Below are 56939 nucleotides of genomic sequence, written 5' to 3'. Positions count from 1 at the left end.
ATGCGAACGGCGCCTTGTCTGCCCTACCCGCGGAGACCCGTGAATCGATCGAACATGCAGTACGCAGTAGCGTGGCACATGGCTTCGGTGCGGCGCTCGCGGTCGGCGCGATTGTTGCAGCAGTCTCCAGTGCGTTGAGCTGGCTGTTGATCCGTAGGGTTGATCCATGCGAGGCCGAGTCCGTGTGAGGGCGTCGATGTCGACGCGTATGAATGTTCCAAGGAGGTGATGCAGCCTGAGAAAAAGATGCGTCAGTCCAAACGGGTAATGCGCCGCCTTTTGTAGTATTGGTGCTGTCTGGCGCGCGCCCGTGCAGCAGCGTCGGCCGGTGACAGCGCTGCACGCATCAGTGCGATTGCCACGGCGCTGGCCTCGATCGGCTCGGTCATGAAGGTTAAGGGCCCGCGCAGACGTCGCGGTGTTGCTCGCGGCAAGCGGGCACGACGATCTGCAACGATGTGCGTGAGAGCGCCTCGAAGTCGGTCCTGTCCTTCGGCACGGCCAATCCTATCGGCAGCGCCAACTCGTGAATGTCAAGGCAGAGCGTGCCGAACGGCAGGCTCGCGAGGCCGGGGGAGCATCGTCAGGTTGTTGAGCTAGTCACGTAAGATGACGTGATGTAGAAGTCGAAGTCGCTCTATCACGGTCACCGTTTTCCGGCCGAAGTCATCAGTTGCGCCGTGCGTTGGCATTTTCGCTTCCAGTTGAGTTTGCGCGACACCGATGAACTGCTTTTCGAGCGCGGGGTAGTCATGACGTAGGAGACGACACGATGCTGGTGCGACAAATGCGGTAAGGACTTTGCTCCCCGTGTGAGAGACGCACAACGCAAGCCGGGCAGCACATGGCATCTTGACGAGACGTTCGTTACGCTGAGAGGTGAACCGTATTTGCTATGGCGGGCAGTCGACGAGCGTGGCGCGGAGCTCGACGTACTGGTGCCAAAGCGGTGCGACAAGGCCACCGCCAAACGCTTCTTCAAGCGCGTGCTGCACTCGAACCGGTGCCCCTCAAGATCGTCACCGATCAGTTGCGCAGCTATCCGGCGGCAAAAGCCGAGATCCCGGAACTTGCGAACATAAAGTACGTGTTCGTCAAAGCTGCAGCACGACTGAAAAATCGCGTAGAAAACTGTCATCTACCGAAACGCGAGTGCGAGCGTCGCACGCGACGGTTTTCGCGACCCGAAACGCACGCAGAAGTTTCTCTCGTGCTTCCGCCGATCCGTCAACATTTCGCGCTTAAGCGATATCTGCTGCGCGCTTCACTTTATCGCACAACTTGCTGCCCGCTTTGCCGCCTTGAGCAAATTCACCGAGATCGCCCAAAATCCGTCGTTCGATTTCTGATCAGTCATCACGCCTGCCGTCGCGCCGCCCAATCTCGGTAAGTTGACAATGCTCTTTGGACGCCTCCCGGAGCACACCCGCCACTCCCGCGTGCCCGCGGTGCGTGCCGGCCAGCGGCCAGTTCTCGCCCGGGATGGTCCACTCAACATCTCCGGCACAGAAAGCCAGCAGAGCTTGCCTATCGCCGCGGCCGATTCCTGCAAATAAATCCTTCACAGGCGAAACGTTTTATTTAGGATTTTAACTATTTTCTACTATGTTGATTTCCACCGAAATCTAACCCGGCGTTTTTATCGAATTTGACCGGGTTGAAAATATGTCCCGCATTGCGTGGGACGATTGTCCGACGTTACCCATACGGAAAATGCGATAAGCAGAAGCAAGCCACTCCGACGCCGAAGAATGGTCAGGCCCAGCGACCAGCCTCCTCAAAGCTAAGGCGAGGATTGCGTGGAAACACTGACGCTTGATCGCCATGGCCAATGCTGCAGATAAAGTTCGACTGAGTACGCGTGCCAGAGAAGAAGGCTTTATCCACGCCAGCGTTGTCGAAGCCAGACATAGGGCCGCAGTCCAGTCCCAACGCACGCGCAGCAACGATGAGGTAAGCGCCCTGCAGCGTTCCGTTCCGCATTGCCGTCACCTCGGCCACCCCCGGTGCTGCGAAGTACTGCTGCATAAACTCAGCAGCGTGAGGCAAAAGCTTTGGGAGCTCGGCCGCGAAATCCAAATTGTGGCCAATAATGACCGTGACAGGGGACTGTAGAATTTTCGCTTTATTCGGTTCCGCAGCATGCCCGGCGAGTGTAGCCTTTCCATCGGAGCTACGCACCCAGACAAATCGCGCGGGGCTGCTGTTCGCAGATGTCGGCCCCCATTTCATGAGGTCATAAATTTCGCGCACCGTATCATCCTCAACGGGACGATCTGCCCAACTGCTGAAAGTGCGAGCGGAGCGAAAAATCTGATCAAGCGACTGATCGTTTAAAGCGGAAGTCATAGATAAACTCCATTCAATGATTTGAACATCAAATGTGATCAACGAACTATTCGATCACGATTTATCAGTCGAACTTGACCAGATCTTTAAAGATTAGTTGACCCCAGCTATTTCCACGCGCCTGCACAAGCAGTCCGCCTTCCGAAAGGCCGCCAAGTTTGATCGGCGAGAAACCGAGTTTCTCTGCAAGCGCACCAATCTCCGTTGCGGCGCCGTCATCGTCGCTCGTCAGGAAAACGACTCTCTTGCCACCATGTACGGTCGGATCCTGGTCAAGGACCGAAGCACCTAAATGGTTGAAGCCTCTCACCAGTTTTGCACCGGAGAAGGCCCGTTCGACGACCTTGGAAGAGGGCTGTCCTCCCAGTTCCTCAGGCGACACGCCGTAGGCATTAGTCACATCGACTATAGTCTTGCTCTTCCAAGTGAGCAGCGCCTTCGCGACATCCGGGTGCGACTCGAAACGGACAGCCAAAAAGATGATGTCGGCCTTGATGGCTTCCGACAGTTTTTTGGGAATGATCATGGGTCCGATCGCGGTCGCGGCCGATGCAAAGCTTTCCGGGTCGCGAGTGGTTGCAACGGATACTTCGATGCCGTTGCGGGCGAATGCCTTGGCCAAAGCCTGGCCGATTTTGCCGAAGCCGATAATTGCATAACTCATAGATTTCCTTCAGTTTGCTGAGCCCTACGGCGCTCCGAATAATCGAATGGAGCGCCGTAAGGCGTAGCGTCAGAGTTGCGCCAGGCCGCCGTCGACGGCGAGTTCGCTGGCGGTCATGAAGCTGCTGTCTGACGATGCGAGGAAGGCAGCCGCTGCCGCGATTTCTGATGGATCGGCCATGCGCTGGAGCGGAGTCATAGCGGCGTAGACTTTCTGGCCTTCTTCACCAAGCGCTGCCTTCGCGAGTTCGGTCGCAGTCGCGCCGGGCGAGAGCACGTTCACCCGGATGCCGGTCCCCTTCAAGTCCTCCGCCCACGTCTTCGCGAGGTTGCGCACTGCCGCCTTGCTTGCGCTGTAGGCGGTCATTGTCGGGGCGCCGGTGGTGCCGGCGCTCGAACCGGTCAGGATGATCGAAGCGCCTTTGCCCATCAACGGCAGCGCCTTCTGGATCGTGAAGATCGTACCCTTCACATTGGTGTCGAACGTTTCGTCAATGTGCTCGGCGGTGATCTCGCCGAGCTTTGCCTGGCTTCCCGCGCCGGCATTGGCGAAAACGATATCGAGGGTTCCGCGCTCGGCCTTCACCGCCGCATAGAGTCGGTCCAGATCGGCTTCATCGGAGACCGAGCCCTTCACCGCCCGGGCATTGGCCCCGAGTTCGGCCACGGCGGCGTCGAGCGCTTCTTGTCGGCGGCCGAAGATGAAGACGAACGCACCTTCCTCGATGAAGCGCTTTGCTGCAGCGCGGCCGATGCCGGTAGCGCCACCGGTGATTACGGCGGTCTTTCCATTCAGTCTGGTCATGTCGTGGATCCTTAGTTGGAGCTGCAGGGAAGCTGGAGAAATGCTTGGCTGAAGACAATTCGGCCAGCGCCTCTGTTCCCTTTGCCACAAGGGCGCTGTATGATGCGGATCACCGATCCAGATCCGAATTCACATTAACCGGTTCACAGGTCCAATTATGTGGATCACTGATCCGCTTGTCAAGACCCCCCATGCGAGCCGACGCCAGAAAAAACTACAGCCATCTACTAGCAGTCGCGCGTGACGTCGTCGCAGAACACGGCGCCGACGCGTCCATGCGAGATATCAGCCGCCGGGCCGAAGTCGGGTTGGCAACGCTGCTTCGTCATTTCCCGACGCGAGAAGCTTTGTTCGAAGCGTTGCTGCGTACAAATCTGGATGCTCTGACGCAGAAGGCAGTCGAGCTCGAAACGTTGGATCCACCTGACGACGCCCTCGTATCCTGGTTTCGCGAAGGGGTGGAGTTCGTCGGTAGCTACAGCGGTGTTGTCGCCTTGATGGCGAGCGCCCACGCGAACCCGAACTCCGCGCTCTACGCTCCATGCGCAGCGGTGCGATCAGCGGGCGCGCGACTACTACTCCGTGCTCAGGCAGAGGGAACGGCGCGCGCTGATATGGATGCGGACGACCTGTTCGCTCTAATGTCGGCGCTCGGCTGGCTCGTCGGCCAACACTCATTTGCACCACGGGCCGATCATCTCTTTCACCTTATCGCGAGCGCCATCCTGCCAAATCGGTCGAGCAGCGAGGTCAAGAAGGCAACGAGTTGAGTCAGATCTAGGTATTTGCGTCTGTCTCGAATGCGCGCGCCAGTGCTTGCGTGTCGATATATTCCCGGACGTTGCTCACTTTGCCATCTCGAATAGTAATGTCGAAGACCCAATCGTCCCTGAATGGCTTATTTGTGGCTTTGATTTTCCCCGTGGCGATGCCGATCACCAAAACCCGGTCTCCCTGCGCCACGAATTCCAGAGGCTCTGGATATGTCATTTCTATCTCGTTGGAAGCCTTCTGAAGCACGGCCGCCAATCCCGCGTGCCCGCGGTGCGTGCCGGCCAGCGGCCAGCCCTTGCCCGGAACGATCCACTCAACGTCTTCGGAAGCTAACGCCAGCAGAGTTTGCGCGTTGTAGCTGCCCATTGCCGCAAAGAAATCCTTCACAATCTGAATATTCTCTTCGATGCTCATCTAATCTCTCCAATTTTACTTAAGTCCGAGTGAGTCCAATCTAATTGGACTCACCGTGGCCCACGCGAGGCGAAATCGCATGAAATATCGATCGCGATTCATCAGTCGAACTTGACCAAGTCCTTAAAGATCAGTCGACCCAGCTATTGCCCCGCGCGTGCACAAACAGTCCACTTTCGGAAAGGCCCCCAAGTTCGATCGGCGAAAAACCTAGATTCTCCGCAAGCGCGCCGATCTCCTCTGCTGCGCCGTCATCGTCGCTCGCCTGGAACACGACTCTCCTACCCCATGTACGGCCGGATCCCGGTGGGACGGCAGCGCCTAAATGGTTTGAAAATCCTAACCAGTCTTGCACCGGTGAACGCCTTCGCGACATCCCCGGCAGAAACAGGTTGCGCCTAAGCTGCGATAAAGTCGGTACGGTTCCGTACCCGACGGTAAGCATAACAGCACGTTGTCTTATAGGCTCGCGTGTGGCGGACTCCTTGCCGGCATTCGCGCTCAACAAAAACTCCTTAAAGTGCTTCCCTGTTGTTTATTACACCATTATCCATTCAGGTGTACTCCTAATTAAGCGCTCTGGCATACTGCATGGACGATTAGATTTCCGAAAATTGAATGGACTCCTTGAGAGGGCCTTGCCCGACCAAGCGCGGTGCTGAGATATTCCTGCGCTGAACCCAATTAAATTGCGAGGCACGCTTCGATCCACGCCCCGGTGCGCCGTATTAATATAGCTGAAGGAGTCCACTCTGGATTCGTTGCTTCGTACACTAGCGTTCATAACAAGCAGCGTCTTCAAAACATTAACCTGGTTGTTGCACTTCGAATCGAGACCTCCTCTATTCGAAAAGGGCGCTTGGCTGACATTGACAGGCAGTTCTGCGACCGGGACAACGCGCCGAACGACATCCGTTCTCGCGTGCATTCCGGTACAACCAACACGGCCAATGTGATGACGATTCCTGCAGCCTTGGCCTTTCATGATCGAATCAGTGCGGAGGATAAAGGTGCAAAGTTGCGTTATTTGCGCGATTACTGGGTGTCGCGCGTCAAAGGTTTCAAGGGGGTGGAAATACTAACGCCAGACGAGCCAGGGTTATATGGCTCTATAACGTCGTTTCGACTGGCTGGGAAAACGACAAAGGCAGACAACCAGGCGATCGCAAACCGCAAGTTTGACAAATACAAAGTATTTACTATGCCACGAGGGGGCGTCGCCGCCGGTGACTGTGTGCGCGTGACAACTTCATTGTTCACGCGCACAAGTGATCTGGACGGCCTCGTCGTAGCGATTAAAGACGTAAGCAACTCCGGATAGCACCGGGCCGGCGGGCATGGAGTCCTTCACTGCAGCTGGCCCGCCCCGCCATAGCTCACCCGTCCAATTAAACCATCTCCGTTAAGTTAAGTGTCAAGTGAAACGAATTTGATAAGTTGAACCTTAGGCTCCGAGCAGGGCTTCGATTCCAGACTCGATGGTCTTGCACGTCCATGTGACAAAGCGTCGGCAGTGATGTTTGGCCTGCTCTAAGATTTCGATCGTGTTCATCTCGGGACCGTAGGACGCCAGATAGAACAGCAAAATTCGATGTTTGATGAGTCAGCGCTCTAGCGTTTCTTAATCGACACGTTGTCAAGCGCGACGACCGTCGGGCACTGAGCGGCCAGTTGAAGGACGTGATCGAGGAATTGAAGGACCGCGGTACGCTTGACCAATTGCGTTGTGGCTTCATGAATCAGTGTTTCGGCGCCGAAATCGATCTCGCCCATGACCGAACGTCGGCAATGCAGGTGGGGCGTGACGCTATGCGGGATGCCACGCGGTGACCAGCCACGCTGAATCGAGGGCGGAGCCGAGAAGCCAGCTGCGTCGCAAGAGGTCTTGCAGCACTGGCGACCGCGGGCAGCCTTCAGCAGCTTTTGAGAGCATGATGGCCTTCATGGCGAAGTTCTGCGCCTCACTCTCTTTTAAATAAAATAGGTCTGAACCCGTTAATGCAAAAGGGCTAGCCCAATTGACGAACGGTCGCTGCAAGCCGCTTTCCCAGTTTTCCGTAGAGCTGAACCGCTCGAATGCGGTCTTCATACGAGTACATGGACTGCCTCCAGCTTTTTCATGTACTCGTCCGCAGCCCCGTAAGATATCCGGCCCTTTAGAAACAGCGCTAACAATTCCGACGCTCGTCTTGTGCCACTGCGCCACCTTGCAACGGCACCTTGGCTCAGCGAAGTCGATGAACTGCCTCTTCCCAGCATGCTAGAACCAGCGCATCGACGATTTGCGTGTAATTGAATGACCTCGGGGTGGACGGCGACCTATTGCTGCCACGGCGGCTTCAGCGTCATGCCATTGCGCCCCAGGACGCGGTGGACGGGAGAGCACGGCGGACCTCGCGGGCGGCAACCGCCGCTGCCGGGCCGACAGCGGCCGCTCGCATTAGTCGTGGACAGCTTGCCAATCAAGCCCAGCCGCGCCTACTTATCTTTGCGATAACGCCGCCGATGGCATTCAGACTGATTAAGATTTGCGCGTACGATGGCCGCGCACGCAACGCCTGACGGATGGCATTTTGGGCCGCGCGTAGAGATATTCCCCTACACATCGTCTGACAATAATGTCTTGCATCGAAGGCATGTTTGACTGACAATCCAAACGAAGACGGCGTCTGCAAGAGGTCGAACGTGCTTCGTTCGTAACCCATTTGGAGCGCGTTTTGGCGGACCACGTCGTCGAAATACCGAAGAATGCTTTAGCACTCGTCGCCGTGAACTGATAAACAGTCTTTAACTCACAGGAGTCGAAATATGAAAAACATCCCAATTGGCGTTATGGAGCACGTGGGTGTCGTTATGGAAGACCTGGCGGCGGCACGCGTGCTGTTTCATGAAAAGCTGGCGCTTCCAATTGCAGACTACCCAGAGTCCGAAGATGGACCCGCATTTGCGGTCAAGGTCGGCAAAACCTTAATCCGCGTGGCGTCGACGCAATCAGTGGATGCTCGGATGGGACGCCGTGGTGTTAACCATGTCGCATTCAAGGTTTCATCGCTAGGCCAGGCTCAAGAGATCCTGAAAGAAGCTGGGGCGAAAATCCAAGCGGAGCAGGCGACCGGCTCGGGAATGCGCAGCGCGATATGGAGCGACCCGGCCACGACCATTGGGATCCCGCTTCAATTCCTCGATAAGGGTGCTGCTCTAGAATTCAAAGAGCCTTCCAAGCAGCCATTCATCGAGCGAGTTGATCATTTGGGCATAGCAGCCGAAAGCGGTGACCGGGCACGCAAGCTTTACGTAGACGGTCTTGGTTGGACGCTCGAATCCACGCAGACAGACTCTGAGTTTCTCGTACCTATCGAGGTTACCTCTAACGACAAGTATGGCGCCACGTCACACTCACATCAACCGATTGCCAAGGTCGGGTCGGGTCTAATTGCGCTATTCGTCACCGTTGGCGATTTTGATCTGGAGATCATGCAGCCCATCGGTGCAGCGAAGATTTCAACTCCATTAGGAACGATCCCGGGGTCCGTTGGGCAGGATCAAGGTGCCATTGCGCAGGCGCTACAAAAGCGAGGCGAAGGTCTCCTGCACATTTGCTTCAAAGTGCCCGACATCGACGCAGCCATTGCACGGGTTACAGCGGAAGGTATCGCAATGATCGATCCGGTTTCTCGACCTGGCTCGCGCAGCGGTCGAATTGCATTTATGGACCGCCGGTCGACGGAACGTGTTTTACTGCATTTCATCCAGCGCACACCAATCGAATAGGTGCTTAGCTATGGTCAATCAATCAACTCCGGCGATATCACCCGCGGAAAGCTCGTGCTGGACGCTGGTCGATGCACTTCGCGCCCAAGCGCAAAGGAATGGCGAAGCGCCGTTTGTGACATTCGAAGGTGAAGACCCGCTTTCCTTCGCTGCTTTGGATCGAATGAGTGACGCGTGTGCTACCGGCTTGGCGCGCATCGGGGTTGGTCAAGGTGACCGCGTTGCGATCATGGCGGAAAACAGCTTAGCGTTTCTAGTTCTTTTTTGGGGCGTACAGAAAAGACGGGCGATCCTGATTCCTATCAATACCGAATTGAAGGGGGACTTACTCGCTCATCAGCTTCGAGATAGCTCACCAAAAATCATCGTGAGTGATAAGTACCTAGGAGAGCTAAGTCCTTTGATGCCCGCAAGCGTCGAGAGGTTGGTTTCGATCGGGTTTGCTGATGGCTCGAGTGCCGCTAGTATGACCTTCGATGACCTATGTGCGGAAGCGAGCCCTTCCGCCATATTGGCGCCTGAATCAAGCGACTTGTGTCTAATTCTCTATACATCCGGAACGAGCGGACGTGCCAAGGGCGTATTAATCCCACAAGCGCATGCGTACATTTTTGGTTTACAACAAGCGCGTGCTCTCGGTGTTTCGAAAGAAGATTGCTTCTTCATAGCTTTGCCGTTGTTCCACGTAAACGCCTTGCTGATGTCTTTAGGAAGCTGCCTCGTGACCGGTGCCCGAGCGTACGTGTGCGTGAAGTTTTCGGCGTCGCGTTGGCTTGAAAAAATCCGAGCCTGTGAAGCGACTATCACAAACTGCCTAGGCATCATGGCGGAGTTCGTTCTTCGTCAACCGGAAACGCCTGATGATCAGCGCCATAGTCTTCGTGCGGTTATGGCTGTTCCGGTGCTCGCGTCATGGGCAGAAAAATTCGAATCGCGCTTCGGTGTTCGTCTGGTTCAGGTTTATGGGATGACGGAATGCAACATTGTGTCCTTTTCCGACCCTGCTGACTCGGTTGAACCCGGCTGCGTTGGAGTACCGTGCGACGAATTCTTTGACGTATGTATTGTCGATCCTCAAACCGACCGCCCTCTTTCTGAAGACAGCGTCGGGGAGATCGTAATTCGCCCGAAGGCGCCTTTTGCCTTCATGCAAGGATATCTGGGGCAACCCGAAGTCACACTGCAGACCTGGAGAAATCTTTGGTTTCATACCGGCGATGGGGGGCGATTAGACAGAAAGGGCCGACTCCACTTTGTTGACCGAATCGGCGACTTTATCCGTCGCAGGGGTGAGAACATTTCTCCGTTTGAGATCGAGCATGTTCTCGCATCTCATCCAGATATCGCAGAGTGCGCAATCGTAGGAGTGAAAATCGACGATGCCGGAGGCGAAGACGAAGTGAAAGCTTACGTGGTTTTGGGGCAAACGCGAGTTGGCTATGCTGAGTTGCTTGAATGGTCGAAGGTGCGACTGCCGCGCTTCGCTGTACCTCGGTTCTGGGAATTCGTTGACGCAATCGACAAGACTGCCACGGGGAAGGTCAAAAAGAAAGATTTGCGTGCGCGCGGCGTAAATGCGCTGACCTGGGATAGGGAAACGCAATGTGTCTTTGGAGCTGCTCCCGAATCAAATGAAGGCGTGGACACAATCTCAGCAGGAAAGGAATTGACATGAAGGCTTTGGTCTCTGGATTCGAATTGATTGAAGGGCCAGTCTGGCATCCTCAATTTGGGCTATTTTTTGCAGACGCGGTAAAAGGTGGCGCCTATGTCGTGGATCGTCAGGGCAATGTCTCTACAGTATTCGAGCACCGTCGTGGTATCGGTGGCATGGCGTGGCATGACAGAGGTGGACTCATAATTTCTGGCCGCAACGTCGCCTACAAGGGCCCGGCAGCTGATGGAACGATCGCATTAATTGAAAATGATAGCGATCATGGGCTGGTAGGGTTCAACGACCTAACAACTGATTCGTCAGGTCGAATTTATGTTGGTGCACTCGGATTTCGACCGACTGAGACTCAACTGTCGGGCGTCGGTGGTTCTCAGAAAGGCGCACCCCTATTCCTGATCGAACTCGATGGATCTGTCAGAGAGGTGTATCCCGATATTAAAATATCGAATGGAATGGGATTTAGTGCGGACGGACGAAAGCTCTATCACGCGGACTCCGGCACTCGAGAGGTTTATGAATACGACGTTCAGGATAATGGAAACCTTGCCGATCGTCGCATCTTCGCCTCCGTCCCCGAAGGACTGCCCGACGGCTTAGCCGTCGCGGCCGATGGCTCTGTATGGGTGGGCGTCGCGCACGCAGGAAAAGTAAAAGTCTTCGCTTCTGACGGCAGGTTTGAGAGGCAGATCGACTTTCCTGTCCCAATGGTCACTAGTCTGTGCTTCGGTGGTGATGACATGCGCGACGTATTCGTCACTTCCGGATCCGATGGGAGTGGCCGCGCCGATGCAGGAACGATCTTCCAACTCCGCTCTGACATTCCCGGCTTACCCGTCTCGCCGGCACGTGTGAATTTTTGAGCCTATCCCAAGTTGCATTGACCGAAAACTACAAAGGAAATGGCTGGAGCCCAATGCTGAATGCCGTTGGGATGTGGGGTGCCTGGACCGCTGCTGGCCTTTCCTGCAAAGAGTGGCAAAGCCGGTCTAGCGTAGCAGGCATCGAAACATTTTCGAGGATCAGGAGGAGATAAAGCTCTATCAGATCACCAGACGAAAAGGCCTTGCAATGTGTAACGGATCGTCTGACAATGTCTTTGCGCTTTCTTGCAATGTTTCGCCTTCTAAGGCGCCCAGAACTACAAAAAAATCCCGCCGATAAACGGTTAGGAGACAAGCGATGAAAATGAGAACCAAGATAGCGACCCTTGCATTGCTTGTTTTACAAGCAATGGTGGTCGACGCGTCAGCTCAGGTCTCTGGCGGCGTCGTCAAGATCGGCGTGATGAACGATCAGTCGGGTCCGTACGCTGATTTGGCAGGCCCAGGTTCTGTGATCGCCGCGCAAATGGCGGTTGAGGACTTTGGCGGGACGGTGCTCGGTAAGCCGATCGAAGTGATTAGCGCAAACCATCTCAACAAAGCTGATGTCGGAATCAACATCGCACGACAGTGGTTCGACACGGGCAAAGTGGACCTTGCAGTCGACATTGTCAATTCTTCAGTTGCGCTTGGCGTTCAGCAATTAGCACGTGAAAAGAATCGTATAGTCATAGGCACAGCTGTTGGTACAAGCGACTTTACTGGAAAATCCTGTACACCAAATTCAATTTCCTGGCTTTACGACAGTTACGCTCTGGCGAATGGCCTTGTGCAATCGGCGGTGAAGAACGGTCTAGACAGCTGGTACTTCATCACCGTTGATTACGCATTCGGTCAGTCAATGCAAGCTGATGCGACTCGCGCGATCGCGAACGCTGGTGGGAAGGTGTTGGGGAGCGTACGCCATCCAATAAATACATCGGACTTTAGCTCTTACCTCCTTCAGGCCCAGGCTTCAGGCGCGAAGGTCGTTGCCTTTGCGAACGGTGGCGCTGACCTAATCAACTCACTGAAGCAAGCACGTGAGTTTGGCCTCGCGAGCCGCGGTCAGACAATTGTGACGCCGGTGATGTTTATAACGGATGTGAAGTCACTTGGCTTGGAAGCTGCGCAGGGCCTCAGGTTTGTTACTGCGTTCTATTGGGATCGTAACGACGAGACGCGGCAATGGTCGAAACGATTTTTTGAACGTCACAAGGCAATGCCAACGATGGTGCAAGCGAGCGTCTATTCGGCTGTGCGGCACTATCTTGCGGCCGTGAGTGATGCCAAAACCGATGAAGCTCAGGCAGTCCTCGCACGTATGCGTGCAAATCCGGTCAATGACTTTTATGTCAAAAACGGACAAATCCGAGCAGACGGAAGGTTGGTCCATGATATGTATCTCGTAGAAGTTAAGAAACCCGCGGAGTCACACGGGCCTTGGGATTTGTACAAGATTATTCGCACGTTGCCTGGCGCAGAAGTATTTCGACCAGCTGAAGAAAGTGGATGCCCGCTAGTTAAGAAAAGCTAGGCGCCAGACAAGGAACTGCAATGACACAACCTTTCATCTATCTCGAACGTACTGGCGAAATTGCGAGGCTCGTTATAAATCGTCCCGAAAAGCGGAACGCACTGTCGCTCGCGATGTGGCAAGCGATCCCGCAGCTAATGGATGAAGTCGTTGCAGACTCCATAGTGAAGGTTCTTATTATCCAAGGGATCGACAAAAGCGCATTCGCTGCCGGTGCCGATATCGATGAGATCGCTGCGTGCGCCGGAAACGAAGAAAAAGGCTGGATGTATATGGATGCTGTGCACGCAGCAGAAAACGCGATTGGCCAGTGCGAAAAGCCTGTCATCGCGATGATCCGTGGAGACTGTATCGGCGGTGGCGTCGAAATCGCGCTTGCGTGTGATCTGCGATTCGCGGCTACTGGTTCGAGGTTTGGTGTCACGCCAGCAAAGCTTGGTCTGGTCTATAGCTTGGCGTCGACTAAACGTTTGACCGCGCTTGTTGGCCCATCGATGGCGCGGGATTACTTGTTTAGCGCTCGCCTGTTTGATTTGACTGAAGCACGCTCGGTCGGGCTAATAGATCGTGAGTTTTCTCTGAGCGATATTGAAGAGGCAACGAACACTTATGCAAATTCTCTGTGTCAGAAATCTCAGTGGTCCATAAGGGCAGCGAAGGCCATCGTTCAGGCGGCGCTCGACGGCGCCGTTGTCGAAGACGCAAAGGTTCGTCAGTTTCGCGGCGGCTCGTTTTTGGCACTAGACCTCCAAGAGGGTGTTCGCGCGTTCCGAGAGAAACGCCCGCCGGAGTTCACTTGGTGCTGAGCTGAGGACATCATGACGAGTCGGCTTGCGAAAGTCAGTCTCTTCAAGAAGTGTTATGCCGATTTTCTGGGTTGCCTCACGACAATAGGCCTTTGCGACGAAAGTCGCCGCGGCTTGATTCATAGCTAGATCGAGCCGACATGACTGCGCTAAGACAGAATGACTTTATTTTAGAAACAGAGCATATAAGAAAGGAATTCGCCGGCTTCGTGGCTGTTGATGATGTCTCTCTGCGTGTCGAACGGGGAACAATCCACGCATTGATTGGCCCCAACGGAGCAGGGAAAACTACTTGCTTTAATTTGTTGACGAAGTTTCTGACACCGACTGAAGGGCGCATTCGGTTTAATGGCGAGGACATCACTCAGTTGCAGCCTGCCGATATCGCGCAGTTAGGCTTGGTTCGATCGTTTCAGATATCAGCTGTTTTTCCGCAACTAACGTCCATTGAGAACGTACGGATCGCATTGCAACGAAAACGCGGTAACTCGTTCGATTTCTGGCACTCGCGGGCAATACTCAGCAAATTTAACGAGCGGGCAATGCACCTTTTAGCGGACGTTGGACTGGCGGACTTTTCAAGTTGCTTAGCAACCGAGTTGTCCTACGGAAGAAAGCGAGCGCTCGAGATTGCGACGACGTTAGCCCTGGACCCAGAGTTCCTCCTACTTGATGAGCCAATGGCTGGAATGGGACATGAGGACGTCGATAGCATAGCCAAGTTGATCAAGCGTATTTCCCAAAATCGAACTGTATTAATGGTTGAGCATAACCTTGCGGTGGTCGAGAGTATTTGCGATCGCATAACTGTGCTGGCCCGGGGCAAAGTGATCGCCGAGGGAGACTATGCTTTCGTTTCTCGCCATTCAGAGGTACTAGAGGCATATATGGGGGCCGGAAATGACTAACCCCAGAGATGCATTGTTGGCTGTCCGTGATCTACACGCTTGGTATGGCGAGTCCCACGTACTGCATGGGGCGAGTTTCGACGTAAAAGAAGGCGAAGTGATTACTCTGCTTGGGCGTAATGGTGCTGGAAAGACGACCACATTGAAGTCGATCATGGGAATGATAAGCAAGCGTTCCGGCTCGATTCATTTCGCCGGTGAAGAAATCATCAAGTCAACTTCGGACCAGATCGCGCGTCGCGGCATCGCGATCTGTCCCGAGGATCGAGGAATCTTTTCGACCTTGAGCGTTGAGGAAAACTTACTGTTGCCTCCGCGTGTGCACTCTGGGGGAATGTCCCTCGATCGCATCTTCACATTGTTTCCTAATCTTAAGGAACGCCTGAACACGCCTCAAGCCACGAGATTATCCGGCGGCGAACAGCAAATGTTGGCAATTGCTCGAATACTTCGCACAGGTGCACGACTATTATTACTTGACGAGCCGACTGAAGGTCTGGCGCCGGTGATTATAAAGCAAATCGGCGCTACTATTCGGGCGCTAAAAGATCAAGGTTTTACCATTGTCTTGGTAGAGCAAAATTTCAAATTTGCATCAACGGTCGCAGACGGCTATTACGTTATGGAGCACGGCCGCTTCATAGATAAATTTTCTAACGCTGAGCTAGAAGCGAATATCGGGAAACTGACAAGCTATCTCGGTGTATGAAAAACTGATGTCAATTCCAGGAAAATTGCAAAAAACACTATGATCACAATTTTCGGAATCCCGACGGTTGCTCTTTATGGCCAGCTCCTGATTGGGCTGATAAACGGTTCATTTTATGCGCTCTTGAGCTTGGGGCTTGCTGTTATATTTGGACTACTCAATATCGTGAATTTTACTCACGGCGCTCAGTACATGCTGGGTGCCGTGGTGGCGTATCTGCTCCTAAAGTTCTCAGGCGTTGGATATTGGACCGCTCTAATTATCGCACCCCTGACCGTGGGAGTCTTTGGTGTCATCCTAGAGCGCTTGTTTCTCCGGTGGCTTTATAAGCTAGACCCGCTTTATGGTCTGCTTCTTACGTTCGGTATTGCATTGATAATTGAGTCAGTATGTAGCAACAGTCTTGGGGCAGCTGGTGTTCCCTACCAGATGCCGGCGTCCTTGATTGGGGGGCGTGATTTAGGCTTTATGTTTCTACCAAACTATCGAGCTTGGGTAATCATTGCGTCGTTGACCGTGTGCCTAGGCACTTGGTTCGTTATTGAACGGACGCGGCTCGGATCTTACTTGCGCGCCGCAACAGAAAATCCGGAATTAGTGCGGGCGTTCGGAATCAGAGTTCCGCTTTTAATCTCGCTAACTTACGGTTTTGGGGTCGCACTTGCGGCCTTTGCTGGAGTGATGGCTGCCCCAATTTATAACGTCTCACCGGATATGGGTTCTGAACTGCTAATTGTCGTATTTGCTGTAGTGGTAATTGGTGGATTGGGATCAATCCTCGGTTCGATCATCGCTGGCTTGGTGCTCGGACTTGTGGAGGGATTGACGAAGGTGTTTTTCCCGGATGCAGCGAGTACCGCAATTTTCATTGTCATGGTTTTTGTACTCCTAGTTCGGCCCTCTGGAATTTTTGGACGGAGCAAATTATGAAACCTGCGAATCTTACATGTGGAGGGTCGCTTACGATGCGAGTTACTCGGCCTGAGATCGTCGCATTTGTAGTGATGTTGATCATATTCGCGATTGGTCCATTATTTGTATATCCCATACTGTTAATGCAGATAATGTGCTTCGCGATGTTTGCATGTGCGTTTAATTTGCTTATTGGTCACGTTGGGTTACTTTCGTTCGGTCACGCGCTTTTCTTTGGATGGGCGAGCTACCTGACAGCGTATGTTGCAAAGGATTGGGGTCTTCCTCCCGAAGTTGCGATTATTATCGGAACTGCTGCGGCGGCGCTTCTCGGATTTATTGTGGGCCTTCTCGCCATCCGCCGCCAAGGCATCTATTTCGCGATGGTAACTTTGGCCTTGGCGCAGATGATGTACTTTGCCGCAGTGCGGTTAAGTTTTACGGGCGGTGAGGATGGAATACAGTCTGTGCCGCGCGGCCGTATGTTTGGAGTTATCGATCTTTCAAATCCCACTTTATTATACGCGGTTGTTTTTTTAATATTTATTGGAACCTTTCTCCTAATTTACAGGATTGTCCATTCTCCCTTTGGCGAAGTTTTAAAAGCTATCCGCGAAAATGAGAGTCGCGCCATCTCACTTGGGTATAAAACTGAGCAATATAAGTTTTTTGCGTTTGTGCTATGTGCTGCCCTCTCGGGTCTCGCCGGCTCTACCAAGGCTATTGTTCTCCAAATTGCCTCGCTAACCGATGTTAGCTGGCATATGTCCGGCGAGATTGTGTTGATATGCCTGGTCGGAGGACTTGGGACGATTTTCGGTCCCGTAGTCGGCGCATTCGTGATTCTCCCATTGCAAAATAGCTTGTCCTGGATGGGGGAATGGGTCCCGGGAGTTCAGGGTGTAATTTTTGTTGTATGTGTGCTGGTCTTCCGCCGCGGCTTCATTGGCGAACTAGCTCAAAGGCTGCGGATAAAGCTTTAGGCTGAAGGAAATTTGGTCCGCGTAATAAGGCGCAGTTTGCTCGTCTTCCCCGTTATTACTCTGCCCGGCTTTTTCCAGGCCTGAGCCATGCAATCCAGTGTTCAGGAGCAATCTCAGAGTTGGGGCCGTCGGAATCTACTGAGGATCGAAAGGGTTTAAACGAGATTCCCCGGCGAATAAAAGAGGAAAGCAGACGTAGTCCCCGCCGTTCATGCGACAAACAGTGACTTTATTGAATCAAACGGTTAGTACATCTAAATATAATACGGAACGGAGGGTATGGAGATGGAAAACAGTAAAGCCTTGCTGGCCACGGTCGTGGGCCTCGCGATAGGCGCGTCAAGTCCCGTGGCTCGCGCGCAGAGCAGCGTCACGCTGTACGGCGTCATCGACACGGCCATCGATATTTCAAACCAGGGACATGGCACACTGGTGCGCGAAAATAGTGGTGAGTTGCAAGGCTCGCGCTGGGGCTTTATCGGTAAGGAAGACCTGGGTGGCGGCTATCAGGCGATCTTCACTTTGGAGAATGGCTTCAGTGCGAATACCGGCACGGCCGGACAAGGCGGTCTGCTGTTCGGACGCCAGGCGTTCATGGGCCTAACCGGACCACAAGGCACGCTGACTTTGGGGCGACAGTATTCGCCGGAATTCTGGGCATACACGTACAACGACGCGTTTCTCGCTGGTCTCGCAGGTGGCCTTTCGAATTTCTATCGAACGCTGCCCAAAGGCACCCCGCAGAACATGATGAATGCGTATGCGACGACAGCCCGGACCAACAACTCGATCATCTATAAAACGCCAAATTTGTTTGGCGTTACCTTGACGGCAATGTATGGCGTGGGAGGTGTCGCGGGCAGTGTAAAGGATGGCCAGACCTTATCAGGCTGGCTGAACTACACGCTCGCATCGCTTGCGGTAAACGCCTCATATTTGCGGATGATTACTGCTGATGGTTCCGGCGATATGATCGCCTGGACGGCTGGCGGTACCTACACGATTGGCCCGGCGCAAATCTTTGCTGCGTACAGCAAAGACACCGACACGTCGGCAAATACGCCGACCGTCTTTGCGCCGAAAGTCCAGTTCTCGCTCGCCAATCTCGGTCTGCGCTATCAAATCACGCCGTCGTTTATAGGCATCGCGCAGGTTGTGCGGGTTATTAACACGTCGGATGGCCTGCCCGCATCGCAAAATGCATGGATCGAGGTGATAGGTGTTCAGTACTCGCTGTCGACGCGCACTGCCCTGTTCGCCGACTACGGCCAAGTGCAGAACAAAAATGGTTCGACCTACTCGCTAGGTGGCGCGGTGACCGTGGGCGGTGTTGCGGCGCCCAGCTCGACAGGGCGCGTGCTGCAGATTGGCATGCGAACTACGTTCTGATTCATTGGCGGACGAAGTTCGCGAAGATTGCACGCTATCGGCGAACACTGCGTGAATGTCCGCCCCTTCGACCTTTTTGTCCACTCCCGCTCCTGTCATCAACCAAGGCATCTCTTAATCGAGACGGTCAAGCCCACCGGCTGCGATGGGCCAAGCACGGCTTGCAATCCTATCGAGAAACGGGGATAGAACCCTGCTGCGATGAACCGCTGACCACACCACCCGTTGCGGCGTTCTGAGCAGCAACCCGTGCTTCAGCAGCCTGGAGATTGACTGGATAATCGAATGAATTTGCACTCGGATTGTATCCAGCTTTTTCGACCTCAATCAGGTGTTCGCGCACTTGCGCACGGGTCAACGGCGCGTTCGACTGGGCGAAGGCGGCACTGGAGACAACGAGGACAACGGCGGCAAAGCTGGCGTGCGTGATTGGACTCATGTTTTTACTCTAAAGATCGGACCGGTATCGGCTGCAAGAAGAGGTCTATCCTGCAACATACCGTTTATTCTGATCGCATGACCGCATAGGGTAAATACTTAAATCGCTAATTAACTGTTACTCAAAAAAGAACAATCGGCTTAAAGTCTAGGCCCCGTGCAGATGGGCGAAGAAGTGCAGGCGCTGACGCGCAATGGCCCATGTATCTTTGCCACGAGAGCTATGAATGAGCAAGACAGCAGCCTTGAGCACGGAAGACGAAGGGCCGAAGCCGATGATGGAAGTCAGACTTGGCCTTAGCCTCGACGCGCGGACTCGGCGTTTCAGTTGCGAACAACTTAAACTAGACCTAGGAGGCACACCTTGAATGTCTTGTTTGTTGACGACAATTCTGCTTCGGCCGATGCTCTGGCCGCCCTTGCGACCGCGATGGGACACGAAGCCTCTGTTGCGTACGATAGTCGAGCAGCTATTGCCCTTACGCGCAGCGCGACTTTTGATTTGATACTTCTGGACATCCAGCTTGGAGACGCGGATGGGCGAGACGTTTGCGCAGAAATACGACGCGAAGGCGTCTCACGGAATTCCCAAATCCTCGCAATGACAGGGCATGTTGGGTTGGAGCAAGGTGTCAGTCTTGGCGACTTCAATGGTTACGTTTTGAAGCCTCTTGAGTTCGACCGCCTTGAAGAACTGCTAACGTCATAGCCACTGAGTGTTTGACCAAAACAGAAAGCGATGCCCGACCTTGGTGGCAGATAGTTCGGACGTTGTGGTGCGCTTTGGCGAGCTTACCGTAGACGGTAGCTTGAAAGTGCGGAAGCTTTGCGAGATCCGCTTTGGTCTTTATGCATCCCCATAGTACGTCGCGAACGCGAAGTCACCCGTTCTGCAGGCGATTTATCATTCATGACGCTGTCATCTTTCGAGAGACAATCAGAAGGTTGCGGCCACGGGCACTCAAAACAGCACAAGACGCGAGCCTCAGCGTTCGGAATCTGCCCGACAGCGCCGAAAGTTGTGACACGGAGCGTTACGCGGCCACACGCTGATGGCGCGTTCACCAACGTTGATTCGAAGAGAGCGGCGTCGTGCGTCACTACGCGTCGGGAAAACGAACAGCCGGCTATGCGTGCCTGGTGATGGCCTACGAGATTCGTCGCTCGTTCACAAAAGCACGCAGACGCACGGCGAGACGATCGTGTTCGTCGATTGCGTAATGGCAACTTCTGAGATCGGTAATAGGATCCTAACTCTTGAATCGCATCCACTCATCAGCGGACTGCATGCGCCGGGGCCATCAGGAACCATAGGCGCCATGATTTTCAAAGTTGAAGGCCGTTTATGGCACCGGTAAATAAACATACTCGCCCGTCATGGGCGTTCGGTCAGACTGCAGTGCTGACGCGGCCCATTACTGGTACTTCTTCAACTCCAGCTTGCCGATCTGGTTGCGGTGCACTTCATCTGGACCGTCCGCGATTCGCAACAGCCGCGACATTGCGTACGCATGCGCGAGTCCGAAATCGTTGCTTGTGCCGCCGCCGCCATGCGCCTGGATCGCCCAATCGATCACCTTCCCGGCCATGATGGGCACGGCCACCTTAATCATCGCGATCTCTGTCTTGGCCACCTTGTTGCCCACCGTATCCATACGGTGAGCGGCGTTGAGCGTCAGCAGGCGCGCCTGCTCAATCATGATGCGCGACTCAGCAATGCGCTCGACCGTCACGCCTTGCTGCGCCACCGGCTTGCCGAATGCAACGCGCGACAGGCTGCGCCGGCACATGCGCTCCAGTGCGCGCTCGGTAAGGCCGATGAGACGCATGCAATGGTGGATGCGACCGGGCCCGAGCCGGCCCTGCGCGATCTCGAAGCCGCGCCCTTCGCCCAGCAGCAGGTTGGAGATTGGCACCCGCACGTTTGTGAACATCACTTCGGACGCGCGGTCGGGCGAGCCGTAGAAACCGAACACCGGAATCGCCCGCACCACTTTTACGCCGGGCGCGTCCATCGGTATCAGGATCATCGACTGCTGCTTGTAGCGGTCGACGTTGTCTGGGTCGGTCTTTCCCATGAAAATGGCGATCTTGCAACGCGGATCGGTGGCATTCGTGGTGTACCACTTGTGCCCGTTGACGACGTACTCGTCGCCGTCGCGCACAATGGACGACTGAATGTTGGTGGCGTCGCTGGAAGCCACGTCCGGCTCCGTCATCGCGAAGCAGGACCGGATTTCGCCGGCCAGAAGCGGCTTCAGCCAGCGATCCTGATGCGCGGGTGTGCCGTAACGTGCCAAAACTTCCATGTTGCCCGTATCGGGCGCAGAGCAGTTGAACACCTCGGGCGCCAGCAACGAACGACCCATGATCTCGCACAGCGGCGCGTATTCGAGGTTGGTCAATCCCGCGCCATGTTCAGACTCAGGCAAGAATAGGTTCCACAAGCCGGCATCGCGTGCCTTGGGCTTGAGCTCGTCGATGAGGGGCAGCACCTTCCAGGGACCGAGCGCCTCGGCTTCTTCAAGATGGCGCTTTTCGTTCGGGTAGATGTGCTCGTCCATGAAAGCCGTGAGGCGCTGCTGGAACTGCTGCACTTTCGGGGTCGGTTCGAAGGACATAATGAACTCTCGAGGCGAGAAGAAGAAAGAGCGACCGCAGGGTCAAGACAAGCTCGACGAGCGACGGTGGCGATGGATTAGTTCCAGGCTAAGCCGCGGTAGCCGCGGCGCGCTGCCAGGCGACTTCGGCGATCGGACGCGCCAGCGCGCCCGTCTCGCGCGCCGTGGCGTTAGCGGCATTTCCTTCCACGGCCCGCTTGGCGATGCCTTGCAGGATGGCCGCCAAGCGGAACATGTTGAAAACGACATAGAAATTCCAGCGCGCCGGGTCGATCTCCGCGCGCCCGGTGCGCTCGCAGTAGCGCGCCAGATAGGGTTCCACGTCGGGGATACCGAGGGCGGCCAGATCGTCGCCAGCCATGCCGCGGAATTCCTCCGCCGTCAAATACCAGGTCAGCATGTGATACGCCAAGTCGCTGAGCGGATCGCCCAGCGTCGATAGTTCCCAATCGAGCACCGCGACCACGCGTGGCTCGGTGGGGTGGAAAATCATGTTGTCCAGGCGCAGGTCACCGTGCACGACCGTGGTCACCTCTTCGGGCGGCAGGTGCTGGGGCAGCCACTCAATCAGGCGATCCATTGCGTCGATCGGCTCAGTGACGGCGGCCCGGTACTGCGTAACCCAGCGCCCCACCTGACGTTCGATGTAGCCTCCCGGGCGACCGTAGCCTTGCAGGCCCACTGCGTTGACATCGACCCGGTGCAGCGCCGAAACTACACGGTTCATCTCATCAAACATCGCGGCACGCACCGCAGGCTCGAAGCCTGGCAGTGTGGGATTCCACAGGATGCGGCCCTCCACGTGATCCATCACGTAGAACGGCGTGCCGATGATGCTGGCGTCCTCGCACAGGCAACGGCTGCGCGCAACCGGCACGTCGGTGCCGTCAAGCGCTTTGATCACGCGGTATTCGCGTTCGACCGCATGCGCTGAGGGCAGCAGTACGCCGGACGGCTTCTTGCGCAACACGTAGCGCTTGGCGGGCACGCTCAGCAGGAATGTCGGGTTCGACTGTCCACCCTTGAACTGGCTGACATCCAACGGACCAGCGAAGCCCTCGATATGCTGCGCAAGGTAGCCTTCCAGCGCTGCAACATCGAAGCGGTTGCGCTCTTGCACTTCCGTCGTGCCGGCATATTGACCGGCCATCGGCTCGCTCATCACACCACCCTCTCGCACATCATCGATCCAGTCACCATTTCATTCACTCCTGGGCCTTTTCGGCTATTAATTATATGGCAATATTGTCTGACAATCAATGCTGACTGCACTCGCCGTATTCGCTATCCCGCGGTCATCACCCGCCCCTGCGATCCTAGAAAATGCACGGGCAAGCGCTCGCTGGAGCGCGTCGCCGACGCGGAAGGTGCAGCGTGGTCGAGCTGTGCTTTCTGAAGGCGGCCAATGACCGGCCACTCGCGGGCATGTAGCGTATGCTGCGGATGCCCTTCGTTCAGCACTGGATGTGGCGCTGCCAAGCTTGACAGCGCCCGCCGCAACGACGAGCTTGACCGGGTGCTGCTTTGCCCCATGGCTACGTGTTCTCCTCGCAGTTTTACCATTACCTTAAGTAGTCCTGCCTGCATGTCATGGTGGGCAAAAACCGTGTGCAACCACCGACGCTATCGCTCAAACGCGATGAAGCCTGCGGAAAGTTACGCACGCGCAAGCACATCCAGAAGGCCTTTGAGCGCACATTGCCCAGGTTGCAAAACTTCTGCGCGACTGGCCTGAGCGGCCGCGCAGCATTGGGCTTCTTCAGTCCATTTGGGTCAGTTCACTTCGAACAGGCCCGCTGCGCCCATACCGCCACCAACGCACATTGTCACTACCACGTATCTCACGCCGCGCCGCTTGCCTTCGATCAACGCGTGGCCGACCAGCCGCGCGCCGGTCATCCCATACGGATGGCCGACCGAGATGCCGCCGCCGTTGACGTTGTAGATTTCAGGATCGATCCCCAGACGATCGCGGCAGTACAGTGCCTGGCATGCGAACGCCTCGTTGAGCTCCCACAGGCCGATATCGGCGATCTTCAAGCCATGTTGTTTGAGCAACTTGGGTATGGCGAAGACCGGCCCGATCCCCATTTCCTCCGGCGCGCAGCCCGCCACGGACATTCCGCGGTAGATTCCCAGCGGCTGCAACCCGCGCTGTTCAGCCAGGGCGCGGTTCATCAGCACGCAAGCGGAGGCGCCGTCCGACAGTTGACTTGCATTGCCCGCCGTCACCACACCGCCTTCGATCACTGGTCTCAGGCCCTGCAGGCCTTCCAGCGTCGTATCCGCCCTGTTGCCCTCATCGCGGGCCAGGGTGGTCTCGCGGTACGACACGCCCTTTGTCACCTTGTCGGTGACGGACATGATGGTCGTCATGGGCACGATTTCGGCATCGAAGCGGCCCGCCTCCTGCGCGGCGGCGGTACGGCGTTGCGATTCGAGCGAGTAGCGGTCCTGAGCATCACGCGAGATGCCATACTTGGCGGCGACCAACTCGGCCGTCTGCACCATCGGCATGTAGGCGTCGACCGCATGGGCGATCACCAGCGGATCTTTCTCCCGCGCCACCCATTCCATGTAGGGAGTTTGCAGCGCCGAGATGTTTTCCTGGCCGCCTGCGACCACCACGTCCATGCCATCTACTATGACCTGCTTGGCCGCGGTGGCGATGGCCATCAGACCGGAGGAGCACTGGCGATCCATCGTTTGGCCGGAGACCGATAACGGCAACCCCGCCGCGATGCCTGCATTGCGAGCGAGGTTCATGCCCGCGGTACCGGCAGACAGCACGCAGCCGATCACAATGTCTTCAATCTCGTCGCCGCCCACGCCGGATCGGCGCGCCGCGTGGGTGATGGCATGGGCCATCAGCGACGGTGACTTAGTGTTGTTGAAAGCACCGCGGTAGGCTTTGCCGATAGGCGTGCGGGCGGTCGAAACGATGACAGCTTCTCTCATAATCAGTCGCCTTTTCAATCAGTGGGATCGTGACGCGGGGCTTCAGCCCGGCGTATGGCTGTCGAGTCGACGGCCTTGTGCCGCGAGTTCCGCGAGCAATGGCACCGGATTCCAGTAACCGAACAGATTGCCGCGTGTGGCGCCATAGTGGGCAAGGCGCTCGACGATTTTCGCCAGGCCGATCTCGTCGGCCATGAAGAGCGGGCCGCCGCGGTGGTCGGGAAAGCCGTATCCGGCGACCCACACCACGTCGATGTCGCCCGGCCGATAGGCGATGCCCTCTTGCAGGATCAGCACGCCTTCATTGATCATCGGATACAACAGTCGATCGACGATCTCCTGGTCAGCGATGTTGTTCCGACGTGTGATGCCGTGTGTTTCGGCCAGAGCCGCGCAGATTCGCGTGGTTTCCGGGTCTGGCACCGGCGTGCGACCCTCATAGCGGTAATAGCCAGCCTCCGTCTTCTGCCCGAAGCGGCCCAGTTCGAACATCTTGCGACACACCACGCGGTACGCCGAATCGTTCGGCAGGCCGCCGGCCTTGCCTCGTTCGATCACCGTCTTCGCGCCGACATCGATGCCCGCCATGTCCAGCATGCGGCACGGCCCCATCGCCAGCCCCAGCGCCTCCACCGCGCGGTCGATCTGCTGCGGTTCGGCGCCCTCCATCAAGAGAAACTCGGCTTCGCGCATGTAGACCTCTGCCATGCGATTGCCGATGAAGCCGTAGCAGACGCCCGAGACTACAGCCACCTTGCCGATAGTCGTCGCCATCTTCATCACCGTAGCGAGTACATCAGGAGCCGTCTCCTCGCCGCGCACCACTTCTAGCAGCCGCATCACGTTAGCCGGGCTGAAAAAATGCAGTCCCACCACGTCGGCCGGCCGGCCTGTGGCGCGCGCCAATACGTCGACGTCCAGCGTGGACGTGTTAGTTGCAATGATGGCCCCGGACTTACAGACTTGCCCAAGTCGCGTGCAGACCTGCTCCTTGAGCGTCATATCTTCGAAAACAGCTTCGACCACGAGGTCGCAATCGCCCAGCGCCGCATAGTCGAGCGAGCCGGTTAGCGCCGCCAAGCGCTGCGTCAGTTGCTCCGCGCTCAGTTTGCCCTTGGCGGCGCTGGCTTCATAGTTCTTGCGTACCAGTCCGAGCCCGCGCTCCAGTGCCTGCGGGGTCGCTTCGACGATTACCACCGGAATGCCGGCATTGGCGAAGTTCATCGCGATGCCGCCGCCCATCGTGCCTGCTCCCACGATGCCGACCTGCCGAATGGGTCGCAGCACGACGTCTTTCGGGAGTCCTGGAATCTTCGCGACTTGACGTTCGGCGAGAAACAGATGGCGCATCGCGCGCGAGGCTGCCGAGTGGCGCAGGCGATCGAACGCCTCGGCCTCAATGCGCTCACCTTCGGCGAACGGCAATGTGGCAGCCGCCTTTACGCTGTGCACCACTGCCTCGAGCGCAGGATAAAACCGCTTCTTGCGCGCGACCGCCAACGCCTTGTCCGCCCAGTCGTCCGGCAGACCGTCGGTCTTCGCAGCCGTGGCGTCGGCCGAGCGCGGCGCGGCATCCTGCAGCAGCAATTCTTCGGCATAAGCCAGGCCCACCGCCCGGGCATCGCCCACGCGCACGGCGTCGACGATGCCCGTCTCGATAGCCGTCGCCGAGTCCACGATTCGCCCGGAAGACATCAGATCCAGCGCCAGTTGCACGCCTACCAGGCGCGGCAGGCGTTGCGTGCCGAGAGACCCCGGAAGCAGCCCAAGCTTGACCTCGGGCATTGCAAAGCGGGTGCCCGCGATCGCAACACGGTAGTGGCAAGCCATCGCCACTTCGAGACTGCCGCCGAGCACGGCGCCTTGCAATACCGCGACGATAGGCCGGGTCGCATTGGCCACGCGCGCCAGCAGTTGATTCAATGGCCGCGTACTAAAATCAGACGCGTTGAAGGACGTGATGTCGCCGCCAGCGCCGAAGGTACTTCCCTCGCCGTGCACCAGCAGAATGGCCAGCGACAGGTCGGACTCGAAATCGTCGAAGGCACTGACCATGCCTGCAACCACCTGCGGCGACAGGGCATTCACGGGTGGGTTGGCGATGCGCAGCACGGCAATCCGCCCAAGTCGTTCTAGGGTCACGGGGGTCGTCATAAGGTCAGGTTTTCTCCAATGTTCGACGTCGCAAAGCTTCTCGGAAAAAGTAGCGGTCTGAGGCCGCCTTTTAGGAACGCTCGTGGCCATTGTTGGGTTGAACACGCGCTTCCATAAGCGCCCGCAGTGGGTAATGCGGCTCCGAAAAAGGGGGAGAGCCCTGGATTCAGTGCCACTCAATCTTCTCAGATCGTCCGACGATGTTCTTCATCATACCTGACAATTTAATCAGACAAAGCGCAAAGATATGCAGTATCTGGTAGATTGGCGAGGTGGATCCCCGAACCTCAATGTAATCTGGGCGAACGCTTGCCAATGACTCGTACTAACTTATCGTCTTCAATCGGTTCGAAACCTCAAGCCACGGGAATGAGCGGCCCCGAACGTGTGGCGGCCGAGATTACTAGTGGGCTACAACGTCGCGAATTCGCCGTCGGCCAGCGACTCGTCGAGGTGGATTTGACCGTCAAGCTCGGGGTAAGCCGGAGCACAATCAGAGAGGCGCTCAAGATTCTCGCGTCCAACGGAGTGGTCGAAATTGTTCCGTTTCGAGGCGCGGTCATTCGGGGACTCACGTTGGAGGACGCCCGCAACCTACTGGCCGTCCTAGAGGCCCTGACCGGGCTGGCGGCTCGATTGGCGGCGGGGAAAATTGACGTCGGCCGCAATCGCTCTGCGTTCAAGTCGGCCGCGGCGCCTCTGATTCAACCGCGCCCCCCAGGCGAGCTAGAGCGCATCCTCGACGAACGAGCACGTTTCTACCAGACGATCTTTGATATTGCGGACAACCCGGAACTTAACCGGGCCATGCCAACTTGGCGGGCGCATCTTTTTCGGTCGCAGTTCTACGCATTTTTGACAAAGCACGATCTCCGAGCCATGGTTTCGGAATACCGGCAGATTTCTGAGGCCATATTGGATGGTAACGCTTCGCGTGCAGAACGCGCGACACGCAGACACCTCATCAATAGCGGTGAGCGTAGCTTCCCGCATTTGGGCTGACGAGGAACGAAAAAATCGAAGTCAAAGGTAGGTGTCGCCTATCGCCAGGCGCTAGCGGGATTCACGGCCATAGCACAATAGGTGGCTAGTGAAGGGCGGAAGCCAGCGTTGTCGCAGGTACACACGAGATACCCCTGCCTCCCATCGCCGAAGCTATTTGATCGCGAGCCTGGCTGCGCCCTGCGACCTTACGCTAGGAAGTGAACATACAGAATCTGGCGCGCGCGGCGCGAAGGGGGTCGTCTTGATTTCGCTGCATTTTACGACGGTAACGCGCGCTATGCCTTGCGCGGCGTAGCGCTCCGCCTCTATAAAAATATTGCAAGAAGTCAGTCAGATGTTGTTTGGCTTTTTGCGTGTCGTGGGTCTGGTTTTCGGCCTGAAAGCTGACTCGCGCGGGCTAGAACGCTCAAATCAAACGTTAGAAAACCACTTTTTGAGCGGATGCCTTTCGGTTGGACGGCGATAACTTTGATCTTGGCGGTGACGGGGTGAACGCGGTAGCCCGTCACACAGAGGTTCCGGTCGTGCGGCACCGACAAACAACGCGGAAATAATACAAAAAGAAGTGTTTGATTTAGTTCGAAATATATTAGGGTCGACCCGCAAACCCGCATGGGGCCAAGGGCCCGCTACCCCCGTATACCGCATAAAAATCAAAGGGACTCCTATTTGCCGTCGCAAACTGCTCAGACCGAAGAGCGAAGCGCTGGATTTGCGTCCAGTCGCAGAGGTCCCAAAATTCTACGATTTAACGTCTATCCGGTTGGGGAAACATACAGAAGCTATGGACCTGCGGCGACGACGCGGTGTTGCTCGTTCGCCAAGCGGGCACGACAATCCGCAACGATGTGCGTGAACAGCACCTGGAGATCGGCCCTGTCCTTCGGCACGGCTAATCCTATCGGCAGCGTCAACTCGTGACTGTCGAGGCAGGAAGTGCCGAACGGCAGGCTCGCGAGGCCGGGGATCCTGCGCGAGGTGGCCGCGAAGAAGTACTGGTCGATCGTTGCGACGTCCGCCCGCCCCGCGACGATCTCCGCCGTTGGGACGGTCGTGATGTTGCCGGGAACCTCGATAACCTTGGTTGAGGGAAGTCGCGTTCTCAGCCAGCGCCCCTGCGGCGCGTCCTTAACGACCGCGATCGTCACGTCTGGCCGATTGAGATCGTCGAGCGAACGCGCCCCACTGAGCTTCGGATCGCCAGCACGGCCGAAGAGGCACTGTGAGGCTTGCGAGTAGACGACGACACCATACTGCCGCGTTCGCTCCGCCGTTGCGATTAGTGGCGCGATCGTTGCGTCCGCGCGTGACTCATCCAGAATCCGCAGCTTGTCGTCAAAGCCCACGCGGACGGTGACGAGTTGTACATGCAGACGCCGAGCAGCCTCCTTCGCAATCATCCACGCCGGCCCCTCGAAGGGCTCGCCGGCGCCATGCGGCTCCTTCAGCCACGGAAACTCGTCGAGCACCGCGACCCGTAGGACGCCGCGCTGCCGGATCGCATCGACGCCAGCGATCGGGGTCTCTGCGGCGACCGTACCCATGCCCGACCACGCCATCGCAAACACAAGCGCCACGACACCCGCCCAGGACAGCCGCTTTACGAATGCGAGGCGACCGGCCTTCGCAGCAACGCCGCCGATCTGAGGTGACGACCGGTCCTTCATGATGGCCACTGGCCGCGGGTGAGATCGATTGCAATCTTGCCGAAATGCCCTGCAGCAGCCAGCGCCTCGAAGGCCTGGACCGTTTCGCCGACCGCGAAGTCGCGGCCTACCACAGGCTTCAGCCGAGTCCGGTCTACGAAGTGGACCAATTCTTCGAGCATCGACCGACTGCCGACCATGATGCCCTGCAGGCGGACCGCTCCGCCGATCAGGCTCCCGGGCGCCAGACCCCCGCCAGTCCCAGCCACCCCGCCGACCACGATCACGGATCCACCTTGCCGCACGGACGCGACGGACTGGCCGATAGTCGTGCTACCGCCGACTTCGATCACGAGATCGACTCCCTCACCTCGGGTCAATTCGCGCGTTGCGGCAGCCCAGTCGGCCGTCGTCCGGTAGTTGATCGTCTCGGCCGCCCTCAGTTCTCGCGCCCTCTGGAGCTTCTCGTCGCTCGACGACGTCACGATCGCGCGCAGGCCCGACGCTCGTGCGAGCTGTAATGCCCACACGGACACGCCTCCGGTGCCCAGGATGAGCACCGTCGCGCCCGGTCGCAAGCCGCCTGCCACGAACAGGGCGTTCCAGGCGGTAACCCCGGCGCATGGGAGACAGGCAGCCTCGATCGCCGACAAGGTGGTCGGCGCGCTCACAAAAGCGTGTTCGCCAGCGACAAGCTCCGCCGCCAACGTACCTCTTTCGTCTGCTCCAAAGCTGCTTGACGTCTTTGCGGGCGTGATCGGACCGTCGATCCAGTCTGGCCAGAACGCCGGTAGCACGCGCTCGCCGTTCCCGAACCGCGTGACGAGGGTGCCGACCTCGACGACAATGCCGGCGCCATCACTGCCCGGCGTCACGATCATTTCGTCCGGCAGGCCGTATCTGCCGTCAAGGATCTGCAGTTCGCGGTAATTCAGCGCTGCTGCCTCCATCCGCACGCGGATCTCGTGCGGTGCGAGCGGCTTAGACGAGCGGTCGTCCACAATCAGGCTGGACAGTCCGCGTCCTGCTGAGAGCTGAAATGCTTTCATGTTCTTATGCCCTCAGTGCTGGCGCTGGTAATCGTAGCGGTGGGCGAGCCAACGTGTGGCGGTGCCATCCGCCAGGATGAAATACTGGTCCTTCGTCTCATGATCGCGGCCGTCGCGCGCGATCACCTCTTCCATTCGCAGCATCCGCCCGGCCCATCCGGGCGCGATCGGCGGCGCGGCAAACGGCTCGAAGCGCAGAGTGATGCGGTCCGGCGCGTCGCGCTCGAAGCTTGAGGCCGACATCGGTGCGACGGGCACGCGGGCTTCGATCGAGACATAACGCCACTGACCGGCGGTCGCGTCGTAACCGAGATAGTCGATACGGAGGGGATGGTTGGAGTCCGCAGCGTGCAACGTCTCCTCCAGGAGTCCGCCCACCATGCGCCGGTCGGCGACCAAACCCGTGTTGACGACTGGTGCGCCTCCTGGCCGCGCCCAGAACGTATCAGTGACCGTCCAGGCGCCCTCCTGCGCAGACAGCGCTACAGTCTCTCGCGTGGCACTCTCCTCGGAGCCACGCTGGGCTAAGGCGGGAGCGCTCACGAGGACGCCGACCGCGGCCAGCGTTAATGTGAGCCTTGAGAAAACGGAAAATTTGTACATGTCGATCTCCTTTCTCTCAATATAGATTGCTTTGCCATTGGCGACAATTGCGATATTATTTCGGCTATATGTAGCGTCATGGGATACAAAGTGATTGACCTTTTTAACGATGTCCCGGCCTTCGTGGCAGCCGCCGAGGCGGGAAGCTTCTCAGCCGCTGGAAGGGAGTTGCGCTTGTCACGCTCCGCAGTGGGTAAGGCTGTCGCGCGCATCGAAGCGCGGCTCGGAGCCCAGCTCTTCCATCGCACCACGCGTGCCCAACTGCTGACCGAAGAGGGCCGCGCCTTCCTCGCCCGGTGCGTCAGTGCCATGGCGGAGTTGCGCGAAGGCGCCGCTCTGCTGGATGCGGGGCGCGGAAGTGTCCGGGGAACGCTCCGCGTCACGATGCCGGTCCTCTACGGCCGGCTGAAGATCGCGCCGCTGCTGATGCGCCTCGCCGACGAGTATCCGGAGCTGATGATGGAGCTTGATCTGCGAGACCGCCGCGTCTCCCTAGTGGAGGAAGGCTTCGACCTAGCGGTCAGGAGCGGCTCGCTCGGCAACACGGTGGGCCTGTCGTCCTGCATCGTCGGCCGGCATGCCACTGTGCTGTGCGCGTCGCCGTCGCTGGTCGAACGACTGGGGATGCCTCGCTCGCTTGATGATCTCGGCCGGTACGATGCGCTTGTCTACCATCGCGACGGATGGAGTGAGCCCTGGGCCTTTCCCGACGAGGACGGACGCATGGAACTGGTCGAGCCGCGTTCCCGTATGCGCGCCGCTGATATTGGCATCATTCTGGACGCTGCGGTTTCCGGACGGGGGGTCGCCTGGCTACCCAACTGGCTAGTAGAGGAAGAGCTCGGAACCGGACGGCTCCTGCGGCTCCTGCCCGACCTCCCTACTCGCCACCACGACATCAATCTGCTCTGGGCGACGGCGACGGTTGTCCCCGCACGGCTGCAAGTCGCGATCACGGCCCTGACGGGGACAAGCGAGCTATGGCCTGGCTGACGTTATCCGCTCAAATCGTCCATCCCGTCAGCGATATAGAGCAGTGCTAATTTGCAGAGAATGACGATGAGACGCCTTTGGCACTTCGTAGGGTTGGTCGCGTAAAATCGTTTGATGAAGAATCGCAAATCGCTTTATCACGGTCATCGGTTTTCCACTGCCCGTTTTTTCGCACGGTAATTGACGCTGCCTGAAAATGGCGAAGTTCGACGCCCACGCTGGCATCATTCTCGGACTCGAGGTGTAGCGCCTGGCGCGCAATAATTCTGACTGGTACCGGTTGCTCGACCTTTGCACCATGACTGACACCCTTAACTGCGGCAACTGTCAACGATCACTGAGACGGCGACCAGATCTCCCGGTTTGATGTCTTTAACGGTCGGTCCTCTACTGGTTTCAACGATCATCTACCCCTACCCTGAAGAAACTTCAATAACGTAAAAAGGTATCCCGGAATGGATTTGCAAGTGTATGGTACGAAAGCACTGGTCACGGGCAGCCGCAAAGGAATCGGCGAAGCCATTGCCATGCTCCAGTGGGTGTCAGCATCGTTGCCGCGAGGCTCGATATGCTGATCACGCGTCCCCATTTGGTTTGCCGCATGTTCGGCAACAGACGCGTAGTGACCCGAAGGGCGGCGAAGAGATTCCGATCATAGGCGGACGCCCGCGAGGCGGGCTGGGTATTCGCCCAGCTCTCTTTCGCGTTACCCGAGCCTCCGGCGTTATTGACTAAAATATCGATAGGTGCTGCGAGCTGTTCCGCCTCCTCGACCGGTCGCTGCGCATCGTCATCGCGCATAAATCTCCGACCACGACATAGGCATGGCTTCGGCCGGAAAGCGATGACCGTGATAGAGCGATTTAGATTTCTTCATCGCGCTATTTTAAGCGGACAGCTCAACAACCTGACAATGCCCGAGCATGTCATGCTGGCCACGCTTTACAACACGGGCGCCAGTGTTTCCGAACTGATCGACATGCGCGTGTCCGATCTTGTGCTCGGGCCCACCACGTGGGCGCACATCCATGGTAAGGGTCGCAAGGAGCGCTCAGTACCGCTGTGGCCCGATACCACCAAAGAGTTCAGGCGCTGGCTTCGGCAATATCAACGAGCGCCTGAGGAACCGCTATTTCCTGGTCGGTCCGGCATTTCGCTCACACGCATCGGCTTCACCGAACGGTTGAAGCTTGCGGTTCAGACTGCGTCACGACAATTTCCGGAACTTGCGCGGCGTCGAGTCTTTCCGCAACTTATTCGACATTCGATCGCCATGCATATGCTGCAGTCGGGCGTTGATATTACGGTCATCGCGCTGTGGCCCGGCCACGAAAGCCCCGTCACCACGCATCGTTATGTCGAGGCCGACCCGCAAATGAAGGAGCGGGCGTTGAACGCCCTGCGGGCGCCATCGAATAAGCCGCTTCGATTTCGACCCACGGACGATCTGCTCCGCTTCCTGCAAACCCTCTAATTATCGATAGTTCGCAGCAGTCGGAGCTGCTCCCAACCGCGCGTCCGCATCGATGCCGTGTCCAGCAATACAGGGACATGGTATCGATGGTCTTTCGTTCATTCGACGCGACTTCTGCGAACCTTCCATAACTACGATCTATCGATAGCGGCTTTATAGAAAGGATCCTATAAACGTCGCTCATGGCTCGTTGCAGACCCTGTCGCAGGCGCGAATGCCAGCGCAAATCTCTACTCAATCGTGGAGACCTGTCGCGCCCACAGCATTGATCCTTATCGTTACCTCAACTGGTTGTTTCAACGGCTGCCCCTTGCAAAGACCGTCGATGATTACTACGCGCTCCTTCTTTGGGAGATGCCAGTCCACATTCGCTGATCACGCTTCCCGCTACACCATCATCGCAACGGCATGGACTCTCAGAAAGGCGTCGTTGATGGATCGCATACCCTTGAAAACATGACAGCCTTAACAGGCGAACTACCTCGCGAATACTTGAAAAATCTCTACCTCGGAACGAGCAAAGAGTGCTCGCCCCGCAGTCTCAAAGATGCAAATGGACAGATGCCCTTTGGGCTATAACTCAAAAAGCCCTGTCTGTGGTCCGATCTCAATTTTTGAGAGCAGCCTCGATCGCTTCGCCAAAATTTGTTGTCGGCCTGCCGAGCAGGCGTCGCAGGTCGGTCGATGCACTATTCAATCCTCCGCTCGATGATTTGATATCGGCGTCGACCACAACTTCGACGATCATCTCTGGCAGCCCGAAGCCCAGCAATGCGGTTCGATAGTCGCTTGAAGCTAGATTGTTGTAGACGATCTCGCGACCGACCTGCTTTGAAACCTCTGCCGCGAACTCCGACATGTTGTAAGAGGTGTCGCCAGCGAGCTCATACGTCTTGTTCTCATGGCCGGGTTCTGTGAGAACGGTAACGGCGGCGCCAGCGTAGTCGGCACGTGAGGCTGAGGCAAAACGTCCCTGCCCCGCGCATCCAGCGATGGCGCCGTGCTGGATGGCGGACGCGAGCCCCCCCGTGTGGTTCTCCAGATACCACGCGTTGCGCAGGAAGGTGAAGGGTAGACCTGATGCCGCGATGTATTCCTCCGTAGCTTTGTGCTCTTCGGCGAGGATCAGGTCCGAGGTATCAGCACGGAGCATACTGGTATAAGCGATCTGCCCCACCCCAGCTTCCCTGGCGGCGTCGACAACCGCCTTGTGCTGAGTCAGTCTCTGCCCGGGTACGACTGCAGAGATGAGCAATACCTTCTCGGCACCATAAAATGCACTGCGCAACGTTTCTGGGCGTGTGTAATCAGCCTCCCGCACGGTCAGACCAAGAGCCAGCAGATCATCGGCTTTCTCGGGGCTGCGCACTGCGGCGATGATCTGATCTGCGGGTAGCCGCTCTAGCAGACATTTGATCACGAGCCGACCCAGATTTCCGTTTGCTCCAGTTACAGCGATCATTGCGTTTCCTTAAAGGTGTACTTGTTTCTATTAAAGACGGGTGCTGGATGGCGTTAGCCAAGCTAACGGCCAAGTCACCTATAGCTTTGAGTTCCTGTGCATTGCATGTTAGCCGTGCACCAAAGAAGCGACAATCACCTAAATCGAACGCATATTTATGCCATTTCACGAATAATCACAGACTCTTTAAGGTTGCATCATGAGGTCTCGCCTGATCTGCGCACCCGGCCCCGTATTCAGCCCACGCCGCCAGCGCGATCTTGAGGTGAGTACAGCCCAGCGACTGCTGCAGGGTCCGGGCGGCCACCAGGCAACGCCGGGATCGACTACCAGGAGGCCCGCTCTCCGGGAAGACCCGTTGAGATCAGAACGGATACTGACGCTCCGTTGTCTGAACGGTGACCCAGCGCAGTTCACTAAATGCCTCAATTCCAGCGCGGCCGCCAAAACGTCCCCAACCACTACCCTTCACTCCACCGAACGGCATCTGCGGCTCGTCATGTACCGTCGCGCTATTGATATGGCAGATGCCCGACTCTATGCGCCTGGCGACGCGCCATCCCTTCGCCAGGTCTCGCGTGAACACGGCAGCGCAAAGGCCGTATGGATTGTCGTTCGCGCAGGCAACCGCCTCGTCCTCTCCATCGACGCGTACGATCGCCTTCACTGGACCGAACGTTTCTTCAGAGAATATCCGCATCGACGGCGTCACGTAATCGATGAGAGTGGCAGGCATCAAGGTTGTGTCGGATTTGCCACCACAAATAATTTTTGCTCCTTTTGCGACAGCGTCGTCTATTAGCTCATTGCATCGCACCACGGTAGACATGTCGACCACTGAGCCAAGCACCGTGGGACCTTCTCTCGGGTCGCCAAGCGGTAAGGCGCGGGCTTTGGTAGCGAGCATGTCGATGAACCTGTCGGCAATAAGGCGATCCACGACGATGCGCTCAGTCGACATGCAGATTTGGCCGGAATTTGCGAACGCACCAAACACGGCACCTTTGACCGCAGCATCCAGATCAGCATCCGCAAGTACAAGCAACGGCGCCTTGCCTCCAAGTTCGAGCACTGACGGTTTGAGATGTTTCGCGCACGTACCCGCGATGATTCGGCCAACATGCGTCGAACCAGTGAAATTCACACGCTTCACCGCAGGGTGGGCGATCATCGCGTCCACCACTGCCGCGGCGTCCTGAGGGGCGTTGGTCAAAAAGTTCACAACCCCTCTCGGAAACCCCGCCTCCTGGAACGCTTGAACGATCAGCCCGTGCGTCGCCGGACAGATCTCGCTACTCTTGAGGACCACGGTGTTTCCGCATGCCAAAGGCACTGCAATCGCACGGACACCGAGTATCACCGGTGCGTTCCATGGCGCAATCCCCAGCACGACGCCTGCGGGTTGTCGGAGGGCAGTGGCGATATTGCCAGGCACGTTTGAAGGGATAACCTCGCCACTGATCTGAGTCGTCAACGACGCAGCCTCAAGCAGCATGCCGGCTGCCAGATGGACGTTAAAATCAGCCCACATCGACGACGCACCGGTCTCCGCAGCCATGGCTGCTGCAATGTCGTTTGCGCGCGCCTCCAAAGCGTGTGCGGCTTTTATCAACAGCGTACGGCGCTCTTCCGGCCCACTTCCGGACCAGCGCTGGAAGGCCGCAGCGGCCGCTTCCACTGCCGCAGTAGCATCTTCCACAGTTGCCGCTGGCGCCGTGGTAGCGATGCTTCCGTCAAGCGGATTGGCTCGCGTGAACGTCCCACCTGCATGGGCTTCGACAGACTCGCCATTGATCAACATCGAGATGGTAGTCATGAGATATCAAGTAGACGTCGTGTTAGGTGATTACCGCAGTATGCGTATGTTTTTCGGTCCACGCCTCGATCCCAATATCCTAGAGGCCATGTTTCTCGCATAGCACGTTAGAGAACATGCCCCCATCAGTGGGGATGTTTGTGCCACGGATCCAGGCAGCTTCGTCAGAGAGCAGGAAAGCGACAACCGGTGCAATATCAGCGGGTGTACCCGGACGATCCATCGTTCGCATGTCCTCTTCAACCCGGGCGCCAAGTGTCTCTACAAAATCTTTGAGGATTGGCGTGTCCACGGGGCCTGGGCTCACCGCGTTCATCCTGATTCCGCGAGCACGCCACGTCCAGCGGTTTTGCATCGTCCAGACGATTAGCGCTTCTTTGGAAAACGAGTAGCTACGCGCACCTTCAATTTCGTAAGCATGACAAAATCCCTGGACGTCTGCGAAATCAATACTAGCGCTTGCATCAATTGCCTCTTTTCCGTCTGCCCATCCAAGGCCGGCGAGACTTGCGAGATTGACGATCGAAGCCCCGTCAGCGAACTTGGGCAAGAGTTGCTGCGTGAGGTATTTCAGGCCAACGAGGTTGACCTTGATCACCTCGACTGCGGGACGGGTGGGTGGCAGGCCCGCAATGTTGGCCAATCCGTTGATCTCTTGAGGAAGGCTCCGGATCAACTGATCGATCGACTCTTTGTCCGAAAGATCCGCCTGAAAAAATGTCCCGATTGGATTGACGGGTCGAACGATGTCGACCGATAGAACGTGCGCGCCTCGTGCCGCAGCGAACACCGCGGTAGCAGCGCCTATCCCGGACGCAGCCCCCGTCACGACGATTTTTTTCCCTTCAAGCATAGGAAGTTTTCCTTAATTGAATATTGATTGGACATCAAAATTTATGCCGTATGCCCGCCATGAGGATTGCCTGCGTGTTGCTGCTCGAAGGTGCGTTTCCAAAAATCACGGCAATGGCGCGTGGGCCGCTCGCCTTGATCAGATCGCTGTACACGTACACGTCCGTACGCACGGAAAACGCATAATCCGCACTGAGCTGGCCACCATTCCAGTGCACGCCGGAATTCGCGGAAACGCCACCGTAGTTGCCACGTGTGTACAGGTAACTGGCGGATAACAGTACGGAGGGATTGAGCTGATAGTTCAGCGTTGCATTGCCGTTATCGAGGTGCAGCGAGGTCTGATCCAGATACCGATAGTTGACATCGGTGAGCATGACATTCAGCTTGAATGCACCCAGGGTGTAAGAGCCGCCAGCACCATAGGTGCGTTGTCGGTCAACCCCGACCTTTGTGCTCAACGGGCTAGTATGAAAGAGCTGGAACGGTGCGGCGGAGTAATCGTCTGTAACCGCGCCGTTGGCGTTGGCGGTCCCAGGCTGGTTGAGACTGGTATAGGTGAGCGCAAAATAAAGCGGCCCGCGGTTATATCCGGCACCGAAACTCATCGCCCGATTTTGCTGATTGTCGCCTGCCTCGTTGCTCAGCGCATACAGCCCTTCAAACCGCATCCCGCTCAGCACCGGGCTTACATACTTGATCGAGTTGTTATACCGGTACGACCCAAAGGCGTTGTCATTGTCTCCTACATCTACACCCAGTCCACCGCCCCCACTTGCCGGAACCAACTGGGTCAGAAAATCCCAGTTCATATCGTATTGACGACCGAAGGTGATCGTACCGAGTCGACGATCGCTCAACCCGACCCAAGCCTGCCGGCCGAACTCCCGGCCGCCCTGCTTCAATGCACCGGTATTGACATTAAAGCCGTTTTCCAATGTCGCGACGGCAGACAGGCCATCGCCCAGGTTCTCGGAGACCTTGAAGCCGAAACGGTCGTCATTCATGGCGCCGCTGAACATCTGCACCTGCCTTTTGCCGCCGGCATTGCTCACGTATTCGATCCCATCGGAAATGATGCCGTAGAGAGTGACACTGCTTTGGGCGTAGGCCCCTGAATAGATCGTCATCGCACCGAAGACGCACAGCATTTTTCCACGCATCACTGTCTCCATTTATTAGTTATCCTATTTATAATGTTAGCTATTTACACAGCTTCGTTCATCTTGCTACTACCCGGCTGACTGGGTCACAGGATGCGTCTTCCGTTTATCGGATGAGGCGAGAAACATCTTCAGCATGAAAGTAAGCACGGCAACCAGCACCAGCGGACAGGCGGCTGCCAGGAAGAGTTGCCCACTGCTGAGTATGGGCAGGAGCAAACCACCAATAAAAGGCCCCAGAATGGAACCGATCTTGGCGATGCCGATCGCCCAGCCCACTCCATTCGCGCGGATATGAGTCGGATAGAGGGAGCCCACCACGCCATGCAGACATGTTTGCGCGCCGAAGGCGAAACACCCGGCGAGAAAAGTCATTGGCACCAGCAGTCCACTCGCCCCGCCCAGCATCCCGATCGCGGCAACTGTGGGAAACGCCAGAACTGCCATGGCACCTACCGCAAGCAAACCGAACCTGTCGGCAAACCAACCGCCAATCACCCCGCCCACCGCGCTCCCCGCAAATAGCGAGGCGGTGGCGAGCGCGGCCGAACCTCGTGTCAGCCCGATGGCTTCGACAACGACCGGCATCCAGCTCACGAGCGAAAACACCGTGATGGAATTGGCCACATAAATCAGCCACATCATCGGCGTGATCGCGCCGAGTGGACCGCGGAAGAGATCTGCCAGCCGCCCCGGACCTTCGACACTGCTGGCGTCCGGCACCACTTGCGCTTCTGTCCCAAGTTGAAGGTCGGGCCGCAGATAGGTTGCGACCTTGACGGCTTGTGCTCGCTTGAGCGGCAGTGTGACGAGATAGCGCAGCGACTCCGGCAGTAGCAATGCAAACGCCAGCCCGGTGATCAAGGACAGGCCGCCGCCCGCGAAGAACAGCATGCGCCAGCCATATGCCGGAACGATATAGATTGCCGCGACCCCGGCGACGATGCCACCTCCCGAGTAACCCGCGAAGATCGCTCCAACGGCCGTGATACGCCGAGCCCGCGGCACGAACTCGGTAATCAGCGCAACGGCATTGGGGACGGCGCCACCCAGGCCGAGAGTGGCAAAAAACCTTAAGACAAGCAGTTGGTTGGCCGATTGCGCGAAACCGGTTGCCGCAGTCAATACGCCGAAACTCAAGGCTCCCAGCATCATGGCGCGTTTGCGGCCCACCCTGTCGCCGAGTCGACCGAACACCACCGATCCAACCAGCAACCCGAACATGCCCGCACTGAACAGCAGGCCCATCGAAGCGCTGCTGAGCTGCCACGCCTTGATTAGCGAAGGAGCCGCATACGACAAGGCCGACACATCGTAGGAATCGCACACCATTAGCAAGAAACACAGTGCAATGATTTTCAACACTGGCCGACCAATGCCTGCACCTTCCACAATCTCCGTGACGGTATAGCTGCTTTGCGCTGCCATGTTGCTTGTCTCCATTTTTTTTCGTTGCTTCGGATCGACCAGAAAGGTCTAGGCCCCCGCGAGCCCGCGTCTAGGCCGCGACACCGTTCTTCACCGGTACACGAATGTGGGCTCCCTGCTGCTGCAGGGTTTTCTGCAGATCCCGGATGTCCACCTGTTCCGGGTCGACCCCTGCGTTCGCAGCCAGCGCCGCACCCACGCCGGCAGCATGGCCGGTCAACCAGCACTGCGGAATTTCGCGCATGAAGGTATGGGAGGAAGCGTCTGCGGAAAGGTGGCGCCCCGCCACGATCAGGCCTGCCGTCGAACGTGGCAGGAGGCTGCCGTACGGCACCGACACGCTGGCGAATTTGGGCGCGAGACTGGGGCTTACGCCGACCTCGTCGTCGTGCACCACACCGCTGCGCCAGTCGTCGCGCGAGAGCACCCGCCGCCCTTCCAGTCGCCGACTTTGCCGCACGCCGATTTGCGGCGCCGTCAAGGCGACCCAGGCGTTCTGATAGCCCGGAGCATGCGCGCGGTAATACGCAAGCAGCTCGGCCATCTTGTCGCGCGAACGCAGTTCCACCTCGGTCAGATCCTGAATGTCGAGCGCATCGTAACCAGCGAAGCGCGGACCCATGAACACGGACACGTCGTTGCGCCAGGCCGCAACCGGCATTTCGAACAGGCTCAAATCGGCACGTGCGCGCTTCGAGAACGCGGCAAATTCGTCTGAGCGGCGGAAGCTCAGCCACTTTTCGTTGTCCACGCCGGCACACAACCACGACGTGTTGATGCATTGGTGAATGCTGGTTTCCTCGAAATCGGCGGCTGACGATTCACCGGCGCTCGCGAATATATCGCCGTCGCCCGTCGTGTCGACCACGATTTTCGCGAGTACCGCAAAGCGGCCCTGTTTACTCTCGAACACCACGCCTTTCAGCCGGCCGTCTTCCACCACGGCAGCCGATGCCCAGGCATGAAACAGAATCTCTGCGCCTGCTTCTCTCACGGTTTGCAGCGACACCTGCTTGAGCTGCTCGGGATCGATCATCGGGGCCCACGTCACGATATCGTGGAAGGCGGAGAATCGCGGCTTCCACTGCGCGACCACCTGCGCATCCCGGCTCCCCCACGCGGACTGATCGGGGCCTAGCATCGCGCCGGATGGCAGGCGATCCAGCAATTCACCGCCCAGTCCCGCGATGACGAGCTTGCCGTCCCAATCGGTCATCCGGTCTATCCAGATCACCAGCCCGCCGGTCGAGAGTCCGCCGAGATGGTTGTACCTCTCGACCAGCAACACCCTCGCACCCAGCCTCGCAGCAGCGATCGCCGCCGTGGTCCCGGAGGGGCCGCCGCCGACCACCAGTACGTCGACATCGTGCGTCACCGCAACCTGCCGCGCCGGTTCCGCGATCGCTCCCAGCGTCTGGCGCACGCTGCGCTGCCGCCCCGCGGTGATTTCCTCGACATAGACGGCGCTCGCTTCACTGTGTGTGCCCATGCTCGATCATTCCTTTGTGATGATTGGATTGTTGGTCTGCAAACCCATGACGGGTGGTATTACCAGCCGCTTGCGCTTCAGACATCGCGCCCGAGATAGGCTCCGTGTCCGACAAGTTTTTGTTGCAGCGTGTCGATGCTGATCTGATGGGTGGTGCATTGGCTGTCGATGGCGAGCGCTGCCGCTGTGCCAGCCGCCTGCCCCATCACGAAACACGCGCCCGACACGCGTGCCGCCGACTGCCCTTCATGGCTCATGGATGCGCAGCGACCCGCCACCAACACGTTGTTCAGGGTACGCGGGAGCAGCATCCGATAAGGCAGATGATTGAAGCCGCGTGAGTCCGGAACAGGCTGCCAGCGGAAGATCACATCGCCGGCTTCGTGCAGTTCCAGCGGCCAACCGTTCACACCGATGGTGTCGTCGAAGCTCGCGCATTGCAGTACGTCCGATTCGGTCAACTGGTATTGCCCCACCAGGCGCCGCGTTTCGCGCACGCCGATTTGCGGTGGGATATCGACGATGTAAGACGTCTCAAATCCGGGTGTCGCCTTGATGAACTGGTAGGCCTGCGACACCTGGCGGCGGCCCTCTGTTTCGCCGGCACTGAACTGCGCGGCATCGGTTCCGTCGACCGCGGAGCCATCGGCATTGGCCAATTGCGTGACATTCACACGCCACTCGATGTTGTTGCGTTGCGGCTTGATGATGGGTGTCTTGCGAGGGAACCTGGCGCCGGCCTTCTCCGCTTCAGCCATCCGGGCCGCGACCTGCGCCGAGGCATCCTTTGCTCGAGAGGCGTCCACGCCATTCAAGCGAAACATCAGGGACGGATACAAGGTATTGCCCGAGGCGTCGCCTCGTTCGAATCCGGCGCCCGCCCACGCCGCCAGATCAGCGTCGCCAGAGCAATCGATAAACATTCGGGCAAGCACGATGCCCCTGCCCGATTTCGTCTCCACGATCAGACCCCGCACCGTTTCGGGATCAGCCATGATCACGCCCACGGCCAAGGCATGAAACAGTAGCTCTACGCCGCTGCTTAACAGCAGCTCGTCGGCGGCCAGTTTGAAGGCGGCCGTATCGTACGCACGTCCATAGGTTTTATTAAAGATCAGATGCGGGTCATTCAGGCCGCCGAGTCGCGCTATGCCGGCCAGCAGGTCATCGGCGACGCCATGCACGACCTGCCGGATATCGCCGAATACGTTGGCATAGAGACCACAAAAATTGGTCACACCTGCCGCCGTGCCCATACCGCCCAGGAATCCGTAGCGCTCCACCAGCAGCACGGATTGTCCGCTGCGCGCGGCAGCGGACGCAGCGGCGATTCCCGCCGGCCCTCCTCCTAGTACCACCACATCGAACTCGCCGACGATCATGGTCTCGCGTGCGGCTTCCACCGCGGTACGCGCAGCTTTGAAGGACAACATATCCAGTCTCCCGATGATTTTGATTTCGTGTGTGGATCTCATGTTAGTCTCACGATAAAGGAGCTACAATCACCTAAATCGAACGCATATTTATGCCAATTCACGAATAATCATGGATCTCCTCGAGAATCTGCGCGCGCTCGTACTGGTGGCTGAGCACGAAAGTTTTTCGCTCGCGGCGCGCGAACTGGGACTATCTCCGTCGGTTGTGATCAAGCGCGTCAATGCCGCCGAATGGCAACTGCGCACCGAGGTATTCAGGCGCACCACGAGGCGTGTCACGGCCACTGAGGCCGGCCAACCCGTCATACTGAAAGCGCAAACCCTCGTGCACGACTTCGATGAACTACTAGCCGCCATGCGCAATGAGCGGATCGAACCGGCGGGGACTGGAGCATTACGGGTGACGATTGCGCTGGAACTGGCGACCTTCGGCCTGGACGAGATGCTGAGTGCCTTTTTGCAGCGCCACGCCAGGCTCAGAATGGAGGTGGTATGGCTGGATAGAGCGGTCAACCCTGAGGCAGAAGGGTTCGATCTGGCCATCGATCTGCAGTTGCTGTCCTACCCGCGGGTCACGGAAATGGCGTTGATGTCCTTGCCCTCCGCGCTGGTCGCGGCGCCCGCCTTTCTCGATACGGCAGAGCGCCCCATTCATCCGCGGGATCTGCAGAAACACCCGATCCTAGCGCTCGAATCAACGGGACGACGATGGGCATTTCGCGGCCCGAATCGGATTGTGACGGTGGAGGTCACGCCGCGATTCATTACAGCAGATGCATGCAGCGTTCTGGACGCGGTGATCGACGCTCAGGGAATCGCGCTATTGCCACAATATCTTGCGCAGCCAGCGCTCGATTCGGGCCGTCTGGTCCGGTTGCTGGGCGACTATCCGCCGGTGGAGGCTTGCATGATGGCGAGGGTGCCAGATGCCAAAGCGTCGCAGCCATGGGTGCAAAACCTGCTCGCATGGCTTGTGCTCAGGCTGGCAGACGCTCCAACGCGCCCTGCGTGAGGATGCAAACTGTGAGGCAGGTGATTCTCCTTAAATGCTGTCGCGATCAAGGGCCTCTTTGAGTACGTCGAGCAACGCCAGCAGCGCCACGTCGCCAACGCGGTGCTTAGGGATAACCGCCCTGATTTCCAGGAGCGGTACCTCCCAGTCACTCAATACCCGCTCTAGGGTGCCAGCTTCCAATGCGGCCTGCACGACATAGTCCGGCAACAGCACTAGGCCATTGCCGGCAAGTGCCGCGGATAGCAGTGCACGCAAATCGTTGGAGGTATATTTGGGCCGGTGCACTATGCTTACCTGCGCACCATTTTTTTCGAATACCCATTGTGCCTGGGCAGGAAAAAAAGTCAGGCAATCGTGATCGGCCAGTTGTTTGGGATGGCTCAGCTGCTCCCGCGCACGAAGATAATGTGGCGCCGCACATAGCACCTGGCGAAGTGGGCACAGCACCTCTTCCATAACACCGCCGGGATGCAGTTGAACCACACCGATGGCCAGGTCATAGCCCTCTTCGACTGGACTGATGTGTCGGTCGATCAGCGCGATGTCGAGGTCGACATTCGGATAGATTCGCTGAAACTTCAAGAATGCCGGCCGCAACCGGAAGGTTGCTAGCGCTGTCGGCACCTTGATCTTAAGTTTGCCCTGAATCACGTGCGGGTCCATCACCGCGGCGGTGCCACGTAACAGCAGATCCAGTTCGCCGAGCAGCTGTTTGGCGCGCTCTGCATGAAGACTGGCAAGCGGCGTCGGCACGACCGAGCGCGTGGTGCGAATAAACAGGGGCTCACCGATTTCGCCTTCCAGCTCCTGGATCCTCTTGGTGAGTACCGAGGGCACGACGTTGATTTCTCGTGCTGCAGCCGAAAAGGATCCGCATTTCATGGTAGTGACGTAAGCGCGCAAACCGAGTATTCGATCCATGTCTCGAGTGCCTGTTCAAAGTTTGATGCTGTTTTGCGCGAGCCGCGCAGCACAGATGTCTTCTTGCCGACGATTGTGCATAACTCCGCGATCAAAGAGTCGGCCGCGTTAGCCCGGGCGACTGCTAATGGTGTGTGCTCCGAGCGGCGGAACGCGCGGTTCCCTCCTATCCGACATCGACGTTAGAACAACGGTCGATGTGATTTGCACGTCGTACACCGTTTCGTAACGATTCGCTTCCGCGTTCCGCGCGCGGCTTTTTACTTAAGTCCTGGCCTGCCCGCCGATGAGTTGCGGGATCCGACGGTGGCATCAATGCCTCCCGTAGTCAGCCATTCCGTAATCATAGACGCTCCCAGTAATCGCACACGCCCTTGCCCGCAAGACGTGGCATATCTCTCATAGCGGGTATGCACCACCTGCCATGAGCTGAGCGCCGTTAAGTTCAAACTTCGGGCTGAGGAATTGAGATTGCCCCGGCATCGCCGCAGTTGTGCCGTAGGTGGCTCGTGTCTATCGTCGCCCCTTTCCTTCCCGCAACCTGTGACAAAGAACTTTTCAACCCATGCCTCAAGATGTACAGCCGCGCAACGGCGGCCAAATCCCGGTCCACCCGCTTGTGCGCAACGCGGTCGACACCGTCTACTGTGTGCCTGGCAAGCGCTTCGCGCCGAGCAGCGAGAAGCTCATGGATCGCGTCTTCGACGAGGCTGAACAGGTTGCCGCCTTCGGTCACGCGGCAACCGGGCAAACCCGCAAGGGTCTTGCGCGCGGTGCGGCCATTCAGTGCCCGCCAAAGCGGGCAAGGTTTTGTACCAATCGTAAATCGCGGGCGCTCTTCTACTTCTCGCCGGTCAGTTGCATCCAGTTGCGATGCGCGAATCCAGCTTTGACCTGTTCGTTGAGTCCGCAATTCTCCAGAAACCGCCTTGCGTTGTGGCCAGGGCGACATTGGTAAGGAAAGTCAGTCGAGAAGAGCAGGCGATCAGCGCCGACAATGGCAGTGGCACGCTCCAGGTAATGAGGCAGAAACATACCGCTAGCCGTGACGTAGAGATTTTTCTGTAGGTAGCTCGCAATCGGCTGGGCCAAACCGGATACCCTGTCCATTGCGGCCAAACGCTCGGCATAGAACAGCACCACTTCCCCCCAATGACCGAGAATCACCTGAAGGCCCGGCATGCGATCGAACGTGCCGGCGAGCACGAGACGAAGGAACTGGATGCCTGCGTCGTAGTGCCAGCCGAGGCCGTAGGTGGCGAAAGCCGCGTCAACCTCGGGTGTGAAGCCCGAGTAGTAGGCAGCCCTCACGGCGGCATCAGGCACACGGGGATGGATCAGTATCGGAGCGCCTAGTGCTTGCGCACTTTGAAAGATGGGCGAAAGGCTCGGGTCATCGAGATGGCGCTGGCCCACTTTCCCGCACAACACCGTTCCTTTGAAGCCCAGCGTCCTGACGCAACGCTCCAGTTCGAGAGCCGCCTCTTCCGGCATGGACACGGGCAATGTGGCCATGGCCTGGAAGCGTGTCGGATGGTGCGCAACCACCTCAGCAAGAGCGTCGTTGGTTCGATGCGCTATATTGATGCTTTCCGACCCAAGGTCGTGAAGCGCGGGAGTTGTCAACGACAAGACCTGCACATCCAGTCCGGTTTCGTCCATCAGCGAGAGTCGATCTTGCGCGAGATCAAGCAGGCGCCCTTCGATCGTGCCGGAATGAAACGCCACGCTCGGATCGGTCACATCCAAGCCGATGGCATTCCAGGCATCGCGAATTTCCGACGTCAGAAAATGCTCTTCAATTCCGATCAGTTTCATGGCTGAGCCTCCGTTCACCACAGGACAGTGCGGCCCATGCGGTCGAGGTACTCCAGGCCAGGCTTTCCCCGCTTCGAGAGCAGCGTGTTCACGATGTCAGGAATGGTTTCCTCAAGGCCGAACGGCGCGTTCGGACCGCCCAATGCCGTGCGAATCCAGCCCGGAGCCATCAGCACCAAGGCGCGTGGCTCACTTGCATGGCGAGCAGCGTAGCTTCGCATGTACTGGTTCAGAGCCGACTTGCTGCCGCGATAGACTTCAAACCCACCGTTAGTATTGTTGGCTATGCTGCCCTGTCCCGACGACATGACGCCAATGAGGCCGTCGGGGGGGACAAGATCCTGCAGCGCCTCGACGATACGCATAGGGCCAAGTGCATTCGTGACCATCACGCGGATGAACTCCTCGGTGGATACTTCAGCGATGGTGTCATTCGGATTCGCATTGGCGGTGCCGGCGTTCACGAACAGGATGTCGAACACCCGGCCCGACAAGCGGGCACGGAGTGCCGCGATCTGCTCCGGTTGGCAGATGTCGACGGACTCGACCTCGACGCGGCCCTGGCTCTCGTCGGCCAGGTCATGCAGTTGAGTTCGGCCTTCGATCGGCCGCGTGGTGCCGACGACATTCCACCCCTTTTTCAAGAGTTCGGCGGCCATGGCGTGTCCGAGACCACGCGATGCGCCGATGAGCAGAATGGCCGGGGTCTTATCGTCACTTGAGTGTTTCATCAAAGTTCCTTGAGATCGGACAGTCCTGATTCTGGTGGAGAAAAATTCATTGCACCAGACGCGTGGGATGCAATAATCGATTGCATCGGAATGAACGAATAGTCAAATGCAGGGGGGCGACTTGACATGCAAGACGTGGACTTGAATCTCCTCACCGCGCTGGATGTATTGCTCGCCGAGTGCAGCGTGACCAAGGCAGCGCACCGACTCGGCTTGAGCCCCTCCGCCATGAGCAGAACGCTTTCGAGACTACGGATAGCGACAGGGGATCAACTGCTCGTGCTAGCGGGGAGGACGCTGGTTCCGACACCGTATGCCGAGCAACTCAGTGAGCACGTCCATGAACTTGCCCGAAACGCCAGGGCCGTGCTTCAACCCGCCAACAGCACCTTGGACGTTGCCACACTGGAGCGGACGTTCACGATTCGTGCGAATGATGGCTTCGTCGAACTGGTCGGCGCATCGCTCATGGCGGCGATCACCCAAACCGCGCCCGACGTCCGTATCCGGTTCGTATCGAAGCCTGACAAGGATGCACGGCCGCTTCGGGAAGGCATGATTGACCTAGAGGTCGGCGTACTCGGAACCGCCGCGCCGGAACTGAAAACGCGGTTGCTGTTTCGGGATCGGTTCGTGGGTATTTGTCGAGCTGGGCACCCTCTTTTGACAAGGGTGACTGCGAAACGCTACGCCAGTTATCAGCACGTGGTGGTGTCGCGCAAACGGCAATTCTCCGGCCCGGTTGACGACGCGTTGGGCCAATTGGGTCTGCGCAGGACCATTGCCATGGTCGTGCTAACCTATGCCAATGCGATGCAGATCGCACGCCACTCGGATCTTCTCGGACTTGTCCCGCATTCATGCCTTGGCAGTGCCTTGCTGGGCGGTCATGCGGGTAGTGCGGGCGTCGAGCTCTTTGAACTCCCGGTACGAACGCCCGAGATCAGAGTGTCGGCCATTTGGCATCCTCGCCTCCATGCTGATCCTGCCCATCGCTGGCTGCGCGATACCATCTTTGCTATTTGCAAAAATGCGGCCCCATAAGCCAGTCATCACTACACGCGCTTTAGGCAAGCTGTTGTCATGGACCGCAGTTCGGAATCTTGATGCGGTGAGCTGACATCAATTACGGCCGTACTGTCACGCGAGCTGAACAGCGGGCGTCGCCGGTAAGCGAGGCCAGACTGGCCTGTTACAAATTCTCGTAAACCCACCGCACGCAGTACTTCGCTATCGTGGGGGCATGAACGAAGAAGACCACCCCCGATTGCCTCCCGCCGCACAGGCCTACCCGGCGCGCCGAGGGCACCCAATGACACTCGCGGATCATCATTCGCCACTCGCGTGCATCAGCGTCACCGACCTTGCGCAAAAATGAGGTGCAAGCACCGTTCGATCGTGCGCGCCGCTCTATCATTAACGCCTTCTTCGACTACGACCTCTTTGTCGTCGGTGAGGTACAAGCTTTTGGAGCCTTCGAGTTGGCTCTGAAACATCGCCTCAATGGTCGTGGTAAATGTTCGCGATAACGGATTCCATGTCAATGAGGCGCCCCGCCTGCACTGCATCAACATGCTGTGGAAGCAGCTTGCTCCGACGAACTGAAATCAGTTTCTCCGCAACACTTAGCGCCTTTCACGGCATTTCGGATATCCACTCGCCCGGCATGGACCTCGAAGGTAATAGAAGCCTGTGCCCTCTGGATCAACTACGTTTATTCGCCACAATCCGAATAAGCGATAGAAAACCAGCATCAGTCTTTGAATGTAGACGGATCGCTCGGGCAACAGGCGCAGGCTCTCAGCCCGCGATCAAGGCTTCGGCATGGGACAGAAGATCACCTTGCCTTTTTTTCGAAAGTCGGCCAAACAAGAGAATTAGACGAGCCAGCTCAGCGTCGTTCGCATAGAAAAATGCCACCGGTACCCTGAGCACGGCTGCAAGACGATTGGCAAATGCGTAGTCCGCCTTATGGATACCGAGTTCATATCGGTTTATGCGAGTGCTGGCCACAAAAGCGTCCAGGCCCGCCTCAATTCCAAGCTGTTTCTGCGACAGCCCGGCCTCAAGACGAGCCTCTTTCAATCGCGCTCCAAAGACGGACGAATGTGCCGCAGACATTCAATGATAGCTCGTTACAAACGAAGCTACGAATATCGTTGCAAAACGTCGCGCTAGATACTACAATTTTCGTAGTACAAGGTGGTGGCTGGCTAATTTCAAAAGCCACGCCCGGTGGACATCGCCCTTTTTCACGAGCAAAGCAGCAAATTCAGCGTTTCGTTGTTTCATCTCGCAGCAACCAACGAGTACAGGACGAAGATAATGTCGGACGAAGTTTCACGATCCGGTCGCTGGGCCAATCTGAGCAAGCAGGAGTACGACCAGCTACTCACGCTCAACGAACAAATTGAACAGGCAGAGCAGTGGCTATATCGGCGTAGTCGTGACATGGTGACGGCGTACAGTCTGGCAGCCGCGCAAGCACGCCATGCCGACAACGGAAACTTAGACGAAGATGTAAATCTGATCGCTACCCTGCTGTTTCTGGTTCGGGAGGACCACCCAGCTTTTCTCCCAGGCCAAGATAATATCGTCGCCCGAATTGATATTCCTATCTTGCCTGCACCGGGCACCGACGAAAACTCTCCTTATCCAGACCTGAGCATGGTATCTGACTCGGCTCAACGCCTCAGCGACTGGAACCCGCTCTTGCTGAACTTATACGAACGGGTTCTGCAGCGGGACACGGCCAAACTGTTGAGCATCGGGGCACTGTGCATCGATGTCGCGCTCATCGAACAGCAATTGCGCTCCTGGTGAGCGGTGGCCCTGCGTTGAATATGCAGTGACTGTCGTAGGAATGTGCCGGGTCCGCCATCCAACGGTGCCGTCCTTATCCGCTTAGACAGGGACTCGTTGCAATCGCCAGACGACCGACTATATTTGAGAGAGGATAGTGGGTTGTGCTTTGCCTACAGATCCGGCGCCGACACCGCGTATCTCGCATCGGAGGAGCACGTAGCATGAGCATCCTGAATCTCGCTATCAGCTTAGGTATCCTATTCGGCGTTGCCAAGGGAATCCAGCTATTCACACGCCATTGCCGGGGCCGGTTCGGTCGCAGCTTCTTCACAGTCGACAGGTTCTGGCTAGCGGCGATCGCTATCAACTTCCTCTGGTGGGGGTACTATTTCTGTGTAACCGCCCCATTGCGCCACATGCCGCCGTCTGGAGGACTTACCCTCATGGCAATCGGCGTTGCCGTTGTTGCGTGGCTGATATACGAGAATGTTCGAGATACCGACCTCCTGCACGGCATCGGCGGCTCGTCTCTCCAGCTCGTGCTGTTTTTCCCCGTGGCGCTCTACGGTATTCCGCTTCTTTTGATCGCCATGCTCTTCTTGCTCTTTGTGACGTACAAGGGCGCACCCGCATGGTTCGTCGATCCATAACGACCTGAACATCAAGACATTGGACGTCGGCCGTCACGCCTTACGCCCGACCATCGACACGGGAAACTGCCCCCAGACTCTGTCCGCAAGACGCGGCTTGCCGCAATTTACGGCGCGATGGGCGCGGCCAACGTGGTCCCCGCGTCAGCGATCGAAATCCGGACTGGGGTCGTCCGGCCGATTGTCACGCTCGGGCGGCATGCGCTCCGGTCGCAGAGGCTCTTTTTGCTGTGGACGATTGATAACCGTCGGCGCATCCCGTTGCACCGGCATGGCTTGCACGAAGTCGGGAATGCCGACTGCCATCTCACGATCGAGTCTCGCAGGGGACGCTGCCATCGCCTGTGCTATTTCTCGCCACGCGGCGAATACGCCATCATGAGACTGCCATCCTGCCTGTCGCTGCTCCGAATTTGCGACAGCCTGCCAGTACATCGGCACTTCACCGCGCGCCAGCATATGCTTGACGCCCTGTTTCGGGTAACGCTGCGTGACGCCGCGCGTTCTTCGGGGTGTCGCATTCGCCTCAACGCCATGCGCGTGTAGCTGCTCAGCGAATCGCTCACGCCAGCGCCGCAGATCCTGCTTGCGCGGATTGACCCGTCGACCATCCGGTCCTCGCACCTGCACGCTCAAGTGGACATGCGGATGAGCCTCGTCGTCATGTGCGGCAAACACATAAGCGCGACCATCACCGAACTCGAGTGCCGCAAAATCGCGTGCAGCATCGCACACGGCCGGCCGGTTCGTGCCCGGCGGCATGGAAAGCAGGATATTGAATACCTCACGACGATGACTCGTTTCCGGTATCCCCCTCCCGCCGAGTTGCCAGGTTCGCGCAAGATCACGGACAGCCTCGGCACCGGCAATCCGGTCGCCGTTCTGGTCTTCCAGTTCGACCTGTCCATTGCGCGAGATATAACGCAGATGCCGCCGCACCGCGCCCATACCCTGGGCACTCGACGCCTTATTGGTGATCTTGACCATCACCTCTGGCGTGCGCCTGAGCGTCCGGGCCAACTGATCGCGCATGCGCTTAGCTTCATCAGGCATGCTCGCACTTGGGAGCCGCTGGGCACGAGCATGCTTGAACGGCTCCTGAAACAGTCGGTCGCCCCAGTTCAAAAGCATCGCATCGATGTAGACCTTCGGGTAAGCCATGTTACCGGCTCCATCGATCGAGGTTCGCGCGAATCATGGTCGCTACGGCACGCAGATGCACGTCGATCTGGTCCCGGAGTGCTCCAATATCGCGGCCCCCATTGGGTGCCGTACTCAGCGCAATCCCCTCTCGTGCGAGGTGTCCCAACCATCGGCTGATCACAGCAAGCTGCTGGTTCGAGTCCGACAGTAGCTGCATCTCGTGCACGTCAAACTGAGGTTCCCGCATCAGTTGCGCCCGGATCAGCGCGACAATCCAGTGGTTGCTGGTCAGGCCCGAGGCCTCCGCGCGTTGCTCCACCGCTTCCAACTCTGCATGCGTTACCCTGATCTCGATCCGTATGCGAGGCTCGTTAATCGCGATCCACTCAACGTCTGATTTGGCCTGCACGTCGTCAGCGTCAGCACCTAGGGCCGCCGCAATCAGCTGCCGCACGCCCTCTCCCGGCGTCAAGCCGCGGCGCATACACCAGCGATTCCAGTCTGATCGCATCCCCCCGAGTTCGACACACAGGCGCTCGCGCATACGAGAATGCACACGCATGGTTCCCCCTTAGCGCGCAGGCGAGGGATCGGCCGGCGTGCGCACAATCTCGCGCTCAACCTCAGGTACAGGCGCACGCCCGGCGGTCGGACGTGCCCGGCGATCCCGTGCCGACGGCGCTTTGGGATCGAAGACTCTCGGTCGCGGCACCGGAATACCCTCCCGGCCAAACGCATCCAGCAGCTCTTCCGCGCGCTGCTGCACGCGCGCAATCGAACGCGCGCTGAACCCCTGCTCTCGCATGGCCCCGACCAATACAGCCAGGTGTAGAACCTTGTCCTCATCGGATACCGTCGAGCGTCGATGCTCCTGACGGTCCTCGCGCGCTGGCGCGTTGGCGGGAGCCGTCGCTGTACCGGATGAACGTTCGGAGCGACCCGCAGATTCGGCAATCGATCTATCACGCCGCACCACATCGACCTGCCAGGTATTCCGGTAAACGTCCTTCTCTTCTTCACCCACCGCCATGCCGTGGTCGTCAAGAATCGGCACCTTGACAGTCACGAGCCGCCGGCCCTGATTTTCCAGCGTAACGTGCTGCCCAGGTTCGGCGCGCGATGCAAGCATTGCGCGTTCAAGATCCACGCCCCAGACGACGCGGTCGGTGCCCCTCGCGTCGCGGAAAAGGACATAGTACGAGTCGCTTCGTGCAGGGTTATGCAGGTACGGTGCACTACCGTGCTCGCGCAGCTCGCCAGCATACTTCCGAGGGGTCTCGGGCTCGTCACTGACTACCTGTGGTTCAGACCGGTAGGATCGTGCCGGATCTCCGGAGATCGGAGACACCGGGCGAGCAGCGCCAGGTCTTTCCGTCTGGAAATCTGACGCCTTCGCCGGTGTACGGTTGTCGTCCGCGGGCAATTGCGTTCCGGTCGTGGGCCTCGACGCGTCCGCCTCAATCCGGTTGCTCAGGTGTGCCTGCCGGGCATCCGCCAGACGCGCGAGATCAGCGGCTTTCGGCTCATAGCCACTCACCTCGATACCGAGCAACGTCCCTTGCAGCCACACTTCGCTGCGAAATGCCTGATGTCCCGATACGCGGATGCGCTGCCACGATTTCGCCGCCACCATGTCGACCATCGACTCCACCACGTCCGGCCGGTTGTGTTCCGTGACGAGGTACGGTCCGAGATCCTCAAACGCGAGCTGATACGGTACGTCCTTGAGGAAATACTGATTACCCGCACGCAGGTAGCGCTTGCGAACACGCTCGGGCGGCTGGTCGATCGGCGCACGCGCTGTATCGCCGGCTCCCAACGACGCGTCTGGGGCTGGACGCGTACCAGGCTGCCGGGTCCCGGTTCCATCGCGGACCGCCTGATCACGCAGGCCGGCGCGCGCTGCGTCGAACTCGCGCCGGCGCCGCGCCGACACGGCATCCATCGCGGCCGCGTCCAGGTTGCGAGCGCGACCATCTTCACCGGACTGCTCCGCAAAGGCCATCCGCCCAGGAAGATCCTGCTCGATCACGTTAATGACCGGGTCCGAAAATAGCGTTGTTTCAGTCATGGTGGAACCTCTTACACATCAGATACGATTCGCCGTGGCCGGCGACACATGAGACGGTTCAACGGTCCGGCCCAGGAGGGTCCTGCGATGCGGCCCGCTCCTTCGACTGCTCCAGCGCTGCCGCGCGCGCCTCACGCACGCGTGCCCATGACCGCGCCTGCAACTGATCCAGCGTGCCCTCGAGGTTCGGACTGAAATTCAGCTCGCGTGCGGACTTCTTCAGCGAACCGACCGTGCGCTCCAGCAGGTCACGCGCGCGATCCCACGGATAGACTTTCGGCCGGTCTCCGTCGTATCCGATCTGCAACTCCGATCCGTTCATGCGGGCGTTCTCATCCATCCACCGGAGCCGATCCGACGCAAATTCCATCTGCTCTTTCGGATGGAAGACGACGCTGCGCGTTGCGACTTCTTGAATCAGGTAGTGCTCGGTGTTGAACACCTCGCCTTTATATGGGCCGCCGTTCTCGCGCGGTGTTCCCATGCGCAACGGTGTGCCAAAGCGGTGCTCGGCCAGCGCCTTGACTTCGATGGGCACATCTGCCGGAGCGAACAGCGGCTCGCCAATGGACGGGCGCGTCGCCAATGGCCGCGTTGCCGCAGCTGCAGGTGCATTAGCAGCCGGCGGCGATGCGGAAGACTCAGTCACTGCCTGCTCGGCTTCCGCTGACGCGCTCGTCGGCACGCGAGAGTCTGGCAGATCGGCCTGCTTCGGGGCACCGCGCTTCGCTGACCGGCGGCGCGAACCGCTCTCTGTGTCGTTCACTAGGGTTTCTTTCACACGGCTCATCATTTCCTCCTTTGGTTCGTCCAGTATTCCGTCGGCTGCCATAAACGCAGTCGACTCCAGCCCCTCGACCGCCGACTCAGCGTTGCCAAAGGCGATTTCCCGCAACCGATCACCGACATGCGGCAGGCCCGACAGCACCGCCATGTCGTTGAAGTCGGTCGGGGCTTTGTCGTCGATCCGTGCGCCCTCAGCGAAGGTTGGCAGCGCCGGACGCGCCTGCGACTGCTCTGCCGCCTGTCGGGCCTTGGCTTCGCCCGGCCCAAGATCCCCAAGGACAACCAGATCGGCATCGGGATATCGCTCACGCAGGATTTCAGCGACTTGAGGCAAGGTTCCACTCGACAGGACGGCGAGCGCCACCCAGCCCGTCGCCCGATGCGCAGACAGCACGGTCGCCATGCCTTCGCCGATCAGAATCGGTGAGTTGAGTTCGCCATCAGCCAGCGTAGGACCAGCGATCCAGTACCCACCTCTCTTCGCGCCGCCTGCCAGTGATGATTTACGGCCGTGTTCGTCAATCAGCTCGAGCGTCGAGATCGCTTCGCCGATCCAGCACGGCACCAGCAGCACCCGTCCCATGAGCGGCTGCTCGTCGCTCGCTGGAACGTAACCCAGCAATACATGCAGTTCGAGCGCCTCCAGCTCGCGCAGTGACCGCGTCGGCTCGAGATACTTGCGAACGAGATACGGGTGTTCTGGACCTACGGGTCGTGCCCATTGCCAAATTTCCTGTGCCTCCCGGGCCACCTCTGCGTGCCGGGCCTGCTGCCGGGCTTCGTCGCGCACCCTGCGTTCGAGCACGTCAGGGCGCGGCGCGAGCGCCGTAGCTATCCGGCCGGGATAGTGCCTGCGCTTCAGGTCGAAACCGTGCTGGCGCGCGAGCCAGAAGAGCGTTGCGAGCGTCTTGCCGCCGGACTCCCTTGCCGAACGCCAAGTGGTGCGCGCCGAGCGTTCGTTGTAATTGCCGGCCGTGCGGCTCCACTCGTCCCAGATCTCGAAGCCGGCGTCACCGAAGCCGTGCTTGAGCGCGAACGCCATGTCGACCCACGTGCCGTAGTCATGCGCAGGAATGACGGACAATGCAGCTCGCACGCGCGCGGTTTCATCCCCATTGACCGTGCTCATGGCCGGCCTCCCTGGATGGGGACAACATTCGGTCCGCCAACTGGCATACGTCCACGCTTCGCACGCGCGGATTTAGCCGGCAAGAGTTCCGCCACATCAAGATCTGCCACGGACAGCCAACGCGCCGCGCGCGCCACGCGCTCCGCCGGCACGCCAAGGAGCATGAAGTGCCGCTCGACGTAAGCCGCAACCTCGTCCTCGCTCAGGTCGGAAAGCCTTTGCGGCAGATCGCGCTGATCCCAGGCTTGCAGCACTTCCAGGTACTCAGTCGGCAAATGGATGAAGCCGGTACCATCCGAGTCGATCTCGTTGGGCTGCACCTCGCGCAGCCGCCGCTCTGCCTGAGCGCTGAAACGCGTGAGATTCATCGCAGGCACCGACGGCGCGGCCGATACGCGGGAGGCAAACACGGGATCGCGCCAGTAGCAAATCCGGTTGGCGAGTATCGGCTTGGTGTTCTCCAGCACGATGATTTCCTTGTCGCGGCCAAGCTCCTTTAACTCCTGCGGCAACAGCAAAGGTCGGCGCTGCTCGGACACGCTCTCGCTTGATCCGCCTCGTCCGCCGAAGATCCCGCTCGACCGGCTCACGCTACGCGACTGATCGGTGAAGGTACCGAGCATCTCGGAATAGTCGTTCGCATCCTTCTGCTCGCGCGGTGCAAAGAGAATCTGCATTGCGTGGTTCGTGAGGAAGGTGCGCGCATCGGCCCGGCCGTAGACGGATTC

The 56939-nt window shown here is 58.0% G+C and carries 53 protein-coding genes and 3 pseudogenes (2 of these 56 cut by a window edge); 23 read left to right on the top strand and 33 right to left on the bottom strand.

All coding sequences use genetic code 11. From position 1 onward, the window contains the following. Together ACMX25_RS22055 and ACMX25_RS22050 are read left to right on the top strand one after the other, a co-directional pair. On the top strand, positions 1-188 hold the final stretch of the coding sequence (locus ACMX25_RS22055) for an MFS transporter (RefSeq protein ID WP_414952194.1). The gene continues 1462 nt to the left of window position 1, outside the view; 188 of the gene's 1650 nt are visible here — the last part of the coding sequence; its start codon lies off the left edge, out of view; it ends in the stop codon at positions 186-188. Between the two features lie 480 nt (positions 189-668). Beyond that, positions 669-1349, top strand: a pseudogene (locus tag ACMX25_RS22050) (IS6 family transposase). Positions 1350-1755: 406 nt separating this feature from the next. Here ACMX25_RS22050 and ACMX25_RS22045 read toward each other — a convergent pair. From ACMX25_RS22045 to ACMX25_RS22035, 3 genes are all read right to left on the bottom strand, one after another. Next, the gene (locus ACMX25_RS22045; protein ID WP_414952231.1) at positions 1756-2349 is read right to left on the bottom strand and encodes a malonic semialdehyde reductase; all 594 of its coding nucleotides are present in this window, start codon (positions 2347-2349) and stop codon (positions 1756-1758) included. 64 nt (positions 2350-2413) lie between these two features. After that, on the bottom strand, positions 2414-3013 hold the full coding sequence (locus tag ACMX25_RS22040) for an NADPH-dependent F420 reductase (RefSeq protein ID WP_414952193.1): 600 nt from the start codon (positions 3011-3013) through the stop codon (positions 2414-2416). A 69-nt stretch (positions 3014-3082) separates the two neighbouring features. Then, entirely contained in the window at positions 3083-3817 is a 735-nt protein-coding gene (locus ACMX25_RS22035) for an SDR family NAD(P)-dependent oxidoreductase (protein WP_414952192.1), read from the bottom strand. 44 nt (positions 3818-3861) lie between these two features. On the opposite strand from ACMX25_RS22035, the gene ACMX25_RS22030 reads away from it, so the two are divergent. Then, the gene (locus ACMX25_RS22030; RefSeq protein WP_462686297.1) at positions 3862-4587 is read left to right on the top strand and encodes a TetR/AcrR family transcriptional regulator; all 726 of its coding nucleotides are present in this window, start codon (positions 3862-3864) and stop codon (positions 4585-4587) included. A gap of 7 nt (positions 4588-4594) precedes the next feature. Here the strand turns inward: ACMX25_RS22030 and ACMX25_RS22025 are convergent, their stop codons facing one another. After that, complete coding sequence (locus tag ACMX25_RS22025) at positions 4595-5005, bottom strand: nuclear transport factor 2 family protein (RefSeq protein ID WP_414952191.1); 411 nt, start codon at positions 5003-5005, stop codon at positions 4595-4597. A gap of 101 nt (positions 5006-5106) precedes the next feature. Continuing rightward, positions 5107-5391, bottom strand: a pseudogene (locus ACMX25_RS22020) (NADP oxidoreductase coenzyme); the annotation flags it as partial. Positions 5392-5864: 473 nt separating this feature from the next. On the opposite strand from ACMX25_RS22020, the gene ACMX25_RS22015 reads away from it, so the two are divergent. Next, positions 5865-6326, top strand: coding sequence for an aminotransferase class V-fold PLP-dependent enzyme (locus tag ACMX25_RS22015; RefSeq protein WP_414952190.1), 462 nt, complete (start codon positions 5865-5867; stop codon positions 6324-6326). Positions 6327-6616: 290 nt separating this feature from the next. On the opposite strand, the gene ACMX25_RS22010 is transcribed toward ACMX25_RS22015, so the two are convergent. Both ACMX25_RS22010 and ACMX25_RS22005 read right to left on the bottom strand, forming a co-directional pair. After that, positions 6617-6778, bottom strand: coding sequence for a hypothetical protein (locus ACMX25_RS22010; protein WP_414952189.1), 162 nt, complete (start codon positions 6776-6778; stop codon positions 6617-6619). A gap of 34 nt (positions 6779-6812) precedes the next feature. Continuing rightward, positions 6813-7094: a hypothetical protein gene (locus tag ACMX25_RS22005; protein ID WP_414952233.1), complete on the bottom strand. Its 282-nt coding sequence runs from the start codon at positions 7092-7094 to the stop codon at positions 6813-6815. A gap of 719 nt (positions 7095-7813) precedes the next feature. On the opposite strand from ACMX25_RS22005, the gene ACMX25_RS22000 reads away from it, so the two are divergent. The 10 genes from ACMX25_RS22000 to ACMX25_RS21955 all read left to right on the top strand — a co-directional run bounded on the left by ACMX25_RS22000 (position 7814) and on the right by ACMX25_RS21955 (position 18555). Then, complete coding sequence (locus ACMX25_RS22000; protein WP_414952188.1) at positions 7814-8776, top strand: VOC family protein; 963 nt, start codon at positions 7814-7816, stop codon at positions 8774-8776. A gap of 10 nt (positions 8777-8786) precedes the next feature. Beyond that, a complete protein-coding gene (locus ACMX25_RS21995) occupies positions 8787-10451 on the top strand; it encodes an AMP-binding protein (RefSeq protein ID WP_414952187.1) in 1665 nt (554 codons plus the stop codon). Further along, positions 10448-11311, top strand: coding sequence for an SMP-30/gluconolactonase/LRE family protein (locus ACMX25_RS21990; RefSeq protein WP_414952186.1), 864 nt, complete (start codon positions 10448-10450; stop codon positions 11309-11311). The genes ACMX25_RS21995 and ACMX25_RS21990 overlap by 4 nt, the downstream gene beginning before the upstream one ends. 319 nt (positions 11312-11630) lie before the next feature. Continuing rightward, positions 11631-12848: an ABC transporter substrate-binding protein gene (locus ACMX25_RS21985; protein ID WP_414952185.1), complete on the top strand. Its 1218-nt coding sequence runs from the start codon at positions 11631-11633 to the stop codon at positions 12846-12848. Between the two features lie 20 nt (positions 12849-12868). After that, entirely contained in the window at positions 12869-13654 is a 786-nt protein-coding gene (locus ACMX25_RS21980; protein WP_414952184.1) for an enoyl-CoA hydratase-related protein, read from the top strand. A gap of 140 nt (positions 13655-13794) precedes the next feature. Further along, the gene (locus ACMX25_RS21975; protein ID WP_414952183.1) at positions 13795-14562 is read left to right on the top strand and encodes an ABC transporter ATP-binding protein; all 768 of its coding nucleotides are present in this window, start codon (positions 13795-13797) and stop codon (positions 14560-14562) included. Continuing rightward, complete coding sequence (locus ACMX25_RS21970; RefSeq protein ID WP_414952182.1) at positions 14555-15271, top strand: ABC transporter ATP-binding protein; 717 nt, start codon at positions 14555-14557, stop codon at positions 15269-15271. Before ACMX25_RS21975 ends, ACMX25_RS21970 begins: the two co-directional genes overlap by 8 nt. Positions 15272-15313: 42 nt before the next feature. Beyond that, complete coding sequence (locus tag ACMX25_RS21965; protein ID WP_414952229.1) at positions 15314-16201, top strand: branched-chain amino acid ABC transporter permease; 888 nt, start codon at positions 15314-15316, stop codon at positions 16199-16201. After that, the gene (locus ACMX25_RS21960; protein WP_414952228.1) at positions 16195-17166 is read left to right on the top strand and encodes a branched-chain amino acid ABC transporter permease; all 972 of its coding nucleotides are present in this window, start codon (positions 16195-16197) and stop codon (positions 17164-17166) included. Before ACMX25_RS21965 ends, ACMX25_RS21960 begins: the two co-directional genes overlap by 7 nt. A 285-nt stretch (positions 17167-17451) precedes the next feature. Further along, positions 17452-18555 (top strand): porin, encoded by a 1104-nt coding sequence (locus ACMX25_RS21955; RefSeq protein ID WP_414952181.1) that lies wholly within the window; start codon positions 17452-17454, stop codon positions 18553-18555. A gap of 169 nt (positions 18556-18724) precedes the next feature. Here ACMX25_RS21955 and ACMX25_RS21950 read toward each other — a convergent pair whose 3' ends face one another. Then, the gene (locus ACMX25_RS21950; RefSeq protein ID WP_414952180.1) at positions 18725-18994 is read right to left on the bottom strand and encodes a DUF4148 domain-containing protein; all 270 of its coding nucleotides are present in this window, start codon (positions 18992-18994) and stop codon (positions 18725-18727) included. Between the two features lie 363 nt (positions 18995-19357). Here ACMX25_RS21950 and ACMX25_RS21945 point away from each other — a divergent pair, with 363 nt between their 5' ends. Beyond that, positions 19358-19702: a response regulator gene (locus tag ACMX25_RS21945; protein ID WP_414952179.1), complete on the top strand. Its 345-nt coding sequence runs from the start codon at positions 19358-19360 to the stop codon at positions 19700-19702. Between the two features lie 706 nt (positions 19703-20408). Here ACMX25_RS21945 and ACMX25_RS21940 read toward each other — a convergent pair. The 5 genes from ACMX25_RS21940 to ACMX25_RS21920 all read right to left on the bottom strand — a co-directional run bounded on the left by ACMX25_RS21940 (position 20409) and on the right by ACMX25_RS21920 (position 26684). Beyond that, positions 20409-21614 (bottom strand): acyl-CoA dehydrogenase family protein, encoded by a 1206-nt coding sequence (locus tag ACMX25_RS21940; RefSeq protein WP_414952178.1) that lies wholly within the window; start codon positions 21612-21614, stop codon positions 20409-20411. A gap of 88 nt (positions 21615-21702) precedes the next feature. After that, entirely contained in the window at positions 21703-22776 is a 1074-nt protein-coding gene (locus ACMX25_RS21935) for a phosphotransferase (protein WP_414952177.1), read from the bottom strand. Between the two features lie 122 nt (positions 22777-22898). Beyond that, on the bottom strand, positions 22899-23147 hold the full coding sequence (locus ACMX25_RS21930; RefSeq protein WP_414952176.1) for a hypothetical protein: 249 nt from the start codon (positions 23145-23147) through the stop codon (positions 22899-22901). Between the two features lie 240 nt (positions 23148-23387). Beyond that, positions 23388-24572 carry an acetyl-CoA C-acyltransferase gene (locus ACMX25_RS21925; RefSeq protein ID WP_414952175.1) on the bottom strand — a complete coding sequence of 395 codons (1185 nt, stop codon included), beginning with the start codon at positions 24570-24572 and terminating at the stop codon, positions 23388-23390. A gap of 42 nt (positions 24573-24614) precedes the next feature. After that, positions 24615-26684, bottom strand: coding sequence for a 3-hydroxyacyl-CoA dehydrogenase NAD-binding domain-containing protein (locus ACMX25_RS21920; RefSeq protein ID WP_414952174.1), 2070 nt, complete (start codon positions 26682-26684; stop codon positions 24615-24617). 411 nt (positions 26685-27095) lie between these two features. On the opposite strand from ACMX25_RS21920, the gene ACMX25_RS21915 reads away from it, so the two are divergent. Next, on the top strand, positions 27096-27728 hold the full coding sequence (locus ACMX25_RS21915; protein ID WP_414952173.1) for a GntR family transcriptional regulator: 633 nt from the start codon (positions 27096-27098) through the stop codon (positions 27726-27728). Between the two features lie 785 nt (positions 27729-28513). On the opposite strand, the gene ACMX25_RS21910 is transcribed toward ACMX25_RS21915, so the two are convergent. From ACMX25_RS21910 to ACMX25_RS21900, 3 genes are read right to left on the bottom strand one after another with little or no spacing between them, the layout of a single operon-like run. Beyond that, positions 28514-29398, bottom strand: a complete 885-nt coding sequence (locus tag ACMX25_RS21910) for a substrate-binding periplasmic protein (RefSeq protein WP_414952172.1) — start codon at positions 29396-29398, stop codon at positions 28514-28516. Next, on the bottom strand, positions 29395-30426 hold the full coding sequence (locus ACMX25_RS21905; RefSeq protein WP_414952171.1) for a zinc-dependent alcohol dehydrogenase family protein: 1032 nt from the start codon (positions 30424-30426) through the stop codon (positions 29395-29397). The genes ACMX25_RS21910 and ACMX25_RS21905 overlap by 4 nt, the downstream gene beginning before the upstream one ends. Positions 30427-30438: 12 nt before the next feature. After that, entirely contained in the window at positions 30439-31029 is a 591-nt protein-coding gene (locus ACMX25_RS21900; protein WP_414952170.1) for a hypothetical protein, read from the bottom strand. Between the two features lie 90 nt (positions 31030-31119). Here ACMX25_RS21900 and ACMX25_RS21895 point away from each other — a divergent pair, with 90 nt between their 5' ends. After that, entirely contained in the window at positions 31120-32022 is a 903-nt protein-coding gene (locus ACMX25_RS21895; RefSeq protein ID WP_414952169.1) for a LysR family transcriptional regulator, read from the top strand. Between the two features lie 489 nt (positions 32023-32511). On the opposite strand, the gene ACMX25_RS21890 is transcribed toward ACMX25_RS21895, so the two are convergent. Next, positions 32512-32823 carry an SDR family NAD(P)-dependent oxidoreductase gene (locus tag ACMX25_RS21890; RefSeq protein WP_414952168.1) on the bottom strand — a complete coding sequence of 104 codons (312 nt, stop codon included), beginning with the start codon at positions 32821-32823 and terminating at the stop codon, positions 32512-32514. A 43-nt stretch (positions 32824-32866) separates the two neighbouring features. On the opposite strand from ACMX25_RS21890, the gene ACMX25_RS21885 reads away from it, so the two are divergent. Further along, complete coding sequence (locus ACMX25_RS21885; RefSeq protein WP_414952167.1) at positions 32867-33496, top strand: tyrosine-type recombinase/integrase; 630 nt, start codon at positions 32867-32869, stop codon at positions 33494-33496. A gap of 174 nt (positions 33497-33670) precedes the next feature. After that, positions 33671-33871 (top strand): annotated as a pseudogene (locus ACMX25_RS21880) (transposase domain-containing protein); the annotation flags it as partial. Positions 33872-34103: 232 nt separating this feature from the next. Here the strand turns inward: ACMX25_RS21880 and ACMX25_RS21875 are convergent. The 7 genes from ACMX25_RS21875 to ACMX25_RS21845 all read right to left on the bottom strand — a co-directional run bounded on the left by ACMX25_RS21875 (position 34104) and on the right by ACMX25_RS21845 (position 43139). Next, the gene (locus tag ACMX25_RS21875; protein ID WP_414952166.1) at positions 34104-34958 is read right to left on the bottom strand and encodes an SDR family oxidoreductase; all 855 of its coding nucleotides are present in this window, start codon (positions 34956-34958) and stop codon (positions 34104-34106) included. 364 nt (positions 34959-35322) lie between these two features. Then, positions 35323-36774 (bottom strand): aldehyde dehydrogenase, encoded by a 1452-nt coding sequence (locus ACMX25_RS21870; protein ID WP_414952165.1) that lies wholly within the window; start codon positions 36772-36774, stop codon positions 35323-35325. 79 nt (positions 36775-36853) lie between these two features. Next, complete coding sequence (locus ACMX25_RS21865) at positions 36854-37627, bottom strand: coniferyl-alcohol dehydrogenase (RefSeq protein WP_414952164.1); 774 nt, start codon at positions 37625-37627, stop codon at positions 36854-36856. Positions 37628-37661: 34 nt separating this feature from the next. Continuing rightward, positions 37662-38801, bottom strand: a complete 1140-nt coding sequence (locus ACMX25_RS21860) for a porin (RefSeq protein WP_414952163.1) — start codon at positions 38799-38801, stop codon at positions 37662-37664. Between the two features lie 57 nt (positions 38802-38858). Further along, the gene (locus ACMX25_RS21855) at positions 38859-40217 is read right to left on the bottom strand and encodes an MFS transporter (protein WP_414952162.1); all 1359 of its coding nucleotides are present in this window, start codon (positions 40215-40217) and stop codon (positions 38859-38861) included. A gap of 70 nt (positions 40218-40287) precedes the next feature. Beyond that, a complete protein-coding gene (locus ACMX25_RS21850) occupies positions 40288-41706 on the bottom strand; it encodes an FAD-dependent oxidoreductase (RefSeq protein ID WP_414952161.1) in 1419 nt (472 codons plus the stop codon). Between the two features lie 77 nt (positions 41707-41783). Further along, positions 41784-43139, bottom strand: a complete 1356-nt coding sequence (locus tag ACMX25_RS21845; RefSeq protein ID WP_414952160.1) for an FAD-dependent oxidoreductase — start codon at positions 43137-43139, stop codon at positions 41784-41786. A 112-nt stretch (positions 43140-43251) separates the two neighbouring features. On the opposite strand from ACMX25_RS21845, the gene ACMX25_RS21840 reads away from it, so the two are divergent. Further along, positions 43252-44154: a LysR family transcriptional regulator gene (locus tag ACMX25_RS21840; RefSeq protein WP_414952159.1), complete on the top strand. Its 903-nt coding sequence runs from the start codon at positions 43252-43254 to the stop codon at positions 44152-44154. A 30-nt stretch (positions 44155-44184) separates the two neighbouring features. Here ACMX25_RS21840 and ACMX25_RS21835 read toward each other — a convergent pair whose 3' ends face one another. From ACMX25_RS21835 to ACMX25_RS21825, 3 genes are all read right to left on the bottom strand, one after another. After that, a complete protein-coding gene (locus ACMX25_RS21835) occupies positions 44185-45078 on the bottom strand; it encodes a LysR family transcriptional regulator (RefSeq protein ID WP_414952158.1) in 894 nt (297 codons plus the stop codon). Between the two features lie 840 nt (positions 45079-45918). Then, a complete protein-coding gene (locus ACMX25_RS21830) occupies positions 45919-46896 on the bottom strand; it encodes an amidohydrolase family protein (RefSeq protein ID WP_414952157.1) in 978 nt (325 codons plus the stop codon). A 14-nt stretch (positions 46897-46910) separates the two neighbouring features. Beyond that, positions 46911-47627, bottom strand: coding sequence for an SDR family oxidoreductase (locus ACMX25_RS21825; protein WP_414952156.1), 717 nt, complete (start codon positions 47625-47627; stop codon positions 46911-46913). A gap of 126 nt (positions 47628-47753) precedes the next feature. Between ACMX25_RS21825 and ACMX25_RS21820 the strand changes: the two genes are divergently transcribed. Beyond that, a complete protein-coding gene (locus ACMX25_RS21820) occupies positions 47754-48671 on the top strand; it encodes a LysR family transcriptional regulator (RefSeq protein ID WP_414952155.1) in 918 nt (305 codons plus the stop codon). Positions 48672-49427: 756 nt separating this feature from the next. On the opposite strand, the gene ACMX25_RS21815 is transcribed toward ACMX25_RS21820, so the two are convergent. After that, positions 49428-49748, bottom strand: coding sequence for a helix-turn-helix domain-containing protein (locus tag ACMX25_RS21815; RefSeq protein WP_031358714.1), 321 nt, complete (start codon positions 49746-49748; stop codon positions 49428-49430). Between the two features lie 114 nt (positions 49749-49862). Between ACMX25_RS21815 and ACMX25_RS21810 the strand changes: the two genes are divergently transcribed. Beyond that, positions 49863-50450: a hypothetical protein gene (locus ACMX25_RS21810; RefSeq protein ID WP_414952154.1), complete on the top strand. Its 588-nt coding sequence runs from the start codon at positions 49863-49865 to the stop codon at positions 50448-50450. Positions 50451-50653: 203 nt separating this feature from the next. Then, positions 50654-51082, top strand: a complete 429-nt coding sequence (locus ACMX25_RS21805; RefSeq protein ID WP_414952153.1) for a hypothetical protein — start codon at positions 50654-50656, stop codon at positions 51080-51082. A gap of 144 nt (positions 51083-51226) precedes the next feature. Here ACMX25_RS21805 and ACMX25_RS21800 read toward each other — a convergent pair whose 3' ends face one another. The 5 genes in view from ACMX25_RS21800 to ACMX25_RS21780 are tightly spaced (at most 58 nt apart) and all read right to left on the bottom strand, a layout consistent with a single transcriptional unit that may run on beyond the window. Beyond that, the gene (locus tag ACMX25_RS21800) at positions 51227-52243 is read right to left on the bottom strand and encodes a relaxase/mobilization nuclease domain-containing protein (RefSeq protein ID WP_414952152.1); all 1017 of its coding nucleotides are present in this window, start codon (positions 52241-52243) and stop codon (positions 51227-51229) included. A 1-nt stretch (position 52244) separates the two neighbouring features. Next, positions 52245-52787 carry a plasmid stabilization protein gene (locus ACMX25_RS21795; protein WP_414952151.1) on the bottom strand — a complete coding sequence of 181 codons (543 nt, stop codon included), beginning with the start codon at positions 52785-52787 and terminating at the stop codon, positions 52245-52247. A gap of 9 nt (positions 52788-52796) precedes the next feature. Next, complete coding sequence (locus ACMX25_RS21790) at positions 52797-54296, bottom strand: LPD7 domain-containing protein (protein WP_414952150.1); 1500 nt, start codon at positions 54294-54296, stop codon at positions 52797-52799. Positions 54297-54354: 58 nt separating this feature from the next. Then, a complete protein-coding gene (locus ACMX25_RS21785) occupies positions 54355-56211 on the bottom strand; it encodes a PriCT-2 domain-containing protein (RefSeq protein ID WP_414952149.1) in 1857 nt (618 codons plus the stop codon). Next, positions 56208-56939 carry the 3' end of a type IV secretory system conjugative DNA transfer family protein gene (locus tag ACMX25_RS21780; RefSeq protein WP_414952148.1) on the bottom strand. Its footprint extends 1005 nt past the window's final position, so the window shows 732 of its 1737 coding nt (coding positions 1006-1737); its start codon lies off the right edge, out of view — the gene reads right to left on this strand; the stop codon is at positions 56208-56210. Before ACMX25_RS21780 ends, ACMX25_RS21785 begins: the two co-directional genes overlap by 4 nt.

It is taken from the genome of Caballeronia eucalypticola, from assembly GCF_047608185.1.
Taxonomy (GTDB): Bacteria; Pseudomonadota; Gammaproteobacteria; order Burkholderiales; family Burkholderiaceae; genus Caballeronia.
The sequence above is the reverse complement of the archived record's forward strand: the minus strand, read 5'-3'. Positions and strand labels throughout refer to the sequence as shown.

Coding starts and splice junctions, on each gene's coding strand:
- ACMX25_RS22045 (WP_414952231.1), bottom strand. CDS start 2,349: ATGACTTCCGCTTTAAACGATCAGTCGCTTGATCAGATTTTTCGCTCC.
- ACMX25_RS22040 (WP_414952193.1), bottom strand. CDS start 3,013: ATGAGTTATGCAATTATCGGCTTCGGCAAAATCGGCCAGGCTTTGGCC.
- ACMX25_RS22035 (WP_414952192.1), bottom strand. CDS start 3,817: ATGACCAGACTGAATGGAAAGACCGCCGTAATCACCGGTGGCGCTACC.
- ACMX25_RS22025 (WP_414952191.1), bottom strand. CDS start 5,005: ATGAGCATCGAAGAGAATATTCAGATTGTGAAGGATTTCTTTGCGGCA.
- ACMX25_RS22010 (WP_414952189.1), bottom strand. CDS start 6,778: ATGGGCGAGATCGATTTCGGCGCCGAAACACTGATTCATGAAGCCACA.
- ACMX25_RS22005 (WP_414952233.1), bottom strand. CDS start 7,094: ATGAAGACCGCATTCGAGCGGTTCAGCTCTACGGAAAACTGGGAAAGC.
- ACMX25_RS22000 (WP_414952188.1), top strand. CDS start 7,814: ATGAAAAACATCCCAATTGGCGTTATGGAGCACGTGGGTGTCGTTATG.
- ACMX25_RS21995 (WP_414952187.1), top strand. CDS start 8,787: ATGGTCAATCAATCAACTCCGGCGATATCACCCGCGGAAAGCTCGTGC.
- ACMX25_RS21990 (WP_414952186.1), top strand. CDS start 10,448: ATGAAGGCTTTGGTCTCTGGATTCGAATTGATTGAAGGGCCAGTCTGG.
- ACMX25_RS21985 (WP_414952185.1), top strand. CDS start 11,631: ATGAAAATGAGAACCAAGATAGCGACCCTTGCATTGCTTGTTTTACAA.
- ACMX25_RS21980 (WP_414952184.1), top strand. CDS start 12,869: ATGACACAACCTTTCATCTATCTCGAACGTACTGGCGAAATTGCGAGG.
- ACMX25_RS21975 (WP_414952183.1), top strand. CDS start 13,795: ATGACTGCGCTAAGACAGAATGACTTTATTTTAGAAACAGAGCATATA.
- ACMX25_RS21970 (WP_414952182.1), top strand. CDS start 14,555: ATGACTAACCCCAGAGATGCATTGTTGGCTGTCCGTGATCTACACGCT.
- ACMX25_RS21955 (WP_414952181.1), top strand. CDS start 17,452: ATGGAAAACAGTAAAGCCTTGCTGGCCACGGTCGTGGGCCTCGCGATA.
- ACMX25_RS21950 (WP_414952180.1), bottom strand. CDS start 18,994: ATGAGTCCAATCACGCACGCCAGCTTTGCCGCCGTTGTCCTCGTTGTC.
- ACMX25_RS21940 (WP_414952178.1), bottom strand. CDS start 21,614: ATGTCCTTCGAACCGACCCCGAAAGTGCAGCAGTTCCAGCAGCGCCTC.
- ACMX25_RS21935 (WP_414952177.1), bottom strand. CDS start 22,776: ATGAGCGAGCCGATGGCCGGTCAATATGCCGGCACGACGGAAGTGCAA.
- ACMX25_RS21930 (WP_414952176.1), bottom strand. CDS start 23,147: ATGGGGCAAAGCAGCACCCGGTCAAGCTCGTCGTTGCGGCGGGCGCTG.
- ACMX25_RS21925 (WP_414952175.1), bottom strand. CDS start 24,572: ATGAGAGAAGCTGTCATCGTTTCGACCGCCCGCACGCCTATCGGCAAA.
- ACMX25_RS21915 (WP_414952173.1), top strand. CDS start 27,096: ATGAGCGGCCCCGAACGTGTGGCGGCCGAGATTACTAGTGGGCTACAA.
- ACMX25_RS21910 (WP_414952172.1), bottom strand. CDS start 29,398: ATGAAGGACCGGTCGTCACCTCAGATCGGCGGCGTTGCTGCGAAGGCC.
- ACMX25_RS21905 (WP_414952171.1), bottom strand. CDS start 30,426: ATGAAAGCATTTCAGCTCTCAGCAGGACGCGGACTGTCCAGCCTGATT.
- ACMX25_RS21900 (WP_414952170.1), bottom strand. CDS start 31,029: ATGTACAAATTTTCCGTTTTCTCAAGGCTCACATTAACGCTGGCCGCG.
- ACMX25_RS21890 (WP_414952168.1), bottom strand. CDS start 32,823: ATGCGCGATGACGATGCGCAGCGACCGGTCGAGGAGGCGGAACAGCTC.
- ACMX25_RS21885 (WP_414952167.1), top strand. CDS start 32,867: ATGACCGTGATAGAGCGATTTAGATTTCTTCATCGCGCTATTTTAAGC.
- ACMX25_RS21875 (WP_414952166.1), bottom strand. CDS start 34,958: ATGATCGCTGTAACTGGAGCAAACGGAAATCTGGGTCGGCTCGTGATC.
- ACMX25_RS21870 (WP_414952165.1), bottom strand. CDS start 36,774: ATGACTACCATCTCGATGTTGATCAATGGCGAGTCTGTCGAAGCCCAT.
- ACMX25_RS21865 (WP_414952164.1), bottom strand. CDS start 37,627: ATGCTTGAAGGGAAAAAAATCGTCGTGACGGGGGCTGCGTCCGGGATA.
- ACMX25_RS21860 (WP_414952163.1), bottom strand. CDS start 38,801: ATGGAGACAGTGATGCGTGGAAAAATGCTGTGCGTCTTCGGTGCGATG.
- ACMX25_RS21855 (WP_414952162.1), bottom strand. CDS start 40,217: ATGGCAGCGCAAAGCAGCTATACCGTCACGGAGATTGTGGAAGGTGCA.
- ACMX25_RS21850 (WP_414952161.1), bottom strand. CDS start 41,706: ATGGGCACACACAGTGAAGCGAGCGCCGTCTATGTCGAGGAAATCACC.
- ACMX25_RS21845 (WP_414952160.1), bottom strand. CDS start 43,139: ATGTTGTCCTTCAAAGCTGCGCGTACCGCGGTGGAAGCCGCACGCGAG.
- ACMX25_RS21840 (WP_414952159.1), top strand. CDS start 43,252: ATGGATCTCCTCGAGAATCTGCGCGCGCTCGTACTGGTGGCTGAGCAC.
- ACMX25_RS21835 (WP_414952158.1), bottom strand. CDS start 45,078: ATGGATCGAATACTCGGTTTGCGCGCTTACGTCACTACCATGAAATGC.
- ACMX25_RS21830 (WP_414952157.1), bottom strand. CDS start 46,896: ATGAAACTGATCGGAATTGAAGAGCATTTTCTGACGTCGGAAATTCGC.
- ACMX25_RS21825 (WP_414952156.1), bottom strand. CDS start 47,627: ATGAAACACTCAAGTGACGATAAGACCCCGGCCATTCTGCTCATCGGC.
- ACMX25_RS21820 (WP_414952155.1), top strand. CDS start 47,754: ATGCAAGACGTGGACTTGAATCTCCTCACCGCGCTGGATGTATTGCTC.
- ACMX25_RS21815 (WP_031358714.1), bottom strand. CDS start 49,748: ATGTCTGCGGCACATTCGTCCGTCTTTGGAGCGCGATTGAAAGAGGCT.
- ACMX25_RS21805 (WP_414952153.1), top strand. CDS start 50,654: ATGAGCATCCTGAATCTCGCTATCAGCTTAGGTATCCTATTCGGCGTT.
- ACMX25_RS21800 (WP_414952152.1), bottom strand. CDS start 52,243: ATGGCTTACCCGAAGGTCTACATCGATGCGATGCTTTTGAACTGGGGC.
- ACMX25_RS21795 (WP_414952151.1), bottom strand. CDS start 52,787: ATGCGTGTGCATTCTCGTATGCGCGAGCGCCTGTGTGTCGAACTCGGG.
- ACMX25_RS21790 (WP_414952150.1), bottom strand. CDS start 54,296: ATGACTGAAACAACGCTATTTTCGGACCCGGTCATTAACGTGATCGAG.
- ACMX25_RS21785 (WP_414952149.1), bottom strand. CDS start 56,211: ATGAGCACGGTCAATGGGGATGAAACCGCGCGCGTGCGAGCTGCATTG.